General features: G+C 70.0%; 48 protein-coding genes (2 of these 48 only partly in view). 21 read left to right on the forward strand and 27 right to left on the reverse strand.

Going from position 1 to position 57,671, the window contains the following annotated elements; translation table 11 throughout:
- Positions 1-478, forward strand: partial view of a phosphoribosylaminoimidazolecarboxamide formyltransferase gene (locus CHC08_RS12330; protein WP_089207367.1) — the 3' portion only. Its footprint begins 680 nt before the window's first position; only the last 478 of its 1,158 coding nucleotides appear in the window; its start codon lies beyond the left edge, outside the window; its stop codon occupies positions 476-478.
- Positions 479-717: 239 nt separating this feature from the next.
- On the opposite strand, the gene CHC08_RS12335 is transcribed toward CHC08_RS12330, so the two are convergent.
- The 6 genes from CHC08_RS12335 to CHC08_RS12360 all read right to left on the reverse strand — a co-directional run bounded on the left by CHC08_RS12335 (position 718) and on the right by CHC08_RS12360 (position 6,510).
- Complete coding sequence (locus CHC08_RS12335; protein ID WP_143653187.1) at positions 718-1,152, reverse strand: hypothetical protein; 435 nt, start codon at positions 1,150-1,152, stop codon at positions 718-720.
- 219 nt (positions 1,153-1,371) lie between these two features.
- Positions 1,372-2,559 (reverse strand): alpha-hydroxy-acid oxidizing protein, encoded by a 1,188-nt coding sequence (locus CHC08_RS12340; RefSeq protein WP_089207369.1) that lies wholly within the window; start codon positions 2,557-2,559, stop codon positions 1,372-1,374.
- Between the two features lie 90 nt (positions 2,560-2,649).
- On the reverse strand, positions 2,650-3,648 hold the full coding sequence (locus CHC08_RS12345; RefSeq protein WP_089207370.1) for a ketopantoate reductase family protein: 999 nt from the start codon (positions 3,646-3,648) through the stop codon (positions 2,650-2,652).
- Positions 3,649-3,725: 77 nt separating this feature from the next.
- A complete protein-coding gene (locus CHC08_RS12350; protein ID WP_089207371.1) occupies positions 3,726-4,280 on the reverse strand; it encodes a DUF302 domain-containing protein in 555 nt (184 codons plus the stop codon).
- Complete coding sequence (locus tag CHC08_RS12355; RefSeq protein WP_089207372.1) at positions 4,277-5,656, reverse strand: CaiB/BaiF CoA transferase family protein; 1,380 nt, start codon at positions 5,654-5,656, stop codon at positions 4,277-4,279. Before CHC08_RS12355 ends, CHC08_RS12350 begins: the two co-directional genes overlap by 4 nt.
- 2 nt (positions 5,657-5,658) lie before the next feature.
- The gene (locus CHC08_RS12360; protein WP_089207373.1) at positions 5,659-6,510 is read right to left on the reverse strand and encodes an enoyl-CoA hydratase/isomerase family protein; all 852 of its coding nucleotides are present in this window, start codon (positions 6,508-6,510) and stop codon (positions 5,659-5,661) included.
- 274 nt (positions 6,511-6,784) lie between these two features.
- On the opposite strand from CHC08_RS12360, the gene CHC08_RS12365 reads away from it, so the two are divergent.
- Positions 6,785-7,282: a winged helix-turn-helix transcriptional regulator gene (locus CHC08_RS12365; RefSeq protein ID WP_218825274.1), complete on the forward strand. Its 498-nt coding sequence runs from the start codon at positions 6,785-6,787 to the stop codon at positions 7,280-7,282.
- Between the two features lie 201 nt (positions 7,283-7,483).
- Here the strand turns inward: CHC08_RS12365 and CHC08_RS12375 are convergent, their stop codons facing one another.
- On the reverse strand, positions 7,484-8,563 hold the full coding sequence (locus CHC08_RS12375) for an enolase C-terminal domain-like protein (protein WP_089207376.1): 1,080 nt from the start codon (positions 8,561-8,563) through the stop codon (positions 7,484-7,486).
- Between the two features lie 571 nt (positions 8,564-9,134).
- Between CHC08_RS12375 and CHC08_RS12380 the strand changes: the two genes are divergently transcribed.
- Positions 9,135-9,908, forward strand: a complete 774-nt coding sequence (locus tag CHC08_RS12380) for a hypothetical protein (RefSeq protein WP_089207377.1) — start codon at positions 9,135-9,137, stop codon at positions 9,906-9,908.
- Between the two features lie 61 nt (positions 9,909-9,969).
- Here CHC08_RS12380 and CHC08_RS51460 read toward each other — a convergent pair whose 3' ends face one another.
- The gene (locus CHC08_RS51460; RefSeq protein WP_089207378.1) at positions 9,970-10,209 is read right to left on the reverse strand and encodes a KR domain-containing protein; all 240 of its coding nucleotides are present in this window, start codon (positions 10,207-10,209) and stop codon (positions 9,970-9,972) included.
- 4 nt (positions 10,210-10,213) lie between these two features.
- Complete coding sequence (locus CHC08_RS12390) at positions 10,214-10,555, reverse strand: MFS transporter (RefSeq protein ID WP_143653188.1); 342 nt, start codon at positions 10,553-10,555, stop codon at positions 10,214-10,216.
- 825 nt (positions 10,556-11,380) lie between these two features.
- Here CHC08_RS12390 and CHC08_RS12395 point away from each other — a divergent pair.
- Positions 11,381-12,844, forward strand: coding sequence for a phytoene desaturase family protein (locus CHC08_RS12395; RefSeq protein ID WP_089207380.1), 1,464 nt, complete (start codon positions 11,381-11,383; stop codon positions 12,842-12,844).
- Positions 12,841-13,743: a phytoene/squalene synthase family protein gene (locus CHC08_RS12400; RefSeq protein ID WP_089207381.1), complete on the forward strand. Its 903-nt coding sequence runs from the start codon at positions 12,841-12,843 to the stop codon at positions 13,741-13,743. Before CHC08_RS12395 ends, CHC08_RS12400 begins: the two co-directional genes overlap by 4 nt.
- 23 nt (positions 13,744-13,766) lie before the next feature.
- Here CHC08_RS12400 and CHC08_RS12405 read toward each other — a convergent pair whose 3' ends face one another.
- Complete coding sequence (locus CHC08_RS12405) at positions 13,767-14,411, reverse strand: spheroidene monooxygenase (RefSeq protein WP_245878279.1); 645 nt, start codon at positions 14,409-14,411, stop codon at positions 13,767-13,769.
- A gap of 40 nt (positions 14,412-14,451) precedes the next feature.
- On the opposite strand from CHC08_RS12405, the gene CHC08_RS12410 reads away from it, so the two are divergent.
- Positions 14,452-15,066: a glycerol-3-phosphate acyltransferase gene (locus CHC08_RS12410; protein WP_089207429.1), complete on the forward strand. Its 615-nt coding sequence runs from the start codon at positions 14,452-14,454 to the stop codon at positions 15,064-15,066.
- Here CHC08_RS12410 and CHC08_RS12415 read toward each other — a convergent pair.
- The gene (locus tag CHC08_RS12415) at positions 14,999-16,333 is read right to left on the reverse strand and encodes a glycosyltransferase family 2 protein (protein WP_245878280.1); all 1,335 of its coding nucleotides are present in this window, start codon (positions 16,331-16,333) and stop codon (positions 14,999-15,001) included. The genes CHC08_RS12410 and CHC08_RS12415 overlap by 68 nt on opposite strands.
- A gap of 59 nt (positions 16,334-16,392) precedes the next feature.
- Positions 16,393-17,820 (reverse strand): phytoene desaturase family protein, encoded by a 1,428-nt coding sequence (locus CHC08_RS12420; protein WP_179282000.1) that lies wholly within the window; start codon positions 17,818-17,820, stop codon positions 16,393-16,395.
- Between the two features lie 495 nt (positions 17,821-18,315).
- Here CHC08_RS12420 and CHC08_RS12430 point away from each other — a divergent pair, with 495 nt between their 5' ends.
- Positions 18,316-19,602, forward strand: coding sequence for an esterase-like activity of phytase family protein (locus CHC08_RS12430; protein ID WP_089207384.1), 1,287 nt, complete (start codon positions 18,316-18,318; stop codon positions 19,600-19,602).
- Positions 19,603-19,867: 265 nt separating this feature from the next.
- Here the strand turns inward: CHC08_RS12430 and CHC08_RS12435 are convergent, their stop codons facing one another.
- Positions 19,868-20,281 carry a spore-associated protein A gene (locus CHC08_RS12435; protein WP_218825275.1) on the reverse strand — a complete coding sequence of 138 codons (414 nt, stop codon included), beginning with the start codon at positions 20,279-20,281 and terminating at the stop codon, positions 19,868-19,870.
- A 292-nt stretch (positions 20,282-20,573) separates the two neighbouring features.
- Positions 20,574-20,738: a hypothetical protein gene (locus CHC08_RS49495; RefSeq protein WP_179282001.1), complete on the reverse strand. Its 165-nt coding sequence runs from the start codon at positions 20,736-20,738 to the stop codon at positions 20,574-20,576.
- A 99-nt stretch (positions 20,739-20,837) separates the two neighbouring features.
- Here CHC08_RS49495 and CHC08_RS48175 point away from each other — a divergent pair, with 99 nt between their 5' ends.
- A complete protein-coding gene (locus CHC08_RS48175) occupies positions 20,838-21,104 on the forward strand; it encodes a hypothetical protein (RefSeq protein WP_143653189.1) in 267 nt (88 codons plus the stop codon).
- Between the two features lie 19 nt (positions 21,105-21,123).
- Here the strand turns inward: CHC08_RS48175 and CHC08_RS12440 are convergent, their stop codons facing one another.
- The 4 genes from CHC08_RS12440 to CHC08_RS12455 all read right to left on the reverse strand — a co-directional run bounded on the left by CHC08_RS12440 (position 21,124) and on the right by CHC08_RS12455 (position 27,846).
- Complete coding sequence (locus CHC08_RS12440) at positions 21,124-23,841, reverse strand: ATP-binding protein (RefSeq protein ID WP_179282002.1); 2,718 nt, start codon at positions 23,839-23,841, stop codon at positions 21,124-21,126.
- Positions 23,842-23,885: 44 nt separating this feature from the next.
- Entirely contained in the window at positions 23,886-24,806 is a 921-nt protein-coding gene (locus CHC08_RS12445; RefSeq protein ID WP_245878281.1) for a carotenoid biosynthesis protein, read from the reverse strand.
- 334 nt (positions 24,807-25,140) lie between these two features.
- Positions 25,141-27,504 (reverse strand): CehA/McbA family metallohydrolase, encoded by a 2,364-nt coding sequence (locus tag CHC08_RS12450; protein ID WP_089207387.1) that lies wholly within the window; start codon positions 27,502-27,504, stop codon positions 25,141-25,143.
- A 150-nt stretch (positions 27,505-27,654) separates the two neighbouring features.
- The gene (locus tag CHC08_RS12455; protein WP_143653190.1) at positions 27,655-27,846 is read right to left on the reverse strand and encodes a hypothetical protein; all 192 of its coding nucleotides are present in this window, start codon (positions 27,844-27,846) and stop codon (positions 27,655-27,657) included.
- 61 nt (positions 27,847-27,907) lie between these two features.
- Here CHC08_RS12455 and CHC08_RS12460 point away from each other — a divergent pair, with 61 nt between their 5' ends.
- Positions 27,908-28,432: an inorganic diphosphatase gene (locus CHC08_RS12460; RefSeq protein WP_089207389.1), complete on the forward strand. Its 525-nt coding sequence runs from the start codon at positions 27,908-27,910 to the stop codon at positions 28,430-28,432.
- A 167-nt stretch (positions 28,433-28,599) separates the two neighbouring features.
- Positions 28,600-29,730: an FAD-dependent oxidoreductase gene (locus tag CHC08_RS12465; protein WP_089207390.1), complete on the forward strand. Its 1,131-nt coding sequence runs from the start codon at positions 28,600-28,602 to the stop codon at positions 29,728-29,730.
- Positions 29,731-29,903: 173 nt separating this feature from the next.
- Here the strand turns inward: CHC08_RS12465 and CHC08_RS12470 are convergent, their stop codons facing one another.
- The 6 genes from CHC08_RS12470 to CHC08_RS12490 all read right to left on the reverse strand — a co-directional run bounded on the left by CHC08_RS12470 (position 29,904) and on the right by CHC08_RS12490 (position 36,642).
- Positions 29,904-31,292, reverse strand: coding sequence for an NtaA/DmoA family FMN-dependent monooxygenase (locus tag CHC08_RS12470; RefSeq protein WP_089207391.1), 1,389 nt, complete (start codon positions 31,290-31,292; stop codon positions 29,904-29,906).
- A gap of 12 nt (positions 31,293-31,304) precedes the next feature.
- Positions 31,305-32,405, reverse strand: coding sequence for an LLM class flavin-dependent oxidoreductase (locus CHC08_RS12475; protein ID WP_089207392.1), 1,101 nt, complete (start codon positions 32,403-32,405; stop codon positions 31,305-31,307).
- A gap of 104 nt (positions 32,406-32,509) precedes the next feature.
- Positions 32,510-33,967: an MFS transporter gene (locus tag CHC08_RS12480; protein ID WP_179282003.1), complete on the reverse strand. Its 1,458-nt coding sequence runs from the start codon at positions 33,965-33,967 to the stop codon at positions 32,510-32,512.
- Positions 33,968-34,064: 97 nt separating this feature from the next.
- Positions 34,065-34,220: a hypothetical protein gene (locus CHC08_RS49500; RefSeq protein ID WP_179282004.1), complete on the reverse strand. Its 156-nt coding sequence runs from the start codon at positions 34,218-34,220 to the stop codon at positions 34,065-34,067.
- 434 nt (positions 34,221-34,654) lie between these two features.
- A complete protein-coding gene (locus tag CHC08_RS12485; protein WP_218825276.1) occupies positions 34,655-35,653 on the reverse strand; it encodes a LacI family DNA-binding transcriptional regulator in 999 nt (332 codons plus the stop codon).
- Between the two features lie 74 nt (positions 35,654-35,727).
- Positions 35,728-36,642, reverse strand: coding sequence for a substrate-binding domain-containing protein (locus CHC08_RS12490; protein WP_089207395.1), 915 nt, complete (start codon positions 36,640-36,642; stop codon positions 35,728-35,730).
- Between the two features lie 343 nt (positions 36,643-36,985).
- On the opposite strand from CHC08_RS12490, the gene CHC08_RS12495 reads away from it, so the two are divergent.
- The 4 genes from CHC08_RS12495 to CHC08_RS12510 are packed head-to-tail and all read left to right on the forward strand — an operon-like array spanning position 36,986 to position 41,056.
- Positions 36,986-37,876, forward strand: a complete 891-nt coding sequence (locus CHC08_RS12495; RefSeq protein WP_089207396.1) for an ABC transporter ATP-binding protein — start codon at positions 36,986-36,988, stop codon at positions 37,874-37,876.
- Positions 37,873-38,712: an ABC transporter permease gene (locus CHC08_RS12500; RefSeq protein WP_089207397.1), complete on the forward strand. Its 840-nt coding sequence runs from the start codon at positions 37,873-37,875 to the stop codon at positions 38,710-38,712. Before CHC08_RS12495 ends, CHC08_RS12500 begins: the two co-directional genes overlap by 4 nt.
- A gap of 52 nt (positions 38,713-38,764) precedes the next feature.
- Entirely contained in the window at positions 38,765-39,883 is a 1,119-nt protein-coding gene (locus tag CHC08_RS12505; RefSeq protein ID WP_089207398.1) for an ABC transporter substrate-binding protein, read from the forward strand.
- A 3-nt stretch (positions 39,884-39,886) separates the two neighbouring features.
- A complete protein-coding gene (locus CHC08_RS12510) occupies positions 39,887-41,056 on the forward strand; it encodes an LVIVD repeat-containing protein (protein WP_089207399.1) in 1,170 nt (389 codons plus the stop codon).
- A 182-nt stretch (positions 41,057-41,238) separates the two neighbouring features.
- Here CHC08_RS12510 and asnB read toward each other — a convergent pair whose 3' ends face one another.
- Together asnB and CHC08_RS12520 are read right to left on the reverse strand one after the other, a co-directional pair.
- Positions 41,239-43,110 carry an asparagine synthase (glutamine-hydrolyzing) gene (asnB, locus tag CHC08_RS12515; protein ID WP_089207400.1) on the reverse strand — a complete coding sequence of 624 codons (1,872 nt, stop codon included), beginning with the start codon at positions 43,108-43,110 and terminating at the stop codon, positions 41,239-41,241.
- 168 nt (positions 43,111-43,278) lie between these two features.
- Positions 43,279-44,895: a phytoene desaturase family protein gene (locus CHC08_RS12520; protein WP_089207401.1), complete on the reverse strand. Its 1,617-nt coding sequence runs from the start codon at positions 44,893-44,895 to the stop codon at positions 43,279-43,281.
- Positions 44,896-45,939: 1,044 nt separating this feature from the next.
- On the opposite strand from CHC08_RS12520, the gene CHC08_RS12525 reads away from it, so the two are divergent.
- Positions 45,940-49,653, forward strand: coding sequence for a LuxR C-terminal-related transcriptional regulator (locus CHC08_RS12525; protein ID WP_275937167.1), 3,714 nt, complete (start codon positions 45,940-45,942; stop codon positions 49,651-49,653).
- Between the two features lie 40 nt (positions 49,654-49,693).
- Here the strand turns inward: CHC08_RS12525 and CHC08_RS12530 are convergent, their stop codons facing one another.
- Positions 49,694-50,896, reverse strand: coding sequence for a M24 family metallopeptidase (locus CHC08_RS12530; RefSeq protein ID WP_089207403.1), 1,203 nt, complete (start codon positions 50,894-50,896; stop codon positions 49,694-49,696).
- Between the two features lie 51 nt (positions 50,897-50,947).
- Here CHC08_RS12530 and CHC08_RS12535 point away from each other — a divergent pair, with 51 nt between their 5' ends.
- The 6 genes from CHC08_RS12535 to CHC08_RS12560 all read left to right on the forward strand — a co-directional run.
- Complete coding sequence (locus CHC08_RS12535) at positions 50,948-52,012, forward strand: alpha/beta hydrolase family protein (RefSeq protein WP_089207404.1); 1,065 nt, start codon at positions 50,948-50,950, stop codon at positions 52,010-52,012.
- Positions 52,013-52,071: 59 nt separating this feature from the next.
- Positions 52,072-53,019, forward strand: a complete 948-nt coding sequence (locus CHC08_RS12540; protein ID WP_089207405.1) for an NAD(P)-dependent oxidoreductase — start codon at positions 52,072-52,074, stop codon at positions 53,017-53,019.
- Between the two features lie 166 nt (positions 53,020-53,185).
- Complete coding sequence (locus tag CHC08_RS12545) at positions 53,186-54,436, forward strand: M24 family metallopeptidase (protein WP_089207406.1); 1,251 nt, start codon at positions 53,186-53,188, stop codon at positions 54,434-54,436.
- The gene (locus CHC08_RS12550; protein ID WP_218825277.1) at positions 54,420-55,451 is read left to right on the forward strand and encodes a thiamine pyrophosphate-dependent dehydrogenase E1 component subunit alpha; all 1,032 of its coding nucleotides are present in this window, start codon (positions 54,420-54,422) and stop codon (positions 55,449-55,451) included. The genes CHC08_RS12545 and CHC08_RS12550 overlap by 17 nt, the downstream gene beginning before the upstream one ends.
- Before the next feature lie 43 nt (positions 55,452-55,494).
- Positions 55,495-56,469, forward strand: a complete 975-nt coding sequence (locus tag CHC08_RS12555; protein ID WP_089207407.1) for an alpha-ketoacid dehydrogenase subunit beta — start codon at positions 55,495-55,497, stop codon at positions 56,467-56,469.
- Positions 56,470-56,953: 484 nt separating this feature from the next.
- On the forward strand, positions 56,954-57,671 hold part of the coding region annotated (locus CHC08_RS12560) for a ThuA domain-containing protein (protein WP_179282005.1) (this coding region is incomplete at its 3' end). The annotated region continues 3,389 nt past the right edge of the window; 718 of 4,107 annotated nt are visible.

Genomic DNA, 57,671 nt, shown 5'->3' on the forward strand with positions numbered 1-57,671 from the left:
GTGCTACCTGCGCGATGGCGCCACCCTGGGAATCGGCGCCGGTCAGCAGTCCCGCGTGGACTGCACCCGCCTGGCCGGCGCGAAGGCCGACACCTGGTGGCTGCGACGCCACCCGGCGGTGCGCGCACTCGCCTTCCACCCCGGCATCCGGCGCCAGGACCGGATCAACTGGCAGATCCGCTTCATCGAGGGCGACCTCACCCCTGACGAGAGCCTGCGCCTGTCCACGGCACTGTCCACCCCCGCGCCCGAGCTGACGGGCCGGCAGCGCGCAACGTGGCTCGCGGGCCTGGACAAGGTCGCGTTCGTGTCGGATGGCGCCCTGCCGTTCCGCGACAACGTCGATCACGCCCACCGCCACGGCGTCCGCTACATCGCCGAGCCAGGCGGATCGATCCGATCCGCGGAGGTGCGGGACGCCTGCCGCGAGCACCAGATCACTCTGGCCCGCACCGGTCTCCGCCTGTTCCACCACTGAGGCGACGAGGTCCCCGCACCATTCCACGGGGACCTCAAGGTCGGCCGTCCAGGAACCCTTCAGCCGTGCATGCGGGCAACCCCGTGGACCCCTCAGGTCAGAGCATGCGGGGCCAGGCGCTCAACTGTCCGCCTGAATTCCGGGCCTGGCGCGGAGGCTGCGGCTCTGGCGGGCACGGCCAGCCCGTTCGGCTTCCTCTCGGGCGAGCACTGCGCCCTCCTTGGACGGTCTCGGCCTTGCTACGGAACAGAGGGTGAGGGCTGTGTGGGCCAGAATTGCAGCCGGTAGGTCTCCAGCCCTTCGGGAGGCTGCTCCCTGCGGTAACGGGCACCGGGGCCGGGGCGGACGCTTGCGTGCACGAACCAGTTGCGAGCCTGATCGCGGAGGTCCATGAGGTTGCCGGAGGAGTGACCGTAAACTCCGACCACCTGCAATCTGCCCGAGCTGGAGTAGAGCTCTGCGGTCTCGCTCCTGCTCCACCGGTCATCGTCGGCGGGCGGTCGTCCGTCCCAGAGCTCCAGCGTGACATCGACGACGTGCCAGGAATCCGCCTGGCTGGTGACGACGGCGACATTCGCGGTGGTGAGAAACCAGTCGGTCCGGTTGGCTCGGTCTGAGAGCTCCCAAAGATCCTCGGCACCTTCCGGCTGCCCGTTGGCTCCATCAAGGTCCATGATCATAAAGTTGAAGGACCAGACCGTGACCGCGTCAGGGAGGCATTCAATCAGACGAGACATCGACGTCCTTGGTGTGAGGCAGACGAGGGAGGCCGATGCTATCTCTAAGCGATCATGTGGTGTGGCCGACCACGGCATGGTGAAAGGGGCGATTCACCCCGATCGGTTCGCGTCATGACCGGAAGCAGGGCGAGTAGACGCGCGGCGGTGGCGGGGCTACCGGGGCGGGGTGCCGGTGCCCGGTGTTCGGAGGAGGGACTGGGGGGTCAGGTCGGCGAGGGTGGGGTAGCCGTCCACGGCCATGATCAGGTCGGCTTCGGCGAGGAGGGCGCGCAGGATGTGGACGATGCCGTCGGTGCCGCCCAGGGCGAGGCCGTAGGCGTAGGGGCGGCCGATGCCGACGGCGGTGGCGCCGAGCGCGAGGGCTTTGATCACGTCGGCTCCTGAGCGGACGCCGGAGTCGAATATGACGGGCAGCCCGTCCGCGGCGTCGACCACGGCGGGGAGGGCGTCAAGGGCGGCCAGACCGCCGTTGGCCTGCCGGCCGCCGTGGTTGGAGCAGTAGATGCCGTCGACGCCGGCGTCCTTGGCCCGGCGAGCGTCGTCGGGGTGGCAGATGCCCTTCAGGATGAGGGGCAGGTCGGTGAGCGATCGCAGCCAGGGCAGATCATCCCAGGTGAGAGGGCTGCCGAAGATCCTGGCCCAGTATGCGACGGCGGCTCGCGGGTCCTCTTCCGGGGTGCGGGCGAGCTGGGCGCGGAAGACCGGGTCGGAGGTGTAGTTGGCGAGGCAGTGCCCGCGCAGCTGGGGGAAGTTGCCGGTGCTCAGGTCGCGGGGGCGCCAGCCGGTGACCCAGGTGTCGAGGGTGACGACGATGCCCTTGAACCCGGCGGCCTCGGCGCGACCGATCAGGCTCTCCGCCAGTTTCCGATCGGTGGGGGTGTAGAGCTGGAAGAAGCCGGGGGTCTGGCCGAACTCCCCGGCCACGGCTTCCATCGGATCGACCGAGAGCGTCGAGGCGATCATCGGAACCCCGGTGCGAGCCGCCGCCCGGGCCGTGGCCAGGTCTCCGTGCCCGTCCTGCGCGCACAGGCCGATCACCCCCACCGGGGACATGAGCAGCGGGGTCGGCAGCTTCATGCCGAACAGCTCCACCGACAGCTCACGCCGTACGGCTCCCACGAGCATTCGGGGGATGAGACCCCAGCCCCGGAAGGCGGCGACATTGGCACGCTGGGTGTGCTCGTCGCCTGCGCCTCCCGCGACGTATGACCACACCGAGGGTGACATCACGGCCTCGGCCCTGGCCTCGAGCTCGGTGAAGGTCATCGGCAGCCCCGGCACCACGCCGCGGAGACCGTCGAAGTAGATCTCGTTCTGGTAGTCACCGAACTGGGGGGTCATGCGGGTGCCTTTCCACTGGGATCGGAATGCCGCCGTGGGTCCGGGCTTTCCGGGACATGGCCGGCCGGGGTGGTGGGGGACGTCGATGGCTCACGCCGTACGGCTCTCACGAGCATTCGGGGGATGAGACTCCGGCGATGGGACGGAGCCGGCGAGCGTCTGCCCCGAGTCCTTTTCGAGGCGGCCCTGATACACGCGCAGGTGCAGCGTGACCAGGTCCAGCAGGGGAACCGCGACCCCGAGCCGCCGCGCCCGGAGGACGAGATCGCCGAAGATGTGCTCTCCCTCGATGCCCCGGCCGCTGATCAGGTCACGATACAGCGAGGAGGCGAAGGAGGAGTCCGGAGCGGTGACCGTGTCGCGTGTGTTCTGGAGCTCCTTCTCCGGTACGGCGTGGCCGGCCGCAGCGGCGATGGCCGCGCACTCGGCGACCACCGCTTCGGCGAACTCGATGCCGCCGGGGACGGATGCGACCTCACCGACCGTTCCGCGCATCAGGCAGGTCACCGCGCCGGTCGCGGCGATGAACACCCACTTGGCCCACATCTCGCCGATGATGTCGCCGGACAGCCTGGCGTCGAACCCCGCGCCGCCGAGCGCGCGGTGCGCGTCGGCCGGCGGCTTCGGGGCGGGCGTGGCGCGGGCGCCGTAGGTCAGGCTCTGCAGCTCGGCGAGGCGGACGATGTCGCCGTCGGCGTCGAGCGTGGTGGCCACCTTCGCCACCCCGCCCAGCACGGCGCGGTCACCGAACCGTTCAACCAGGTCGTCGATGTGCCGCATGCCGTTCAGGACGGGCAGGATCAGCGTGTCCGGACCGACCGCGGGCGCCAGGTCCTCCATCGCCCCTCGAAGCCCGGTGGCCTTGACCGAGAGCAGGACCAGATCGAAGGCCGAGGCGATGTCGCCGGTCAGGATCGTTCGGGGGGTGAGCGTCATCTTCTCGCCCAAACCCACGATCCGTAGCCCGCGCTCGCGCAGCAGGCGGGCCCGTCCGGGCCGGACCAGGAACGTCACATCCCGGCCCGCCTGGACGAGCCTGCCCCCGAAGTAGCCGCCGACCGCGCCGGCGCCCACGACCAGGATCCTCATCGCACCTTCACCCCTGCCACTTCTGCCGCGACGGCGCGAACCCGTGGGCGACAGCCGGGGAGGAGGCGGCGAAGCCCTCACCCATGGGATACCCGTCCCCGGACGAGCTCGGTCGGTACGGGTGCGTCGAGGTGTTCCAGCAGGGCGGCCAGCTCGCGGTCCAGTTTGACGCCGACCTCGGTGATGTCCGGGTTGCCGAAGCTGGAGAACCGGGTGCTGGGCTGGTCCACGGCGAAACAGGTCGTGCCCTCCGGGTTCTCGTAGATCACCGTGCGCAGCGGCGCGTAGAGCAGGACGGCGGGGTCGTGGTGGAACATCGGCTGGGCGATCGTGTGGTTCCCCATCAGGTATTCGACACAGCGCCACCGTTCGCCGGCCAGCCCCATCAGCGCTGAGAAGTCGTGGCTCCAGTAGATGATGAAATCGTGCGGCGCGTTCTGGGTCGTCGCCCGCAGAACGGTGTCCCAGTCGGCGTTGTCCTTGATGAGCTCCTCGAAGCGTGCGGCGTCGAACGGCGGAACGGCGCGCTCGTAACGCTCACGGAACTCCTGGAACGGGGCGGAGACGCCGATGGTCAGGCGGTTCACCTCGTGCGGGACGGTGTGGATCCTGCTCTCTGTTCGCTGGGTCATGATCTCTCCGATGATGTTTCGTGGCTGTTCGCGCTCCGGCGAGTGCGAGGGACGGTGTGACGGTCTGCCTGGTCAGGGCTCCTTTCCTCCGTGTGGGCTCGCCTCGGGTCGTTCGCCCGCTCGCGCCCGTTGCCGTCGCTCCGGCTGGGTTCGACGAGGCTCCGGCTGGGTTCGGTGAGCGCGCCCAGGCGCCGCAGCGAACCGATCTCGTCTTCGTCGAATCCCAGTTCGCGCAGGATGTCGTCGTTGTGCTCGCCCTGTCTGGCGGGCACTCTCTCCGGTGAGCCGGGCTCACCGGCGGCGCTGAAGTGCCAGGGCGGTCCGGGCACCGTGATCCGGCCGCCGTTGCGGTCGGGAACCGAGCGGGTGGCCGTCCACTGACGTACCCACTGGCTGTCGGCGAACTCGCCGACGGTGCGCAGCTGCCCGGTGGGGATCTTCGCCTCGTCGAACTGCACGTCGAGAGAGGCCATGTCGTCGAACGTCCAGATCCATTCCTGGACGATGGCGTGCAACTCGTCCAGATGCTCCCGTCGTGCTTCGGGTGTTCGGAATCGCGGGTCGTCGGCGAGGTCGGCGCGCCGCATGGCGGCGAGGTAGAGGGGGAACGACATGCTGCCCACCAGGCTCATCGGGATGACGAAGGTCGCTCCCTCGGGACTGACGAAGAACGGGCAGTCCGTGGCGCCCAGGATCGGAGTCTCCGCCCCGAGGTCCTGTCCCGACAGATCCGCGTGAAGGCGCTCGTTGACCGACAGCATGACCGCGGCCATGGCCACGTCGATGTACTGTCCCTCACCGGTGCGGTCGCGATGGTCCAGCGCGGCCAGGACGGCGACGGCGGCGTGCAGCCCGGAGTAGACGTCGGCGTGCGACAGCGAGTCGGTGCGCGGTCGTCCCTCCGGAGCGCCGAACTGGTCCATGGTGATCGCGGTGATCCCGCTCTCGGCCTGGATGGTCGGGGCGTAGGCCGACCGGGAACGCCACGCGCCGTGCTGGCCGTAGCCGCTGATCGAGACGTAGACGACGCGCGGGTTGCGTGCGGAGACGGTGTCGTAGTCCAGCCCGAACGAGGGCAGCGTGCCCGGCCGGAAGTTTTCCACGATCACATCCGCGCGGTCGCACAGACGCAGCGCGACCTCCCGCGCGCCCGGCGCGTTGAGATCGATCGAGACGTTGCGCTTGCCGGCGTTCTGCTGGGCGTAGTAGCCGGAGATCTCGGCTTCGCGGGGGAACGCCCGCCGGGACAGGTCGCCGGCCGGTGGTTCCACCTTGATGACCTCGGCTCCGAGCTCCAGCAGCGTCTGCGCGCAAAGTGGTCCGGCGAGCACGCGGGAGAAATCGACGACCCGGATGCCGGTCAGTGGTGCGGACATGGTCAACACCCCCTGAAGCGCGCCAGGCCGGGACCGTTCTGCTTCAACGAGTCCGCCCCGGCGCGGAAGTCCGCGGAGCGGAAGATCGGCTCCTGGATCTCCGGCATGGCCTCGTCGGCCGCGCGGACGCCCTGGTCGACGGCGATCGACACCAGCTTTTTTGTCGCCGCGTGCGCCACCGTCGGCCCCGCCGCCAGCTCGTGGGCCAGCGTCATCGTCGCCGCGCTCAGCCGCTCGTCCGCGACGACCCGGTTGACGATCCCCCAGCGTTCCATCGTGCGCGCGTCGTAGCGGCGGCCGAGCATGACCATCTCCTTCGCCCGTGCCGCGCCGGCCCGTTGCGTGATCCGCTGGATCCCGCCCATCAGGGGATGCAGGCCGACGGTCGCCTCCACCAAGCCCAGCTTGGCGGACTCACTCGCGACGATGAGGTCGCACGCGAGCGCCACCTCCAGCCCCCCTCCGACGCAGATTCCGTGCACGCTGGCCACGATCGGGAGCGGCAGTTCGTCGAAGGCGCGCAGCACGTCGGTCAACCGCCAGCCGCGCACACCGTCCCCGTCCTTCGTGACGGTCACCATCGCGTCGAGATCGGCGCCCGCGGAGAAATGGCGCAGCCCGCTCTCGACGACCACCGCCCGGGCGCCCTCGGTCCGCGCCCAGTGGAGCGCCTCGACGATCTGCCGGCCGAAGGCGGCGTCGAGCAGGTTGTACGGCCGGCGCCGGAGCGTCAGCACCGCGACCGAACCGTCGAATCGGCGGCCGACCGGCGACTCCTGTTCGGCCGGCGGGGTCTGCGACCTCTCCGCGGCGGGTGAGAAGGTCTGACCCGCTTCGGTTCTCTGATCTGGCATGGTGGCTGCTCCTTCCTGCCGGGGCCATCGCACCGGCGACGCGGTCGGTGGCCTGTACGGCCAGGCGCCGGCGGTGCGGGCACTCGTCCTCGAAGCCGTGACGGGCGGGCCTGGACGCCGATGGCGGCGGATGTCACCGCCGTGAGCCCGGCTCTCGCCTCCCAGGAGTGGTGGACGAGCTTCTGACCTGCGAATTAGTAGTCAGATATGTGATAAACCGTATGTAGCAGACTTGCTTATCGCAAGCCAGCAATGGGCGAAAGGAGTTAAAGCCTTGGCAACCGACCGAAGGGTGCGCAATGGCGTGCCCTGCCCGATCGGCCGCGCCATCGATGCCGTGGGAGAACGGTGGGCGCTGCTGATCCTGCGTAACGCCACGCTTGGCATGACCCGCTTCGAGGACTTCCGGTCGGATCTGGGCATCGCCGACAACATCTTGTCGACGCGGCTTGCCCGCCTCGTCGACCTCGGCCTGCTCACCCGCGTCCCCTACCGCGACGGCGGACGCACCCGCAACGAGTATCGCCTCACCGCCGCGGGCGCGGACCTGCTCCCGGTGCTGCACGCGCTCGCCGCCTGGGGCCACGAACACACCACGCCCGACGAGCCCGCCGAGCCGATGCGGGTCGTCCACCGAACCTGCGGACACGCCACCACCCCGGGCGGGCACTGCGACCACTGCGGGCAACCCGTGCGTCGCGAGGAGGAGGCCTGGATACGACCCTGGCGATCGCCCGAACCGATCCCCCTCGCGGCCCCCGTCACCGGATGATCCGGCCGAGGCCCGGGACCGGCCTCCCGCTCCGCGGCATCGACTCCGGTCTCACCCACGGGCGGCGATGCGCATCGGAAGAGGACCGCGTGGCCACGGGCATCTCCGGCATGGGCATGTGGTCATGAGTATCTCCGGCAATCAGGAGGGACCGTGTGGCCGCGAACATCTCCGGCATGCGCCGGAGAGAGGGCCGAACGGTCATACCGCGTACCGGGCGATCGCTTTCTCGTTCCAGGTGATCCCGAGGCCTGGGCCGGCCGCCGTGACGTGACCGTCGACCGGCCGGCACGGGTCGAGCAGTATCGCCCCCGCGAGATCGAGATACTCCATCCAGTCAGCGGTAGGAGTCACGGCCATGGCGTGCGCGCTCGCCTCGACGAAGAAGTGGCTGGACACGGGCAGCGAGACGGCCTGCGCCTGTCCCGCCGCGAGCATCCAACCGGTGAAACCACCGATCTTCATGATGTCGAACATGGCGAAGTCACAGGCCGATGCCGCGATCGCCGCCTGGAACCCCCTCGGGAACCACCAGTTCTCCCCGGTCTGAACTCTCGCGCCGGTCGCTCGCCGTACGGAGGAATGACCGGCGAGGTCTTCGGCGGCGACCGGCTCTTCCACCCAGTAGAGGTCGAACTCACGGAGTCGCTCGACGCGACGGCAGGCCTCCGGTGGGTTGAGCGACTGGTTGTAGTCGACCATCAATTCGATGTCGGGTCCTATGATCTCGCGAACCCACCGCACGACCGCCACGTCACGGGCCGCGTCCGGATAGCCGATCTTGATCTTGATCGCTTGGAATCCACTTTCGATGGAATCCCGGAGGGCCCGCTCGTCCCGCTGCGGGTCCACCATGCCGTAGCTGTCATAGGCCCGTAGCGCGACAGGCTCGCCACCGAGCAGGCCGGCGACGGGCTGATCGGTCAGCTTGCCGAGAGCGTCCCAGAGCGCCATGTCGATCCCCGAGACGACCATGCCGAGCAACCCCTGCATGCCGAGCAACCGGAATCGCCCCTGCAGCTCCTGTGTCCGCCGCGTGGGCGCGATCGGCTCTCCGATCAGTTCGGGGGCGAGTTCGCGGACGATCGAGGCCATCGCCGGCAGCATCGCCGGGGTGTATCCGAAGACGTAGGAGTGCCCGACGACACCGCTTTCGGTGATCACATCGAGCAGAAGGAGCGGAGCCGCCGGCACCGACCCCGACGCGGTGGTGAAGGGCCGTGCCATGGGGGCGACGACCGGCCGCCCGCGCACCTCCGAGATCACCGGAAGTATCGTCATGCCGCGCTCACCCCCAGATCATCGAGTGGGCCTCCGCCTACTCGAACTTTTCGGCCGGACACGAGCCGGGCTCCGCCCCTCGCCCCGGTTCGCCGGTTCCTGTCTGAGCGTCTGAGTGTCTGAGTGTCTGAGTGTCTGAGTGTCTGAGTGTCTGAGCGGGATTCCACCGGGGATTCGTATCCGCTCGGCGGTATCGGGACCCCCTCGACGATGCCTCTACGCCCGTGGTCTGCCTGGTCCCGTCCGGATACTGCTCGGAAGCCGCCGCGAACACCAGCCTCGGCGCGCGTCGACGGAGAGAAAGAAGCAGGAATTTACCGGCGCGACAGGCGGCCGGTGTCCGCGTCCAGGGTGCGAGTGGGCTCGACACCACCACGCCCGTTCGCGAACGGCAGGCGTTCGCTCCTCGATCGGCGGAGCGGCGGTTGTCGAGGGGGCCGATGCTTCCGCCGGGGCCTTACTTCCGTAGTCGTGCGGGATGTCTTGGCTATCTCCGGGCTGGCGCAGGAGGTCCACGGGACCTCTGGTGGGCATGCACCTAACAGGATCCCACCTGGGGAAAGGGGGAGAGATGATCGACCAGCCCTTCGAACTGACCGACGTCCACCAGATGGTCAACCGCGTGGGGCGCGCGGTGCTCGTCACCGTGCTCGGACTGGCCCACAACGGGTCCCGCAGCCACGGGACCGTCACGGTGTTCGACAAGAGCGACCCCAAGCGCGGCTTCGTCACGCCCGACAGGGAGTTGCTGCTGATCGTGACTCGGGACGACTGGTGTCTCGACCGGTACGAGGACGGGAACGTCGCATGGCGGGAGGCGAGCCCGGAGGCGAAGAGCGCCAGGTATGCCAACCGCGTACCGAAGGACGTGCTGCTCGGGCCGGAGATGATCCATGCGACGGCCGCCGTGGACGTGAACGTCGCCTTCCGCGGCTCTCCCGACGGCTCCGGCACGTGCACCGCCGCCCGCCGGACCGTCACGTTCGCGAGGGACGAGCAGATCCAGAGCGTCCTGGTCCCGCTGCCCGCGCAGGGCAGCCCGGCCTTCGCGTTTGTCACGCTGGTCAACCCCCGCTGGCTGACCACGGGTGACTACCGGATCCAGGCCGGGATCACCGGGATGATGCCGGACTGCCCCACGTTTGTGCACGAGGCGCCCACCGAGTCGGAGGAGTACGCCCGCCTGACCGCGGTCCCGGCGACGGAGGACGGCTCAGACGACGCGCCCCTCGACGTCGAGGCCCTGCGCGCCATGATCGCCTCGTCGGAGGCCGAGGCAGCCGAGGACCTTCCCGCCCCGCTCGTCGTGCGCTCAGGCGCTCTGGTCCTCACCCTCGACGGGTGAGGATCAAAAACCGTACGGTCCTCGACCGGTGGAAACCTCCGCCTGGACCGGACGGTAAGGGTCAGACGTTGGCCAGCAGCTTTTGTGTCAGTTCGCTGAGGCGCCGACGGTAGCCCGGATCATAGGCCTCCTCGGAGGCGCGGGATTCCTTCTCACCGTCGAAGTAACGGCCGGTGATCTGGGCGAGTCGCCGGGCGTCTCGTCCGTGCAGCAGCAGCCGGTGCCGCCCGCCGGCGGCGAGGTCCTCGGCCAGCGCACGACCGAGTCCGTCCGAGGCGCCTGTGATGAGAATCAGTGCCATGGTTTCACCTTTCTGATATCTGGTTTTGCCGTGGTCGTACGCGGGGGTGGGCGTCGGCCAGCCCGACCAGGGCCACGAGCACGATGAGCGCGAACGCGCCTCCGCCAAGGGCGAAGCACACCGTGAACCGGTCTTCGGCGGGCAGGGCGGACGCCTGGAAGGCAAGGCGCTCCACGGGCTCGACGACGAGCAGCGTCGCGGCCAGGGCACTGGCGATGGAACTGCCCACCGAGCGTGCGACCGAGTTGATTCCGTTGGCGATGCCGGTCCGGTTCCCGGGCACGGCACCGGCCAGGATGGCCGGAAGCGTGGCGAAGCCAAAGCTCACAGCGACGCCGACGAGCATACCGGCCGCGATGACGCAGCCCTTGCCGAGATGCCGAGAAACTGCGAGAACATCGCGAAGCCGAGCAGGACGCCCGCCAGGTTGGCGAATGCCACAGACCGCAGGACGAACATCCGCATGTCCACGAGGCCTGGCGCACCGCGCCGGCGCGCCGGAACGTCGCCATGTCGCGCTCGTCCGCGACCGGCTGTTACGTACAGCCCGGTTCTGGTGAGAGCGGATCGACGGCCTCCGGGGATGTGGCGGCGGGTTACCGGGCGCTCGCGGCAGGCCGGATGACGATCTCGTTCACGTCACCTCGCGGAGGCCCGCCCGGCCCGACCCACTAACGCCGTTTTCCGCTCGGTTGCAGCTCAAGCCCCGACTCACCGAAATCGAAAGGTCGAGTTGCTGATCTTCTCGGCCGACGACTGCCAGGAGACGTTGTTGTACAGGTCGGTCGCGTAGTCGGTGCCCATTCCTTCCGCCGGCGTGGGACGAACCATCAGACATTCGACAAATACGGCCGATTCCGTGATCGTTTTTACGTCTTCTTGCGCCGTGAATTGATTTACCGGCAGGTGAGCGTGGGGATGGATCGCGCGAAGTAGATCGACTGCGGACCTGCCCGGCCCGTCGCCGGGACGGTCGTGTCCGAACGTGATCTCGCCTGCGAATTTCTCTCCAACGACGCGGAGGAGCGATGCCCATGGTCGCCGTCACCCAAAAGGCGGATCGTCTTCGGGGGCGGACGGACCGCCGGCCCGAGGGGACGATCCGGCGGGAGACAGGGGAGACGGCGAAGCCGGAGGCCGCGTTCGCGGGCCTGGCGGCCAGGAGGAGCTCGTGAGCCCGATCGTGGTGATCGGAGCCGGGCTCGGCGGCCTCGCGACGGCGATCCGGCTGGCCGCCGCCGGACGGGACGTCACGATCGTGGAGGCGGAGCAGGTGCCGGGAGGCTGCTGCGGGACCGCGAACACGGGTGAGTACCGTTTCGACACCGGGCCGTCGGTGCTGACCATGCCGGACGTCCTGGCCGATGTCTTCGCCGCCGCGGGAGAGGACATGGAGAGCGTCCTCCCGCTGCGGCGGCTGGACCCGTACTACCGGCTGCGCTACCACGACGGCTCCCACCTGGACGTGGTGCCCGGCGAGGACGCGATGATCGAGCAGGTACGCGGGCTGTGCGGCGCCGCGGAGGCCGACAGGTACCGGCGGTTCCGGGCGCTGCTCGGCGAGTTGTTCGCCGCCGAATGGCCCGCCTTCATCGACCGTGACATGACACGGCTGCGCAACCTGGCCCGGCCGCGCGTTCTGGCGCGGCTGGCCGCCCTGGGCGGTTTCCGGCGGCTGGAGTCTCTCGTGGAGAGCCACCTCACCGATGCCCGGCTGGTCAAGGCGCACACCTTCCAGGCCCTGTACGTGGGCCTGGCACCCCGGCAGGCACTCGGGATCTACGCCGTGGTCGCCCACATGGACACGGTCGGCGGGGTCTTCTTCCCGCGCTACGGCGGCATGCACGCCATCCCCCAGGCCATGGCCGCCGTGGCCGAGAAGGCGGGGGCGCAGATCAGGTACGGCGTGCGGGCCGCCAAGGTCGAGACCGGGCCCGGCGGCGGGGTCTGCGCGGTCCGGCTCGACACCGGGGAGCGCCTGGCCGCCGGGCACGTCGTGGTCGCCTGCGACCTGCCCCGCGCCCACGCCGGGCTGCTCCCCGAGACGGCCTACGACTGGCGGCTCCGCCGTCCCCGCTACTCACCCTCCTGCCTGGTCCTCCACTTCGGGCTCGACCGGCGACTGCCCGGTCAGGCCCACCACACCCTGCACATCGGCCGGCAGTGGGCCGCCACCTTCGCCGCGCTCAAGGAAGGCCGGCCGCAGCCGGACCCGAACCTGCTGGTCACCTATCCGGAGACGGACGGCGATGCCGCCCCCGACGGCCACGCCACCCTCACCGTGCTGGAGCCGACCACCAACCTGCACGGCGCGAACGACTGGGACCGGCTGACCCCGCAACTGGAGAACCGCCTGTTCCGCAGGCTCGCCGACCTCGGCTACGGCGACCTGACGACCGCCCCGAGGCTCACCTTCGACCCACCCGCCTGGGCGCGGCTCGGCCATTCGGCGGGCACGCCGTTCGCCCTGGACCACCGGTTCACCCAGACGGCCTGGTTCAGGCCGTCCGGCGTGGCCCGGCGCGTCCCCGGGCTGCACTTCGCCGGCATGTACACCGCGCCGGGGGTGGGAGTGCCACCGGTGCTGATCTCCGGCAAGCTGGCCGCGGAACGCGTCCTGGGAACATCCCGATGACCCTGACCGGCAGTTACGAGCTCTGCCGCAGGCTCAACGCCCGCCACGGCCGTTCTTACTACCTGGCCACCCTGCTGCTGCCCGCCTGGAAGCGGCCACACGTGCACGCGCTGTACGGCTTCGCCCGCTACACCGACGAGATCGTGGACTCCTTCACGGTGACGGGCGACCGTGCCGCGGCCCTCGACGGCCTGACCGCCCGGCTCACCCGCGTACTGGCCGGCGACTCCGGCGGCGGTGACCCGGTGCTCCCGGCGTTCGCGCAGACCGTGCGCTCGTTCGGCATCGACCACGGTGACATCAGGGCCTTCCTCCGGTCGATGCGGGCCGACCTGACCGTCAGCCGCTACGCCACCTATGACGACCTGCTCGGCTACATGGAGGGTTCGGCGGCGGCCATCGGCACGATGATGCTGCCCGTACTCGAACCGTTGCCGGGCAGGGAGGAGCAGGCCCGCGAGCCGGCCCGCCAGCTCGGGCTGGCGTTCCAGCTGACCAACTTCCTACGTGACGTGGCGGAGGATCTGGCGCGCGGCCGGATCTACCTGCCGCTGGAGGACCTGGACGCGTTCGGGGTGCGCGAGGCCGACCTGGGGCGCCGCGGCCTCACCCCGGCCCTGCGCGAGCTGTTGGCCTTCGAGGTCAGGCGGGCGCGCGGCCACTACCGGCTGGCCACGGAGGGCGTCGACCTGCTGACCCCCTCCTCGCGGCCGTGCGTCAGGGCGGCCTGCGAGCTGTACGGCGGGATCCTCGATCGGATCGAGGCAGGCGGTCACGACGTTCTCGGGACCAGGGTCACCGTGTCGGGGCGCCGCAAGTTGGCGATCTTCGCGCGGCACCTGCTGGAGGCGTCCGTGGCCGACCGTACCGAGCGCCGGATGACGGTCCGGGCGCCGTGAGCCGAGCGGGCGGGGCGGACCGGTCAGGCGAGCGGGTCGGCCCCGTTCCACGTTCCCTCGCTGCCGTAGGGGACGAACCTGGCGAACAACTCCTCGGAGTACCAGTTCTCCGCCCGCGTCCTGCCGACCACCCCCCGGTGCGCGTGCCCTCGGTAGGCGAAGTCCCGCACCGCTCCGGCGTCGCGCCACAGCGAGAACGTGGCCTGCCGGGCCAGCGGCCACTCACCGACGCCAACCGAGGCCAGGCAGCCGTCCTGCTCTCGCAGGAGGCGATCCACCTCCGGGACCGAACGGTAGAACGGCACCAACCGGGAGGGCCGGATCGAGGCCCGTGTCAGTACGGCGACCGGCCCGCCGGGGTTCGGCCCCGGCGTCCCCCCGATGTCCGGGCCGAACGGCTCCACCCCGCCCCACCGGCCGCGCGAGGTCAGAGGCGTGAGCCGTACCTGCCAGGACTCCCGCGCCTCGCGCCGCCAGCGCGCCGCCACGGGAGAGCTTTTCAGGAACTCCTCCAGGGCCCGCTCCTCGCGCCACACCGCGAGCAGCGCCCAGCGGCGCAGGTCCGCGCCCAGGCTCATCGACGTCCCGCGGCCAGAGCCGAGCAACCGCCAGAACGACAACCCCGGCGTGCTCCTCAGCACCGGCCGGTCGAACGCCATGTAGCGCATGGCTCCCACATCCGTATACCTGGTGAGGTGGAAAGAAGCGATGGTTCCTCTGCTCGTCGCGGTCATCGGCGGCTACCTTCTCGGATCCGTGCCGGTCGCGGTGCCGGTCTGCCGCGTGTACGGCTTCGACCCCCGTGAGGTGGGGGACCGCAATCCCGGATTCTGGAACGTCCAGGAGCGGATCGGCTGGCAGGCGGCCATGCCCGTCTTCGTGGGCGACGTCTTCAAGGGCACGCTCGCCGGGCTGCTCGCCCTGGTGGTCAGCGGCCTGCACACCACGGACTCCGGCGGGGTGAGCGGCGACAGCGTGGTGCCGGTGTATCTGGCGGTGGCCGCGGCGATGGCCGGGCACGCCTGGCCGGTGTTCGCCGGTTTCAGGGGCGGCCGGTCGATCCTCACCTTCGTGGGCGGCTTCGCCGTCATCTGCCCCCAGGGCTTCCTGCTCGGGGTCGCCGCCGTGGTCGCCATCAGCATGGCGGCGCGCTCCTTCACGATCGGAGCGCGAACCGGGGTGTTCGGCATTCCGCCGCTCCACCTGCTCTTCGCACCGGTCGAACACGTGGCGTGGACCTGTCTGCTGATAGGCCTCATCGGGCTGCGCTTCGGTCAGGCGGCGCGGACCGGCCGCTTGGAGCGGGTCGGGCACCGGTCGTGACCGTCGGGTCGGTGTCGGCCGTGACCACCGGGTGGGCATCGGTCGTGGCTGTCGGGTCGGTGTCGGCCGTGACCGCCGGACGGCAGGCATCGGTCGCGGTCGCCGGACGCCGGGTGCCGGTCGCGGTCGCCGGATGGGCGTCGGCCGTGACCGTTAGGTCGGCATCGGCTGTGAGCGGGGGATAGGTACGGCCCCGCCAGGTGCGTACCGGACGGAACGTGGCCTGCGTCAGCCGGGCGGCCGTCAGCGGGTCCAGCAGGGGGGAGAGCAGCACGCCCGGTCCCGGCCGGGTGTAGCTGCCGCGCAGCGCGCCGGTCACCAGAAGCCGTACGGCCAGCAGTGCCAGGTCGAGCCGGGTGGGCCGCCCGGCCGCCAGCCGCAGGATGGGAAGCGCGGTGGTGAGCCAGACGACGGCCAGGTCGGCGGCCTGCCAGCGGAGACCCGTGACGTCGCGCAGCGGCAGCGACCGTCCCCACTCCCGCCACACCTCGGCCACCGACTCGTGCATGTCCACCTCGAGCAGGCCGCCCGCGTCCAGGAACCCGACTGCCCACCCGTCCGCGGTCAGTGCCCTGGCCAGAGCCACGTCGTCGGTCGTGTACCCGCGGATCCGCGCGAACCCGTCGGCGGCCAGCATCGCCGTACGGCGGAACGCCATGCACTGGCCGTTGGCCACGACACGGTGCGGAGCCGGGGGAGTGGACGGCCCGATCGGACCGAACCGGTAGACCAGCGTCGCGAGGAACGAGGCGTGCAGCGCCTGCTCCGCGGCTCCGTCGCACACGAACCTGGGACCCACGGTGACCAGGTCGTAGCGGTCCAGGGCCGCGGCGACCGCGCCGAACAGGCCCGGCACCGGCCGGGTGTCCGCGTCCAGGGTCACGACGACGTCGCCGTCCGCCGCCTCGACCCCCTGTCGCAACGCCCACTGCTTGCCCACCCAGCCTCGGGGGAGGGGCGCGCCCGAGACGACCTTCGCCCCCAGTTCCGCGGCCAGCCGTGCCGTGCCGTCGCCCGACTCGTCGTCGACGACGATGACCTCGGTGACGGCGGGATCGGCGAGCACGGCCGACAGGCAGGGGCCGATGCGGCGCTCCTCGTCGCGGGCGGGGATCACCACCGAGATCCGCGCGGTCGTCGCCTTGACGGGGGTCAGCGCGGGCAGGCGGGTGCGTCCGCGGGCCAGCCGTACCCCCACGGCGAGGGCGGCGGCGGCCTGAAGCGCGGCGAGCGGGTTCACGGACCGGCGCGCGGTGAGCGGTCTCACGGGCGGGAATAAGGACTCGCCGCCGGGGCGGAACCGGCCAGGGCGGGAGAGGTCCTCCTTCACGAGAGGTCCTCCTGAACGAGAGAGGCGACGATGCGGCCGCCCATCGCCACCAGCGGCAGCCCGCCGCCGGGATGCACCGAGCCTCCCACCAGGTACAGACCCCGCCGGGGGCCGCGGTTGCCCGGACGACGCAGCGGAGCCAGCCGCCCGGAGTAGGCGCCGCCGTAGATCGAGCCGCCCCACGCGCCGTACCGTTCGCGCAGATCGGCCGGGGTGAACAGGTCGACGAAGCGCAGCCGTCCCGACAGGTCGTGGCCCCGGGCGGCCAGGCGGTCGAGCACCAGGTCGCGATACGCCTCGGGAGACATCGGCCACCTGGCCGGGTCGCGGGCCGGGACGTTGACCAGCATGACCCAGTTCTCGGCGTCCGGGGGCGCCTGCGAGGGGTCGTCCACGGCCGAGCAGCCGATGTAGACGGTCGGGTCATCCGGCGGCCTGCGCCGGTCGAAGATGTCGGCGAACTCCCGCCGGTAGTCGGCGGAGAAGACGATGGAGTGGTGCGCCAGCCCCTCGGTCCTGCCGTCCACACCGGCCAGCAGCAGGAAGGCCGAGGAGGAGGCGCCGAGCCCGGCGATGCGCCGCAGGCGCCGGCGATCGGGCAGCAGCCGCCCGTAGAGCGCCGCCGCGTCGGTGTTGGCGACCACGACGTCGGCGCGCTCGCGCTCGCCGGATGCCAGCCGTACGCCCAGGACGCGACGGCCGTCGGCGAGCACGTCCGTCACCTCGGCGCCGAGAGCGACCTCCACGCCCGCCTTCTCCAGCAGCGCGGCCAGGGCGTCGGCGATGCGGGGCAGCCCTCCCGGCACGTACCAGCCGCCCTCGCCGTGCTCGATCGCCGGGATGCAGCCCAGCGCCGCCGGCGCCCGGTACGGGCTGGAGCCGGCGTAGGTCGCGTACCGGTCGACGTACTGGCGCAGGCGCGGATCGTCGAAGAAGCGGCGGGCCAGGCCGTCGAGGGTCCGGCCGGGCGCGACCGCCAGCAGGTCGGGCAGGCGGGCCTCGGCGGACGGCCGGGTGAGCGGTCCGGAGAAGAAGGTGCGGCGCGACGCGTCGAAGCACCCGCGCGCCCAGTCGTGGAAGGCCAGCCAGTTGCCGCCCTCGCCGGGCGCGAGACGTTCCACCTCGGCGGCCATCCTGGCAGGATCGCGATACGCCGCCAGGGTCGAGCCGTCGGCGAAGCGGTAGCGGCACAGCTCCGGGAGCTCGACGAGATCGAGCTCCACGCCCAGGCCGGTGAAGACCTCGGGCAGAGTCAGCAGGGAGGGACCGAGGGAGAAGGTGAAGCCGTCGCGGCTGTGCTCGGCGAGCTTGCCGCCCAGCCGGGACCGCTGCTCGTACAGGCGCACCCGATGTCCCTGCCGGGCCAGCAGCAGGGCGGAGACCATGCCTCCGACCCCGCCGCCGATCACGATCACTTCCACCATCCGTGCCTCCGTACGAGCAGGAAGGACGGGCCTGCCACTTCCCTCACCTGCGCCTCCGCGTCAGAGGGAAGGACAGGCGCGTTACTTCCGTCATCCGTGTAGGCGGGACGGACGGGCGCGTCATTCTCGGCATCCGCGCCTTCGCGCAGCACTCTTCTGTCCCCGGTGATGACGCGTTCCTGCCGGGCCGGCCGTTGTTCACGTCACTGCTGTGCCCGACGACGGGTCATCGGATCGGCCGGTCCCGGTCAGGTTCGCTTTGACGTCCCGGAGCCGGGCACGCCTGCGCCTTCGGCGGGGGCGGACGTGAGGCGACGTCGCCGGTGGCCTGACGGTGTCCGTGTCCGTGTCCGTGTCCGTGTCCATGCCCGTGTCCATGACCGTGTTCGCTCGCGCCCGTGTTCATGATCTGGACATACCGGGGCCATCCGATGTCTAGGTGCTCTCGCTAGCTTGTGCACCGCTATACCTGAATACGCCAGAAAGGCATCCTTGATGCGAGTTGTACCTGCTGCCCTGGCCGCCTCGATGGCCGCGGCGCTCGCCTTCGCCGCGGCCGGACCGGCCACGGCCACCGCGACCTCCGGGGCGCCGCGCGTGATCAGCGACGTGACGCTGCCCGCGCCCGCACTGGCCGACTTCGAGCGTCACCTCGTCAAGGACGATCACGGTGTCAAGCTCGGCGGAGTGGGCAGCGGTCTGTACCCCGCGGGACGCTCCGGTGAGTACTGGATGGTCACCGACCGCGGCCCCAACGGTCAGCCGGAGATCGACGGAGAGAAGCGCCGGACCTTCCCGGCTCCGGGGTTCGCCCCCGCCATCGTCCGCGTCTCCGTACAGCACGGCAAGGCGAAGATCGCACAGACGATCACCCTGAAGACCTCGGCGGGCAAGCCGATCACGGGCCTGTCGAACCAGAAGGACCACGACGAGAAGCCGTACGGCTGGGACGGCAAGACGACCCTCCCGTACGACCCGAACGGCCTGGACACCGAGGACATCATCCGCACGTCCAAGGGTGAGTTCTGGCTGGTCGACGAGTACAGCCCGTCGCTGGTCCGGGTCGCCGCGAACGGCCGGATCCTGGCCCGCTACGTGCCCAGAGGGCTCCACCTGACCCACACCGGCTACCCGGTGCACGAGACGCTGCCGAGCATCTTCCTCAAGCGACAGCAGAACCGCGGCTTCGAAGGACTCGGCATCTCCGGCGACCGGCTCTACGTCGCGCTGCAGAGCCCGCTGGAGAACCCGGACAAGGACATCAGCAAGACCTCCAAGGTCACCCGGATCCTGGCGGTCGACCTGCGGACCGGCAAGCCCGTCGGCGAGTACGCCTACGTCTTCGAGGACGTCACCAAGTTCGACCCCAAGGTCGAGGGTGACCAGAGCGCGATGAAGATCTCCTCCGTGGTCGGTCTCGGTGGCGGCAAGCTCCTCGTCGAGGAGCGGACCGACAACGTCGCCCGCCTTTACACCGCGGACCTGCGCGGCGCCACCAACCTGCTCTGGGGCAAGTACGACCTCGCGCGGACGAAGCCGAGCCTGGAGACGGCGCTGCCGTCGAAGGTCAAGCCGCTGGCCAAGAAGCTGACCGTCGACCTGGCGGCCATCTCCAAGGTCCCCGGAAAGCTGGAGGGCGTCGCCGTGCTCGACCGCACCACCATCGCGGTCGCCAACGACAACGACTTCGGTCTCGGCGAGTTCGACGAGAACGGCAAGCTGATCGACACCGGCGTGCCCAGCCGCCTGCTCGTCATCAAGCTGCCCCGCGCGCTCGGATGATCACCAGCTGAGATCTCCCGTCGGCCCGGATCATTGGTCCGGGCCGACGGCGTTTCGATCGGATCCGCCCGCGCGGCCTGGACGGGCGAGCCGATCAGCATGCTCGCGAGCGTCGTCACGCCCGACAACGCGGCCGGTAACCCGAAGCGCCTCTTGCCTTTTTGCCATACGCCACACAACTGATGTCCAGGCCAGGCGGGCGGAAAATCGAATGGACCCCGCCCCCCGTTCGCCGGGGAGCGGGATCCGTACACCGGGCGACGGGTCAGCCGCAGTGCTCCCAGGGGCTTACGTAGGTGCCGTCGTCGATGCCGGAGAGGCCGCTCCACTCGATGCACTTCGACGGCGCGTGCACCCGCACCGGGCCGGCGTAGGTGGTGTAGTTGTTCACGTCCTTGACCATCGGGCCACCCTGGTACCGGAGGTAGGCTCCGAGCTGGTGCTTCTTGCCGTCAGGCTTCTTCAGCAGGGTGACGACGCAGTTGTCGCCGCCGCTCTTGTACAGCAGGTAGACCGTCGCGTAGGCGCCGACGGCATTGGAGTCGATCACGGAGTAACCGGCGCCGCAGATGCTGGCCGGGGTGGCGGCGGAGGCGGGCGACGTCATCGCCCCGACCATCCCGGCGGACATGGCCATGGCGCCTGCGAGCAGTCCGGCTCGCTTCAATATGTTTTTCACTGGGGACCTTTCGTCGAATGCATGGGTCGTCATCCATGGGAAACGTTATGGGAACGCGATCTTTGGATGAATCCGACGGATTGCTTAAATCGGCTCAAGGGAAATTTGGGCCGTTAACCGGTAATTTGCGGCTGATTCATCTGGTCGATGTTTTGAATTCGACCGCGACCGAAGAGCTGCGTCAGATGACTTAACACGCCGGCCGTACTTAGTGATCTCCGATGAGTTGTCGCCGGTAGCGGGCTCACCGCGACAACGTCCTCGACGGCGGCCGCGAACGTAGGGCAGGCGATCAGCAGCAGTAGCCGGCCTTCAGGAAGCCGCGCTCGGACAGGGTGCCCAGGTCCAGTTCGATGGAGACGATGCTCGGGAGCCGGCTGAAGGTCATGTTCGGCACGATGAACTCCCGGCCGGTGTATTTCTGCCGTACCGACTGCTTGTAGGCGGGCTTGCACACGAATGGGTTGGCGTACGTGTTGTAGCCGAGGCCGGTGCCGGTGTTGAGGAATCCCGGTTCTCGAAGCCGGTTAACGGCGCCTCGTAACGATCAATTGCGGTGACTGAGCGTTTCAGCGGGCGATTCCCGCCAACTGAAACGCTCGGTCACAATCGGGTCGCCGGATCAGGCGAGTACCGGGACCGGGTCGTCATCCAGGGTGATCGCTGCCAGGACGTGGCCGCAGCGTTCACCCGCATCCGTCGGCTGATCTTCACGGCCCTCATGCCTGCCGGCCGGGCGTTCGCCGCATGGCGGCTGCCAGACGAACCCGGCGATCGCGCCCAGCAGCCCCGCAGCCACACCGGGGTCGGCACCCGGCGCTGATCGACAGTGGATGTGCCGATCACAGATCGAGGTCGAGGGCGGCGAGTTCGGTACGGGTGGTGATGCCGAGCTTGGGGAAGGCCCGGTAGAGGTGCTGGGCCACCGTGCGCGGGCTGAGGAACATCTGCGCCCCGATGTCGCGGTTGGTGGCGCCGGTCGCGGCGAGCCGTACGACCTGGAGCTCCTGGGGGGTCAGCCGGCCGATCAGGCTGGACTCGACGGGGACACGGGTGACGGAACGGTCGCCGGTGGCCCGCAGCTCGGCCTGCGCGCGGCTCGCCCAGAGCTTCGCGCCGGTGCGCTGGAAGAGCTCCAGGGCGGCCCGGAGCTGGACCCGCGCCTCGGTCTTGCGATGTTCACGCCGGAGCCACTCGCCGTAGGCGAGCAGAGTGCGCGCCCGTTCGAACGGCCGGTCCTCGCACGCCCCCGGCTTCAGGGCCGTCGTGAAGTGGTGTTCGGCCTCCTCGGCCGGGCTGACCAGGGCACGGCAACGGGACACGATGGACGGGCCGCACGGGTCGAGATGCTGCCCGATGTCGGCTTCGAGCTCACCGACCAGCCGGGCCGCGATGCCGGGCTCCCCGGCCCGGAGCGCGGCCTCGACGTGGTCGGCGGTGCTCCGGGCCCAGGCGGTGCTGTACAGCCAGGACCGCCACCGGTTCTCCATGCGGCTCAGCGCGGATTCGTACCGGCCGTGACCGAGATCGAGCAGGGCCAGCGCCCAGGTCGCGTCCGCCGCGCTCGGCGGGGCGCGATGGTCTTCGGCGTAGCGGATCGCCTCGTCGGCGTACGCGACGCAGCGCTGGTCGTCCCCGTCCAGCGCCGCCAGCCAGGCGAGCAACCCGCGCAGGTAGGTCGCGACCGAGCCCTGACCCGTGTCGTCCGCGATCGTGAGGGCCTGTTCGGCCGACTCGGCCGCGGCCTGGTGCCGGCCGAGCAGCGCCTGAGCACAGGCCTGGTGAAAGAGCGCGTTGGCCAGGTGCCCGATGAGCCCGGCCGCGCGGGTCTCGGCGACCATGGCCGTGGACATCTCCAGCGCCGCCGAAGCGTGTCCGGCGACGTTGAGCACCCGCGCCGTCCAGGTCTGCTCCCAGACCGAGGTGGGGCGGAGCGCGAAGAACATGGCATGATCGGCGGCCTCACCCGTGATGATCTTATGGAAGCCGCGTGCCTGGCTCATGTACGGCTGGAAGTCGTGGTCGGCCGGCAGATCGAGCGTGTCCAGGAGCGCCACCGCCTCGCTCGCCAGCGGGAGGTCCACGCCGTGCCCGGCGTAGTAGGTCGCCACCACCAGCATTCCGGCGGCGTCCTCCGGCGCCTCAACGGCGATCTTGGCGGCTCCGTCGATCGTGAGGCGCGCGGCGACGCGCGGGCTGCCGCGCTCGAACTCCAGCCGGCCGCGGGTGCCGGCCAGCCGGGCGAGGACGAGCGGCTCGCCGGTCAGCCGCTCGGCCGCGTCGCACAATCCCTCGGCACGCTGGAACTGGCCGGCCTCGATCGCCGCCACCGCGGCGGCCGACAGCCGCCGGCTCTGCGCCGCACCGTCCTGGCTGAGCTGTGCCGCCCGCTCGTAGGCCGCGACGGCCGCGGCCTGGCCGTCTCGCCGTACGGAGCTCTCCGCCGTACGCTCCAGGGCGGCGGCGGCTCGCTCATCCGGCCCGAACGCCGCGGCGGCCAGATGCCAGGCCCACCGGTGCGGATCGTTCCCCTCCATGGTCTCGGCCAGGGCCTGGTGTACGGCCTGCCGCTGCGTGAACAGGGCGCCTTGATAGGCCGCGGTCCGCACCAGCGGATGCCGGAATCGCACCGAGCCGGCCGCGACGACGATGAGCCCGGCCTGCTCGGCCTCGGCCAGGGCGGTCGTCGGCACACCGAGCCGGCCGGCTGCCCGCATGACCGTGCCCAGCTCACCGGTGCCCTCCGCCGCGACGATGACGAGCAGCTTCCTGGTCGTCTCCTCCAACCGGTCGATCTGCCCGGTGAAGGCGTGTTGCAGGCGTTCGCTGATCGGCAGCGGATCGGTGCCCGACGGGTCCTCGTCGCCCACGGTCTTGGGCAGTTCCAGCAGCGCGAGCGGGTTGCCGCCCGCCGCGGCCAGCACCCGGTCGCGGAGCCGCGCCGGCAACCCCGGAGCCTCCTGGGCGAGCAGAGCCGTCGCCGCGTCGTGCGGCAGCCCGGCGAGCTCCATGACCGGCAGGTCCGTGAAGGACCGCGCGTGGTCAGGTGAGCGGTCGTGTTCCCTGTGTTCCCTGGTCGCCACGATCAGGCCGACCGGGTCGTGCTCAAGGCGTCGCCCCGCGAAACGCAGCGCGTCGGCGGACGCGGTGTCGATCCAGTGACCTTCGTCGACCAGGCACAACAGCGGCAGCTCCGTGGCCAGTTCGGACAGCAGGGTGAGCGTGGCGAGCCCGACCAGAAACCGATCCGCGCCGGCGGCGGGCTCCATCCCGAAGGCGCCACGGAGCGCGGCGGCCTGAGGTTCGGGCAGCACGTCGATACGGTCGATGACGGAACGCAGCAGAAGATGAAGGGCGGAGTAGGGCAGCTCGGCCTCACCTTCGACACCCGTCACCCGCAGCACGCGCATTCCCCGCCCGGCCCGCCTCGCGTGGTCCAGCAGGGCCGACTTGCCGATTCCGGGCTCGCCCTTCAGCACGAGGGCACGGCCGGTGCTCGCCCGTACCTCATCCACCAGTCGATCGATGACCCCGAGCTCCGGGTCTCTCCCCAGCAACACTCCTGTGATCTTACGCCGCGACGGCAACGCGGGCGCCGGTCCCTTCAGCGATCGCGGTGTCCTCGCCACCCGCGTCTCCAGGCGAGCAGGGCGAACAGGCCCATGGAGATTCCTCCGGCGGTCGCGACCAGCGGGTCCGGCGGGTCGAAGACCGCCGCGAAGCCGATGGTCTCCATGGCCGCCATCACCGTGTAGATCGAGACCAGCCCGGTGCTTCTCGCGGCGGGATCGGCCACGAGGTGATCGACCAGGGCCATGACCAGCAGGGACACCAGCAGCCAGCCGGCGAAGTTGCCGACCGGAACGCCCCGGTAGGGGCCGGGGTCGTGCCAGGTCCACAGGTTCAGCCGGATCATCTGCGGGTCCAGGAACAGGTCCCAGGCGGTGAGCGCCAGCGCCCCCAGCGCGAGCCGCCCCGCCCGGCTTTCCGGGGCCACCGCGGCGGCCGTGGCGTGGGCCGCCAGCCCCATGCCGCCCCACGCCAGTGCGACGATCACCGGAACCCCGCCGAGCTGTGGCCAGAGCAGGCCGCTGTAGCCGTAGTCGCCGAACGGCAGGCCCGTTCTGACGCCGATCCACTCGGCCGCGTAGCCGGTCGCGACCACGGCACCGAACGCCGCGACCGCCCTGGGGAAGGTGTGGGCCGTGGTGGCGAAGGCCAGGGCACCGGCCGCCAGGAGGAGCACGACCGTGCTGGTCAGCCGGATCGGCTGCGGGTGAAGCCCCGTCGCGACCTGGGCGGCGACCATCGTGAGGAGCAGCGCCCCGCCGAGCACGCTCGCCGGTCGCGGATCCCCGACCGCTCGCAGGCCGCTCGCCGCCCGTAAACCGTACGCCGCTCGCCGACCGCTCGCCGTTCGCAGGCCGTACGCCGCTCGCCGACCGCTCGCCGTTCGCAGGCCGTACGCCGTTCGCAGGCCGTACGCCGCTCGTGGACCGTCTGCCGCCCGCGGGGCGATTGCCACTCGCGGGGTGTCCGCGGTTCGCGGGTCGTCCGGGGACGGCCTCCTCCGGATCGCGCGTCTTACCGCTCCGAGACCGAGACGTCCGCCGTTCATCCCTGTGCTGTGCCCTCTGAAGGGTCAGTCCAGCGGTAGGCGCCGGTCAGGTATTCGTCGTGACCCCCGGGCCAGGCGGAGCCGAACCCGGCGGGCCCGCGGCGACATGTGACGGCCCGCACCCACCGCACAGGGGACCTCACGGGCAAGCCGCGGACTCCACGGATTGCGAGACCTCCCACATGGCACGGAGGCCCCGGTCCATCGGACCGGGGCCTCCGTCGTTACCGAGATCGACGGATCAGCGGATGTAGACGGGAGAGGTCATCGCGACCATCGCCGCGTCGTACGGGCACAGGTTCGCGCCGAGGTCGATCGCTCCGCAGAGCGGGGTCTGCTCGAGCAGGTCGTTGCCGAGGCGCAGCTCGGCGCGCAACCAGCCCGGCTGGGCCGGGGCGGTGAACTCGATCGCCTTGTCGCGCGTGAGGTGCTGGTCGAGCAGCGTCTGGCCGTTGGCGAGGACGCGCAGCGAGCCGTCGGTGAGCGGGTCGAGCGAGCGCACGCGCAGCTTCTCACCCGGGCGGACGTTGTCACCGATGACGGGTACGAAGCGCCCGCCGCGCTTGGCCTCGATCACGAGCGGACGCCCGCCGACGGACGGCGGCAGCACGGACACGCTGGTGCGACCGGCACGCAGCGCCTCGAGCACGGCGCCCTGCGAGCGGTTGCGCGCGAGCACCCAGGTGGTGGGATAGCCGGCGCCCTGAGGCTGCCCGTACTGCGTCTGGGCGTCGCTGCCGCCGGTCAGGGCGACGCGTGCGCCGCGCTGCAGCCAGCAGTCGAGGTAGTCCTCGGCGGTGCGGATGCTCGAGCTCGGGTTCCAGACCTCGATCGTGTCCGGCTGCACGTCGAACCCGTAGCCCCAGGTGAGCGTCGAGGCGTCGCAGCCGGCGAACTTCTTGGTGATCTTGGAGCCGGGGTGGTCGATCTGGAAGAGGCCGCCCTTCGCGCGCGCCTCGTTCGCGAGCGCGTTGATCGCGGCGGCGGAACCGTCGCCGTTGCCGAGCAGCTTGTCCACGCCGAGCACGTGGGCGTCGCCCTTGACCTTGTCCTCGTAGCCGGGGATCGCGAGCACGCCGTGGCTGCCGGAGCCCGGCGCCTTCGCCGAGCGGACGTCGTTGTCGTCGGTGACCGCGAGGTAGTCGAGCCCGCGGCTGCCCGCCTCGGTGAAGCGCGAGCGGACGTCGACGCCCTGGCGGAACGGGTCGGCCGTGCTCGCGTCGTCGGTCCCGGCGCAGTAGACGTCGCTGGAGAAGCAGCTGTGGACGTTCAGGTCGCCCGCCAGCCAGCGGCCGCCCGTGGTGCTCAGGTCGCCCTTGGGCGCCTTCGGCGCGCCCGCTTGCTTGCCGTCGTTGACCCAGATCGGGCTGGAGTACGCGACCGGACGCCCGTCGCGCAGGACCCGGAGGAAGTACCAGGTGTCGTCGCCCGCCTTCAGCGAGGCGTTGAGCCGGTCACCGGTCGCGCCGGCGACCACCTTGCCGCCGTTGCTGACAAGCTCCAGCTGCAGCGGCGTGCTCGACCCGCGGACGTGCGCGTCGATCGCCAGCGGGCGCTTGCCGTTGGCGTGGATCCGCTCGCCCATGGCGTGCCCGTCGACCGTGAAGTCCAGTCGCAGCGCGTTGTCGAGCACCGCGTAGAAGCGGCGGTCGGCCATCGCGCTCTTGATGTCCTTCTCGGTGTTGGCCTTGGCCAGGACGACGGTCTTGGCGTACTGCGAACCGCCCCAGTCGTCCGTGCGGTCGTGCCCCTTGTCCTCGGCGCCGATCGCGCCGACGTGCCAGCCCTTGTCGAGCGCGTGAGCGTACCAGCCCTCGGGCGGGGCGTTGTGCCCGGGCGCCGAGCCGAAGTCGCTGCCGCCGTTGAAGACCTCGATGCCGGCCATCTGGTCGTCGGCCTTCGGGAAGTACTTGAAGTCCTCCCAGCCGAAGCCGAGGTCGCTGCGGACGTCGCACTTCAGCGGGCCGCACAGCGTCTTGTCGCCGGGGTGGTTGAACACCGCCAGGCCGTCCTTGCCGGTGGTCGTCAGCCAGTCGTAGAAGCGGTCCATCGCGATGGTGCCGCCGTCGGTCTCGGGCAGCGAGTTCTCGCGCGAGAAGTAGACGTTGATGTGGCCCATGCGGTCCGAGGTCCACTCGAACCCGCGGAAGCCGACGAAGTCCTTCGCGGGGTCGGTCGCGGCCTTGGCCTGCTCGAGCTCCGCGTCCCACTTGCGCAGCGCGTCGAGCGGGTTGACCGGATCGGCGTTCTGGCAGCTCGGCGCGACCCGCGGGTCCAGGCACTCCTCGTTGAAGGTGAACGGCGAGTTGACGTTCGAGGTGTGCTCGCTCGAGCCGACGAAGTTCAGGTCGTGCTTGTCGCGCCCGGACTCGAAGTAGCTGGCGGGCCGGGAGCCGGGCCATCCGTCGGAGTAGCCGCTGTGCTCGTGCAGCGCGCCGATGAGCTCGCGCTCGCGGGGCGCACCGGGGTGCTGGGTCGTGACGACCGGGGCCTTCGCCGTATGAGTGTCGTCTGCCGCGCCGGGGGTTGCGAGAGCGGGGCTCGCGGCGACTATGAGGGCGAGCGCGCCCGCGGCGGCGGTAGCGAACAGCGCGCGGATGCGCATGTGTTCTCCGTCTGTTGGTTGGGGACGTCCTGCCTCGGAGGAGAGGTGGACCGGTCCACCCTTCACCCGGGCGATGACCCCCGGATGACCTGGACCTGAACGTCAGGCGAGGGTTCGTACCGTCAACCACAGGAAATCGAAGACGCTTTCCTACCGGCTCGTCACCACGACCGAACGCGATGCCTCGCTGTATCCGTACTCCACCCACACGCAGACCGCGTGGCGCTTCACCTCGGCGACCGCCGGGTCCGACACGCCCGCGCCCCTGCCGCTGGTCCAGCTCGACCACACCGTGAACACGCGCCCCGGGCGCTGACCATAGGAAATGGCACGCCTTATCATGATGAGGACGGCGTGCCGGCCGGCAAGCACGGAGGCCGCGCCGCCGGAAAGGGGGCCTGAGATGCGCTTCGACATGATCGTGGAGACGCCGCAGAGGTCACGCAACAAGTACGAGATGGACCAGGCCAAGCAGCGGCTCCGGCTGGACCGATTGCTGTTCACCTCGACCGCCTACCCGTACGACTACGGATTCGTGCCCGGCACCCTGGCCGAAGACGACGATCCGCTCGACGCTCTCGTGCTCGGTGAGACCCCGACGTTCCCGGGTTGTGTGATCGGTGTCCGTCCCGTAGGGGTCTTCTGGATGCATGATGAACGGGGTCCCGACGCCAAGATCCTGTGCGTGCCCGCCAATGACCCCCGCTTCGCGCACGTCCAGGACATTCAGGATGTCCAGCCCTACGTGCTCAAGGAAATAGGCCACTTCTTCGATGTCTACAAAGACCTCGAACCCGGCAAGAGCACCAACGTCCGCGGCTGGGAACCACGAGCGAAGGCCGAGGAAGTGATCGTCCAGGCCGTGAATCGCCTGTCACGGGGACCCGAGGGCGGCCCGCCCGCGCCCGCGGATGGTCTTTCTATGTAAAACAGGTAGGTATTATTGACTTTTCTTCTACCGGAAACGTACTCGGAGTGTCGGTCGAGGTGACCCGTAGGCCGCGCGGCCGAGGCAGGGGTGTGTCGCCGCGAGAGCCTCGCCGTCCGTGTCGAGTGGCATGAGTTGAGTGGTATGAAAATCGGAAAGAGTTGTGGATGACCAGGCACGAGGTGGACGTCGTCGTCGTGGGCGGCGGGGGGATGGGGTCGGCGGCCGCGTGGCGGCTGGCCGGTCGCGGGGCCGACGTGGTGCTGCTGGAGCGATTCGAGGCGGGGCACGTGCGCGGAGCCTCGCACGGAGCGTCCCGGATCTTCCGCGTCTCTTACATCGAGCCCGTCTACATCAGGCTCGCCCAGGAGGCCGAGGGATTGTGGCGGGAGCTTGAGGCCGCCTCGGGTGCCTCCCTGCTCACCCGTACCGGCGGAGTCGACCATGGGCGGACGGCGGATCTCGGCCTGCTGGCCGAGGCGGTCGAGGCGGAGGGTGCGCCGGGTGAGTGGCTCGCCCCCGAGGAGGCCGCCGAGCGCTGGCCCGGCCTGCGTTATGACGGCAGGGTGCTCTTTCATCCGGCGAGCGGGCGGCTGCACGCCGACGACGCCCTGTCCGCGCTCCAGGCGCAGGCGGTCCGGCTGGGCGCCGTCGTCCGGCACGAGACGCCGGTCACCTCGATCGTGGTACGCGGCGACGACGCCGTCGAGGTGGTGGCAGGCGAGGACGTCTACCACGCGAAGAGGGTCGTCGTCGCGGCCGGGGCGTGGGCGGAGAAGCTGCTTGGCGGGCTCGTGCGGCTGCCGCCGCTGCGTATCACGCAGGAGCAGCCCGCGCACTTCACCCCGCTGCGCGACGACGTGGCGTGGCCCAGCTTCGTGCACCACCTCGACGACGAGTCGCTGAAGGCCACGGGGTACCTGAGCGGTGTGTACGGCCTCTGGACGCCCGGCGAGGGTGTCAAGGCCGGATTTCACGGCACGGGTCCGGTGGTCGACCCCGACGACCGCGACTTCCGGCCGGAGCCCGCCCAGCTGCGCATCCTGCGTGAGTACGCCCGTGCGTGGCTGCCCGGTGTCGACGCGGACGACCTCACCCCGATCAGCTGCACCTACACCACGACGCCGACCTCCGACTTCGTCCTGGACCGAGTCGGTCCCGTCGTCGTGGCGGCGGGCTTCTCCGGGCACGGCTTCAAGTTCGTTCCGGCGGTCGGACGGATCCTCGCCGACCTCGCCCTCACCGGTGAGCGGCCCGACGCGCGCTTCGCGCTGAACCGCCCGCCCGTCGTCGACTGACCTCCCCCCGCCAGGTCTGTCCGTGGGCCGTCCGCGTCCGGCCCGGCGACGAGATGTGCTTCGCCGGGCCGGATGCGGCTACGCGCCCCACCCGGCTATGGACCGGTGCCTGCCGGGCCGACGACAGAAGCGCGTTCCCCACGATCGCCGCCGCCTTGGAGCGGACGGCTCCGTCACGACGTCGGCGTGGGCAGGGCGAGGTGGTCGCGGAGCGTCGTTCCCTCGTACGCGGTGCGGTAGGCGCCGCGCTCCTGCAGCTGCGGTACCAGCTTGTCGACGATGTCCTCCAGCGACGACGGGACCAGGTGCGGGGTGATGTTGAAACCGTCGACCGCGCGGGTGCGGACGTAATGCACCCACTCGTCGGCGACCTGCGACGGTGTGCCCACGAACGAACGGTGCTGGGGTGTGACGCGGCGTACGAGCTGCAGGATCGACAGGTTCTCCGCCGCGGCCAGCTCGCGCCATTGGGCGATGAGCGCGAGCTTGCCGGTGCGCCGCTCGATCGGGATCGTGCCGCGTGACGGGTCGAGCTCCGCCTCGCCGGGCTCGATGTCGGGCAGCGGACCGTGCGGGTCGTAGGCGGACAGGTCGGCATCCCAGTACTGCTCGAGGAACGCGATCGCCCGCGGCGGCGAGATCTGCTCGTTTCGCACCCACTCCGCGCGTTCCCGGGCCTCCTCGGGCGTGTCGCCGAGGATCACCGAGGCGCCGGGCAGGATCCGCAGTGAGTCCGGCGAGCGGCCGTGGCGTGCCAGCCGGGCTCGCAGGTCGGCGGCGTAGGCGACGGCCTTGTCGTACTCGGTGTTGGCGGAGAACACGACGTCGGCGTGCCGCGCCGCGAGCTCGCGCCCGCCGCCCGAGTCGCCGGCCTGGAACAGCACCGGACGGCCCTGCCTGCTGGCCGGCACGGTGGCACGTGCGCGCAGCCGAACCAGGTCGGTGTCCCGCTCGACGTCACGGATCGCTCCGGGCCGCGCCCAGGACTTGGCCTCGCCCGATTCGGCGATGGCGTCCGGCTCCCAGGACGCCCACAGCGTTTTTGCGGCCTCGACGAACTGCGTGGCCCTTTCGTAGCGCCGCTCATGCGCGAGCCAGCCGCCGTGGCGGAAGTTGGCGCCGGTCCAGGCGTTGTCGGTGGTGACGATGTTCCAGCCGGCCCGCCCGTCGGAGAGCAGGTCGAGGCTGGCCAGGCGGCGCGCGAGGTCTGCCGGGAAGTTGTACGTGGTGTTCTGTGTGGCGACCAGCCCGATGCGTTCGGTGACGGCGGCGAGCGCGGACAGCTGCGTGATCGCGTCGGGACGTCCGGCGACGTCGAGGTCGTAGACGCGGCCGTGGTTCTCGCGTACGCGCAGGCCCTCGCCGAGGAAGAAGGCGTCGAAGAGCCCTCGCTCCAGCAGTTGCGCCAGCCGTACGAAGGTCTCGACGGCGACGTGCGGCGCGGTGGCCGGGCCGGTCCAGATGAGTTGCGGGCCGACTCCGGTGTAGAACACGCCGAGGTGCACCTGGGCGTTCGGGTCGTACGGGGCGCCGGTCGGGCCGGGCGATGTCGTGGTGGTCATGGTCGTGTCACCTCACGCGGTCGTGCTCGCCGGGGCGGCGAAGCGATTGGCGGGGCGGGACAGGCCCAGCGTCGAATGCAGCGTGGCGCCGGGCTCGGGCTCTCGGTACAGCCCGTCCGCCGCGAGCGCCGGCAGCACCTGCCCGGCGAGCACCGGCAGGTCGGCGGCGAGCACCGCCGGGTGCAGGCGCACCCCGTCGACGACCGGCGCCAGTGACCGGAGCAGTTCCACGAGCCCGCGCGCCGGCCCGACGTATCGCAGCCGTCCCGAGTCCGGCCACGGCGTGGCCGCGTCCAGGGCGGCGAGCCGCCGCGCCCCGGGTTCGCCGGCGTCGAGGACCACCTCGACCTCGGCGAAGGCGAGTGCCGCGCCGGAGTTCCTGGCCCTCTCCGCCCGCCGGGCGAGCGCGTCGGGATCGGGTTCGCCGATGAGCACGATGTCGGCGCGAGCGTCGATCTCCAGTTCGGCCGGGGCGAGCACGACGACCTGCCCCTGCGGTGGGCGCGGGGTGATGAGCGGTCCGGTGACCGAGAAGGTGGCCCCGGTGAAGTTCACGTGGTGAACGCGGTCGGGGTCGAGATAGCGGCCGGAGGCGACGTCCTTGATCACCGCGTCGTCCTGCCACGAGTCCCACAGCCGGCGCGCGACGTCGACGACGTCGGCGGTTTCGCGCCGCGCGGCATCGTCGGTCAGCGCGCTCGCCCCGATCGTCGCGAGATCGTCGATGTCGTGCGCCGCGCCGACCACCCAGCCCGCGCGGCCCCGGCTGGCATGATCGAGGCTCGCCAGCTGGGTGGCGAGGTGGAACGGCTCGGTCGTGGTCACGTGCAGTGTGGGCGCCAGCCCGATCCGATCGGTCAGCGGCGCGGCGAACGCGGCACGGGTGCCGGCCTCCAGCCGCCCGGCGGGATCCAGCCCACGGCTCGGCGGCACCGGTGCGTCGGCGAAGGTCGCCAGCGTGAAGCCCGCGGCCTCCGCCGCGCCGACGGCACCGCGCAACGCGGTGGCGGTCAAGACATCCCCGGGCCTACGGCCGGTATGGCGCCAGGCGGCCGGATGGGCGCCATCCCCGTCCAGGTCGACGGCGAGTAACAGGGTGCGGTGGTCACTCATCGGTCGGCCCTCCCCTCTCTCGTACGGCACGGCCCCGAAGACATGTCGGGGCAATTACCTTCATTATTGGTAGGAATACTATAAAAAGCCAATCTATTCCCGCCTCACGCGCCGGAACCCTTGCCCGCGGATGTCTTCGCCACGGTCCGGATGCCGGGAGATGGACGACCCGGCCGTCCGTGCGTCCCCAGGAGCGAGACGAGCAGCGCGAAGGCGGCGACGCCTGCGCAGGTGAGGACCGCGTTCCAGTAGGCCAGGCGGTATCCGGACGCGCCCGCGGAGGAGCCGTGCAAGTAGATTCCCGACACCGCCGAGATGCAGACCGCGGCCGCGATGCGCTGGGACATCTGCAGGATGCTCCCCGCCACCCCGGCGGCCTCCGCGGGCGCGTGCTGGAGGACCGCCGCCTGGAGAGGGGAGATGACGAGTCCCGAGGCGGCGCTCGCGCACATGCCGCACAGCGCCAGCAGGACGGGCAGGTGGGATCGCGAGGCCAGCAGGCCGACCAGGCCGCTCGCCAGCATGAAGCCCGCCGACAGCGCGAGCCCCACCGAGACGGCGTACCGGCCGAACCGGCGCGCCGCGCGCCAGGCCAGCGCGGAACTGACCACCATCGACAGCGCCGAGGGCAGTGTGACGGCGGCGGCCGCGAGGGCTGACAGCCCGAGACCCTCCTGCAGAAACATGACCAGGACCAGCGAGAACGCCAGCCCGGAGCCGAAGTACCCCATCGCCACCACCGTGCCCGCCGCGAACGGAGCCGACCGTGCCAGCGCCGGAGGCACCAGTGGGCGGCGTCCTGATCGCGCGTAGTGGTGCTGCCACAGGAAGAACGACACGGCCAAGGCACCCACGACGGGAAGCCAGAGGAGTCCGGCCGTACCGGTCGAGGGCTGGACGAACGGCAGCATCAGTGACAAGGTCAGGCCGCCCATCAGCAGCAGCCCCACCACGTCAAGGTCGGGAGAGCCGGCCCGGGCTCGCGCGGGAGGCAGGTGGCGCGCAGCGAGGGCCAGCGTGACCATGCCGCACGGCACGGCGAGGAGGAGGATGAGCCGCCATCCGGCGTCGGGGCCGGCGGCCGCGATGACGGCGCCGCCCAGCGGCGGTCCGAGCCCGCCCGCCACACCGCCCGTCATCGCGTACAGGCCGAGTGCCCGCGTCCTGGCGTGTCCGGTGAACGTGTCCTGCATCGTGCCGATCATCTGGGAGTTGACCAGACCGCCGCCGAGCCCCTGGAGCAGTCGCGCCGCGACGAGCGCCCAAGGATGAGGGGATGATCCGGCCAGCGCGGCACCCACGGTGAAGATCGTCATTCCTGCGAGGAAGAACGGTTTGCGGCCCCGGACATCGCCGAGCCGGCCGCCGGGAATGAGAGCGAGGCCGAAGGCCAGGGAGTATCCGGCCACCATCCACTGCACCTGGGTGGTATCCGCGTGCAAAGAACCGCGCAACGCCGGTATGGCGACGTTCAGAACGGAGTTGTCGAGCAGCGTGGTGAACCCACCGAGCGCACAGACCACAAGCACGCGGCGCCCAGCGGCATCGAAACCAGTGGTCACGAGCCCTCCTTCGGAGGCCTCGTGGTTAGGGCACCGTGCTTGTCGGTTTCCTCGCCTCGCCCGGTCCGAGGGCGGCTCCAGGCGCCGGTGGGGGTCGTCAGTACTTCCACGGGTGCTCTTCGACGGTGTCCTCCAGGATCGGTCGGCGGCCCATGCGATCTCCTGAATCAGCCCAGGCGATGGTGGCGCCGACGACCCCCCACTCGCTCGGCTCGGCCGCGCGCTCAGGTGACTTCACCGGGTGATCGGCCATGTGACGCCCTCCATAATTCCCTGTATTTCCAGTAGGAAAACGTAGTATTTATTCGCCCGTTAGGCAATGCGCCGATCACCCGTGCCAACGGCTCGGCCACGCGCGCTCCTGCGGCTCGCGGTAGCGTCGGAATCAGTCTCTCTGAGCGGCGACGTCGCTTCCGGTCCCGATGATCGTGCGCGAAGACGGAGGTGATCACGGTGCGTCCGGTCTCATGACAGCCCCAGCCCGGGGCGTCACGGAGCCGAAAGGTGACCGTATGAGCAAGACCCGGCCCCGGTGGGTGCGGATGGCCGACGAGCCGATGGCGACCTGCCCGCCCGCACATGATCATCGGTCCGGGCCGTGCACGCCGTCGGACGAGATCACCGCCGGCGGCGCGTCTCTGAGCCGCCCCCGGGCGCGGGAATGGTCGGATCCTCGCCGGCGAGGACCTAGAGCCGGCGGGGAGGGGCGGTGGACTTCCGGTTCACGAGTGTGAGCGGCAGCAGGATGGACCGGGCCGATCGGCTCGGGGCTCGCAGTCGCTCCAGGAGCAGGTGCGCGGCCTCGGCCCCGACCTCGTAGTGGGGGATGCGCACCGTCGTGAGCGGAGGGCTCAGCTTGTCGACGAAGGGCATGTCGTTGAAACCGACGACGGAGACGTCGTCCGGGCACGACAGCCCACGCTCCGCCAGGGCGTCGTAGCACCCGAGCGCGAGAAGGTCGTTGCCCGCCAGGACGGCGGTGAACTCGACCCCGTCGTCGAGGAGCTCGGTGACCGCCTTCGCGCCCGCGGTCTCGGCCCACGCGGAGCAGAGCTTCAGGCGCGACGGGGAGTTCTCCAGGCCGTGGTCCTCCAGCGCCTGCCGAAAGGCGCGCAGGCGGTTCACCCCGGTGGAGAGGTCCTGGGGGCCGGCGAGATGGACGATCTTGCGGTGGCCGAGGTCGACGAGATGGCGCATCGCCATCGCGACCCCGCCGGCGTCGTCGCCCGTCACCGAGGGGATGTCCGACATCGCGAGCCTGCGGTTCACCAGGACGGTGGGGGTCCCGATCGCCGCCAGCCGCTCCAGGAGCGGGTGATGGAGGCGTGCCGTCGCGAAGACGAAGCCCTCGACGCTCCGGTTCTGGAGGGACTCGACGGCGGCCGTCTCGCGGGCGGGGTCGTTGTCGGTGTTGACGATCCAGGCGTTGTAACCGACGCCGCCGAGCACGTCCTCGACGCCCCTGACGATCGGCGGGAACAGCGGGTTGGTGAGGTCGGGGATGACCAGGCCGATGCTTGAGGAACGCGCCGTCTTGAGGCTGCGGGCGATGGGGTTCGGCTGGTAGCCGAGGGAGTCCGCGACGCGGTGCACCCGCTGTGCCGTCTCGTCGTTGACCAGGTGGCGCGTCTCGGGATTCAGCGCACGGGAGGCCGTCGCCGGGTGGACGCCCGCCTCGTTGGCCACGTCCTTGAGTGTCGGCCGCCGCACTGCGGACCCGGCGTGGACGCCGGGCTCCGTGGCGGGGGGCGGGGGAGGCGTCACGGCGCGGCTCCGGGCAGGAAGCGCTCGTCCAGGAGCCCGGTGTCGTGGCGCAGGGCGTCGGCGAGGCCGGCCGAGCCGGCATGGTGGCGCGTCCGCAGCGTCACCAGCGTGTCGAGCGACTCCCGATCCACGCGACCGTCGGCGACGAGCCCCTCGTCGGGGTCGGCGAGCAGCTCGACGTACCGCTGGACGTCGTCGTCGCCCAGCCCCATGAGCCGCGCGGTGACCGATGACGCGCACTCGCGGAACTGCCCGGAGGCCAGCCGGCCCGAGGTGTCAACGATCACGCCGACCAGCGCCGCGAGCCACTCCTCCTGCCGCTCCGCCGTGCTCGCCAGGACCGTCCCGACGTACGGGCCGATCTCCTTGGCCCGTGAGAGCCTGTGGCAGCCGGCCCGCTCGGCGCGGAGGTCGTTTCCCGCGTTGAGAACGGTCACCGCACACCGGCCCCCGGCCAGCGCCTCGGCGCGCCGGGGGGTCGACCCGAGCGCGGCGACCTCGCAGTCGATCCCCGCCTTGATGCCCCGCCGCGCGAGCAGCTCGTAGGCGACGAAGGCGAAACCCGAGGTGGGGACGTCGACGCCGAGGACGCCCCCGCGCAGCGAGTCGAGGTCCTCCACTCCCGGGGCGGTGAACAGCGACAGCCCGAGCCCGCGGTCCACGGCGGCGAGGATCCGCAGGTCGCTGGTGTGCCCGAGGGGGTTGTCCGCGACGAACCGGTAGGCTAGGACGTTGTCCGGGCTGGTGATGACCGCGTCGAGCTCGCCGGCGAGCAACGCGGCGAACTGCTCGGGGGAGTTGCGTGCGGGCACCTGGGTGATCGTGAGCCCGGCGGCGTCGAGTGCTCCGGTCGCCGCGGCGACGCCGAGCACCACGGACGGGCTGAACGTGCCGATCCGCAACGTACGCATGGTTCCACCTCCTCGATAACAGGGTATAGCAAACGATTGCTGCTCAATGAGGATACGAGTCGCCGAGCTTGAAAGACGGGAGTCGCGGCGTTTCGAAGATCCGGCCGCTCCGGGCGATGTTACCAAGTATCACCTCGGGGGCGTGAGCGATCACCCCTCCGTCAGGTGGTCGTCGGCGGTCGGGATCCGGCCGCATCGGGCGGCGAAGCCGTCGAGTGCGAAGTTATTGACGCCATCGTCATCATTCGATAACGTGCCGCAAACGATTGCAGTGTGAATCGCGTCACAGCCGTTCGCGCCGGCACACACCAAGCGCCGCGCACTGGTTGGGCAAGGAGCTGAAATGGTGCACGTCGGGTCTCATCAAACCGATCATCCGGCCAAGGAGCGCGCGAGTACCGTCGGATCCACGCTGATCGAGGCGGTCGAGGTCAGTGCGGGATATGACAACCGGCGCGAGCGCACCCGGCTGATCGCGCTGCGCGACATCTCCCTCACCGTGACGCAGGGCGAGTTCCTGGCCATCGTCGGCCCGTCCGGGTGCGGCAAGACAACCTTGATCAACATGATTGCCGGGTTTGTGAAACCCCTCTCCGGAGTGGTCAGGGTGCGGGGCGCGGAGGTCAACGGCCCCGGAGCCGATCGCGCGATGGTGTTCCAGGACTACGCGCTGCTGCCCTGGCGGACCGTTGAGCGCAACGTGGAGTTCGCGATCGAGAACCGGCGGGGATACGTCCCGAAGGCCGAACGCCGGCGCCGGATCGCCGACGCCCTGGGGCTGGTGGGACTGGTCGGTTTTGAAAAGTCCTATCCGCATGAGCTCTCCGGAGGCATGCGTCAGCGGGTCGGCATCGCCAGGGCGCTGGTCGGCGAGCCCGAGATCCTGCTGATGGACGAGCCGTTCGGCGCCGTCGACGCGATGACGCGAGAGGCCATGCAGGCCGAGCTGGAGAAGATCATCGCCGAGACCCGGCAGACGGTCGTGTTCATCACCCACTCGATCGACGAGGCCATCACCCTCGGCGACCGCATCGTCGTGGTGTCCAACCGTCCGGGAACGATCCGGGAGATCATCGACGTCGACCTGCCGCGCCCCCGGTTCGACGAGCGCAACGACGTCAAGCGGTCGGCCAGGTTCGGTGAGATCCGCAGTCACCTCTGGGCACTTCTCTCGGACGAGGCGCTCGGCGCCAAGTCGGGATCCGTCACGCAGCAGGAAGGTGAGACCCGATGACGCACGTCGTGCCGGCCGATCAGAGCACGCAGCGGGCCGCGCAGACCGAGACGATCACTGTCAGCAGGTACGCACCGTTCAGAAGCACGGCGATCACCATCGTCAATCTCGCGGTGTTCTTCCTGATCTGGGAGCTCATCGCGCGCGCCGAGCTGATCAACGCGCTGTTCTTCCCCAAGGCGTCGGCCATGTTCGCCGCCATCTACAACGGCTTCGCCGACGGGACGATCTGGCCCGAACTGTCGCACAGCGTCTCGAACTTCATGATCGGGCTGGTCATCTCCATCGTCATCGGGATCCCCGTCGGCCTTCTGATGGGCGCGAGCAGGATCGCGGACCTCATCCTGAGCCCCTACGTCTGGGCGATGGCGTCACTGCCCCGAGTCGCCCTGATCCCGTTGCTGATCCTCATCATGGGGTTCGACAACTCGATGCAGCTGACCATCATCGTCCTCTCGGCCGTCTTCCCGATCATGGTCAACTGCATGGCGGGCGTGAAGACCGTGGACCCCTCGCTGTTACGGGCCGGACGGGTGTTCGGAACCAGTCGCCTGCAGACGTACTCCAAGATCATCCTTCCGTTCACCCTGCCGTTCGTGATCGCGGGGGTGAACCAGGGAATCGCTCGCGGCCTCGTCGGGATGCTGATCGGCGAGCTTCTCGGCGGAGGCGGCAACGGCCTCGGCTTCCTGCTCGATCGGGCCGGCGACCAGTTCGACGCGCCGATGCTGTACGCGGTCCTGATCCTTCTCGCCATCATGTCCGTGGGCCTCATCCAGTCCATGCGCTGGCTGGAGCAACGCGCCGCGCCGTGGAGAGACACCGCACGCACATAGCGATGTAACCCCCTGACCCAGACCTCGCATCGGCAGAGCAGGAGTCAAGCGAATGAACAGATTCACCAGACGCATCGGAGCGGCCGGCGTGTCGCTCCTCCTCGCGGGTTCGCTGGCCGGGTGCGGTGGCGACAGCGGCGGCGGCGGCGCCGGCGGCGCGAGCAGCGGACCCATGGACGCCACCAAGGCCGGCCTGCCGAAGAGCGCCGACGACGTCAGCGGGACGATCGACAAGACCAAGGTCAAGAAAAGCCTCGTGGTCGGGGTGGACAACCCGTACTACCTCTTCCACCACGACATCGACGTCGCGCTCGCCAAGGGCTACTTCAAGGAGTTCGGCATCGACTCGGTCGACATCAAGACGATCGAGGACCCTCTGCCGCCGCTCATCGGCGGCTCACTCGACCTGGCCCTGTACGACACCGACACCGCGATCGCCGCCGCCAAGAAGAGCGGCCAGGGCCTGCGGTTCCTCTCGGTCTACCTCGGTGGTGAGGCGAACGTCCTGGGCGTGGGCAAGGGGATCAACACCGGGGCCGACCTGAAGGGCAAGACCATCACCGGCGGCCAGTTCGGCAGCCGCAACGACGCGATCATCCGTCAGCTGCTCCGGGACAACGGCGTCGAGCCCGACAGGGACGTCAAGATCGTCAGTACCGGCGGGCAGTCGAACGAGCGCCTGCAGTCGGTGATCGCCGGCACCGTCGACGGCGCCAGCATCCAGCTGCGCCACCGCACGGTGCTGGAGAAGGCGGGCGGCAAGGTCCTGTTCGAGGAGACCCGCGAGGTGCCGCAGAGCGGCTGGTCGGCGAACAAGCTGCTCCAGGAGAGCCCGGAAACCGTGACGGCGTTCCTCGCCGCCACGCTGAAGGCGCGTCAGTTCATCACCGACCAGGCCAACAAAGACGAAGTGCTCACCATCATGCGCGACAAGAAGTTCGAGATCCCGACCGAGTACGCGGACGCGTACGCGGCGGAGAACGCACCGGACTACCACGTGAGCGACGGCGGGTTCAAGCCGGCGGACATGGACAAGTTCATCAGTGACCAGATCACGTACAAGACGGTTCCCGAAGGCACGGACTGGCGCCAGTACACCTATCTCCTCCCGCTCTGGCGCGCGCAGAAGGCCCTGGGCCTGCCGCTCAACCCGGCGCTCGCGGACATGTGACCGATGCGCGTGAAAACGGCTGAGGCGAAGAACCTCCGACTGCTCGCGCACCACGATCTCGGCGGCAAGGGCGACGGGATGCAGGTGATGCGTCACGAGGACGTCGTGTACGTCGGCCACGCGGGAACGTCGAGGGCGGGCACCTCGATCCTCGACGTCTCGGACCCCCGGCATCCGAAGCTCGTCGACCAGTGGCCGGCGCCGGACAACACGCACACGCACAAGGTGCAGGTCGCCGACGGCCTGCTCCTGGTCAACCACGAGCGTTTTCCGTACCGGCCGACCGGGCCGCTGGGACCGCACTCGGCGGGTCTCGCGGTGTACGACCTCGCCGATCCGTCGGCGCCGCGGCAGATCGGGTTCTGGGAGTCCTCCGGCAAGGGCGTCCACCGGATCGTCTGGGAGGGCGGGCGGTTCGCCCACGTCTCCGTCACACCGGACGGCTTCACCGACCGGATCTGGATGATGCTCGACATGTCGGACCCTCGCCACCCGGTGGAGGCCGGCCGGTGGTGGTGGCCCGGTCAGTGGACGGCGGGCGGCGAACAGCCGGCGTGGCCGGACGGACGGCGGCACGCCGCACATCACGCGCTCCTCGACGGCGACCTCGCCTACCTCGGCTACGACGACGCGAATCTTGTGGTCCTCGACATCGAGGACCCCTCCCGCCCCCGGGCGATCGGGTTCTGCCGGTGGGAGGGCGGCGCCACGCACACGTGCCTTCCTCTTCCCGGCCGGAACCTGCTCGTCGTCACCGACGAGCAGCAACACGACGGACCACACGCGCCGGACCGGCGCATCCACCTGATCGACGTCCTCGACCCGGCGAACCCGCGGTATCTTTCCGCCCTCCCGGAGCCGAGGGGCGACTTCGCCGGGCTGCCCATGCGCTACGGGCCGCACTGCCTGCACGAGAACCGTGAGGGGTCGTTCCAGAGCGGGCGTCTGATCTTCGCGACGTATTTCAGCGCGGGTGTCCGGGTCTACGACCTGGAGGATCCCGGCCATCCACGCGAGATCGCGCACTGGGTCTCGCAGACGCCACCCGGTCAGGCCGCTCCGCAGGCGAACGACCTGTTCGTCGATCGCGACGGCCTCGTCTGGGTGACCGACCGCACGAACGGAGGGTTGTTCGTCCTGGAGCCCGGGGGCGAGCTCGCCGCGTTGATGTAGACATGCTCCTTCGGGCCGCCGCCCCTGGCGACGAGACCTCCAGCCCGCTCCCATCACCGAAACCAGCGACGATTTCTTCCCATCCGAAACCCTGCCCCGTCCCGTCAACCCTTTGGCGCCTGGCCCAAGCTGATCCGCCGGATCACACATCATGGCGACCCCGGCCGCCGCGTCGGCCGAACTCAGTCCAGGATGATGCGCACCGGGCTCCGGCGCAGCCATTCCTCGAGGCTGAGCACCATCTCGACGCCGCGGCGTGCGATCGTCGCGAGCTCGGTCTCCTCGTACGCGAAGGAGCCCAGCATCCGGGTCATGTCGGTGTCGAGGAGCGGTAGGAGCGGCGAGTCCCGGTCGTCGAGCGCCGCGTTGAGGCGGACCCTCAGGGCGGGGTCATACGCCGGGTCCTGCACCGTCGGATAGGCGCTCTTGCGGCGCTCCAGTATGGAGGCCGGCAGCAGATCGGCCACGGCGGCGCGCAGCAGGCTCTTCTCCCGGCCGTCGAACGTCTTCATCGCCCACGGCACGTTGTACATGTACTGGACCAGCCGGTGATCGCAGAACGGTACCCGGACCTCCAGCCCGTTCGCCATGCTGGTGCGGTCCTTGCGGTCCAGCATCCCCCTCAGGAACCGGGTCAGGTTCAGGTAGGAGATCTCCCGCATCCGGCGCTCGGTCGCATCGGCGCCCGGCAGGTGCTCGACCTCCGCCAGCGCCTGACGGTAGGCGGCGTCGCGATAGCCGACCAGGTCGAGAGACTTGGTCAGACCCGGCTCGAAGAGGCTCATGGAACTCTGGCTGCCGCCCTCGTCGCTCGGGTTGAGCGCGGCCATCCAGGGAAAGGTGTCGGCGTTGACGAGGGCGGGATCGTGGAACCACCGGTAGCCGCCGAAGACCTCGTCGGCCGACTCGCCGGACAGCGCCACCGTGGAGTGCTCGCGGACGGCGCGGAACAGCAAGTACAGCGACACGGTCATGTCGCCGAAGGCAGAGGGTAGGTCGCCGGCGATGAAGGTGCGGCTGCGGTTGATCGGGTCCATCAGGTCGCCGGCGTCGAGCATGATGTCGGTGTGTACGGTGCCGGCGTGCGCGACCATGTCCCGGATGAAGGGCAGGTCGTGGGCCGAGCGCAGGTCGTCGGGGCGGAAGTTGTCCGTCTGCCCGGCGAAGTCGACGGAGAAGGAGCGCAGCGCAGCGGCGCCGCCGTCGGTCCCGCGGGATGAGTGCTGGGCGAGAGCGGTCAGTGCGGAGGAGTCCAGCCCGCCGGAGAGCAGCACGCAAAGGGGTACGTCCGCCACGAGCTGCTGCGCGGTGATCTCCTCGAGCAGGTCGCGGACGGTGCGGATCGTGGTCGGCAGGTCGTCTTGGTGCTCGCTGGTGGTGAGCTGCCAGTATCGCCGCCTGTGCAGTCCGCGGTCGTCGACTCGGATCAGCTCTCCCGGCAGCACCTCGTACACGCCCCGGTAGATTGCGTGGCCGGGTGTGCCGGCGAAGGACATCAGCTCGCGCAGTCCGTCGCTGTCCATCTCCGCCGGTGCCGCCGGATGGGCCAGGATTCCCTTGAGCTCGGAGGCGAACATCACGCCGTCCGGGGTGGGACGGTAGTAGAGCGGTTTGACGCCGAGCCGGTCGCGTACCAGCAGGAGCCTGTGCTCGACGGCGTCCCAGAGCCCGAAGGCGAACATGCCGACGAGATGGTCGACGAAGGATTCGCCCCATTGCAGGTAGGCGTTCAGGACCACCTCCGTGTCGCTGGTCGTCCGAAACCGGTGCCCGTGTCCCCGTAACTCCTCGCGCAACTCCGCGAAGTTGTACACCTCGCCGCTGTAGGTGATCGTGGCGATGACCTTGCCATCCCGCTCGACGGTCATCGGTTGCGCGCCGTGCGCCAGGTCGATGACCGCCAGTCTGCGGTGGCCGAGGCCGGCATTCTGATCCAGCCAGATTCCCTCGGCGTCCGGGCCGCGAAGGGCCATGGTGGCCGTCATCGCGCGGATGGTCGCGGTTTCTCGCCGCAGGTCTCGGGCGAAGTCCACCCAGCCGACAATTCCACACATATTTATCTCCACACGTTGGTTGTCATGCTCATAAGCACAGCGGCGCGCCTTCGGCCGACGCGGCAGACGGCTCCGGTCACCGCGCAGACGGGCTCGCAGTCCTGATCAGCCGTGCGGCCGCCGCGCGGGGGCATCGGCCGGTCAGGACCGCTGAGGACATCGACTCATTCATCTGGGTCGGTAAGGGGTGAGGAGGCTGCGGGCGACGGCACGGCCCGACGCGCCGGTTACGCCCGGACCCGGCCAGGTGGCGGCGCCGATCAGGTAGAGCCCCGGTACGGCGGTGGCGTATCCGCCGCGATGAGCCGCCATGGGGCGCTGGGTGAAGCCCTGGGACAGGGCGTTGTGCCCGGCGTTGCTGTCGCCCGGCCCGGCGTTGGGGTTCGCCGCCGCGATGTCCGCGGGGCTGAGCAGGTGGCGGGCCAGGATCATCTCCTCCAACCCGGCCACGTGCTGGGCCGCTTCCGCGATCACACGGTCGGCGAATCGCTCGGCCACCGCGTGCGTCCACTTTCCCTCGGCGGCGATGGCATGAGCGGCGTCACCCACCGGATGCAACGGCAGGTCCATGACCTGGAGACGGACGACGGCCGAGCCGGCCGGCGCCCGTCCGGGATCGACCGCGCTGGGCTCGTGCCAGGAGATGGAGGGGCGCGCGGGCAGCAGACCGTCCTCGGCCTGGCGCGCGGACGTGACCAGCTCCGCGATGCCACGGCCGAGGTTGATGGCGCCACCAAGGTCGAGCCGGGGATCGCCGAAGTGCGGCTTGCCGGACAGGGCCAGGTTGATCTGGAAGCAGCCACGTCGGTAGCGGAACCGCGCTGCCTGACTGCGCACGCCTGCCGGAATGCCGGGGGCGCCGCGCAACAGCCGGCCGTAAAGCTGGTCGGGGGCGGTCGTGGCGACGACAGCCTGAGCGGCGATGTATACCGCACCGTCCGTGGTGCGCACCCCGGTGGCGCGTCCCTCGCCGGTCAGGATCTCATCCACCTCGGCTCCGGTCACCACCACCCCTCCATGCCGTTCGACGAGTGCGACGAGTGCGGCGATCAAACGGCCGCCGCCGCCCTCGGGCACCGGATTGCCCGCGGTCAGCATGGCAACGAACACCGAGGCCCACAGCGCACCCGCGGCGTCGTGTGGCCCGAGGCCCACGTGCGAAGGCCACGGAAGGAATGCCGAGCGCAGCTCCTCGGAGCGGAACCGGTCGGTGATCAGATCGTATGCGCTGCCGGCGACAAGCTCCTGAAAGGGCAGCGCGCTCGTGGTGCCGTCCGCGTACAGCGTGTCCAGCAACGAGGTCGCCGCGGGCGTGGTCAGCTCCATGCCCAGCAGGGGGAAGAGCGAACCGAGGTGGGGGGCGAGATCGGCGAGCAGCCCGGTCCATGCCTCCCCTTCGCCCAAGCGGTCCAGTTCCGAGGCCAGTTCGCCGGGATCGGTGGCGATGACCGCGCTGCGGCCGTCGGGCAGCGACGCCCCGGTGGACACCCCGCCCTGCACGTAGCGCAGGCCCAGCTCGGAAAGCTCGCCGCCGAGTTCGGCGAAGACCGGCCCGTTGGCCAGGAGGGGATGCAACGCGGAATAGGTGTCGTGCAGGAAGCCGGGCAGGGTCAGTTCCTCGGTGCGTACGAAGCCGCCGGGCTCAGTGGCACGTTCCAGCAGAGCCACGCTGCGGCCGGCCCTGGCGAGGTAGGCCGCAGCGACGAGGGCGTTGTGCCCGGCTCCGACGAAGACCACGTCGAAAGAGCGCTGCGATGAGGACGCACCTGTCGAAGAAGAAGACATATCTCCGTACTATCAAATAAAGTTTTACGGAATTTAGACATATCAAATGCAAGGCGTGTTATAGGGGCCGGATGGCTTTATGTTGAAGACTTGGTGTCCGAAAATCGGAGCCACATTGTCGGCGCATTCAACTAACTGTGAGAAGGCGGTTGTATGCGTCTATTGCGCCGTTTCTCATCGGAGGTGCGGATATCCGCTGACCAGGGGAAGAAAGAGGGGGTCCCCAATGGCCTCGGGTTCTCCACCTTGTATTCGCTGCCTCCGTTGAGGAATGCGGCACTGGTCGGTGATGACGGCGACGCCCGGTAGCTCCACGGCGGCGCCCGGTTCGGTCGGATCATCGGCAATGGAAGCCATGCGCGCGAAGGGCGCCATGGTCACGGTGTCGGCGAGTGTCGGCGCAGCCGCCCGCAAAGGGGCTTGCCCACGCCGGCCACCACGTAATCGGCATGCAAATACGGTAGCATGGTACCGATTTGTGAGCCATCGATCGGTTCGTCCTGACGTTGATGAGCGCAGTTCGATCTGCCTCGCCTCTGACTCGGCCACGCGGGACGGACAGACCGAACCGGCCGCCGTTCGCCGAGTCGGGCGTGCGCATCCCCGCGCGTCGCGACAGCCCTCCCCGTCACCGAGGCGGTCGGCGTGCACCTCGTCTGCCTTCGGTCGCCGTCCACCGGAGACGCTAAACCCGAGCGTTAGTGTCGGGAATCATGTGAATCTCATAGTCCGACCGGGCCGCCCGCCCGACCCGTCATGCCCGGGGTGTTTCGATTCGTGCGCGCGGGCCTGTCCGAAGGTCATCAGGGGCCGGATGTCCGAAGGAGGGGGGCTCGAGGACTACGCGTTTCATGGGGTTCGCCGCCCGACACGTCCTGCGGTCGGTGATCTGTGGACCTTGGGCGAAGGGGGCCATCGCGTGCCATTCGGCGCTGTGCTGCTATGTGTTTGGCTTAGATATGTCCCCGGTGAGCCGTTCTGGTGAGCGCTACCTCATCATCGGCAGGGGGAACGTGGGCGCTGGCGGGAAAGGTGTGACATGGGGTGGCGGAGACTCGGCCTTTTAGTGCGTTGCTGGGTGATCTGCGGAGGCGGGCGGGGATGACGACGGAGGAGCTCGCCGAGGCGTCGGGGGTCGGCGCACAACTGATCGGTGACCTGGAGCGGGGCCACAGCCGTCTGCCTCAACGGCGGACACCGGCCGCGCTGGGGCTGTCGCAGGCGGATGAGGCCGCCTTGGTGGCCGCCGCCGGATCCGAACGGGTAGTTCAGCAGCCGGGTCCGGCGCAGTTGCCGCCGGACCTGCCGGTGTTCGCGGGCCGACATCGGGAGTTGGCCGAGGCGTTGCGGCTGCTGGATGAGCGGACCGAAGGGGGAGCCACGGTTGCGATCAGTGCGATCGGCGGGATGGCCGGAGTGGGCAAGACGACGCTGGCGGTGCACTGGGCGCATCAGGTGGCCGGCCGCTTCCCGGACGGACAGTTGTATGTGAACCTGCACGGGTTCGACCAGGGCGGTAGCGTGCTGGACCCATCGGTGGCGTTGAGCGGTTTTCTGGAGGCGTTGGGCGTTGCGCAGGTGCCCGAGTCGGTGGAAGCACGGTCGGCGTTGTTCCGTAGCCTGCTGGCCAGGCGCCGGATGCTGGTGTTGCTGGACAACGCGCGTGACAGCGAGCAGGTCCGCCCGTTGCTGCCCGGCGGCCCGGACTGTCTGACAATCGTGACCAGCCGTAACCAACTGGGCGGTCTGGTCGCGAGCGAGGGCGCTCATCTGGTGAGCCTCGAGGTGTGGTCGGGCGCCGAGGCGCAGGAGGCGCTGATACGCCGCCTGGGGCCACGCCGGGTGGCGGCCGAGCCGGAGGCGGTGGAGCAGATCATCGAGCTGTGCGGGCGGCTGCCGCTGGCCGTGTCGATCGTGGCCGCGCGCGCCGCAGCCCGCCCGCACCTGCCCCTGGCCGGCATCGCGGTCGAGTTGTCGTCGGCCGGTGAGCGGCTGCACGCGCTGGATCTGGGTGAACCGCGGGCAGATGTGCGAGCGGCGTTCACCGCCTCCTACCGCGTGCTCAGCCTTGCGGCCGCACGTCTGCTGCGGCTGCTGGCGATTCACCCGGGGCCGGAGATCTCTCTGGCCTCGGCGGCCTCCCTCCTGGGTGTGCCGCACGCCCGGGCTCGGACGGTGTCGCAGGAGCTGTGCACGGCGAGCCTGCTCACCGAGCACGCCGCCGGCCGCTATGTCATGCATGACCTCATCCGTGCTTTCGCCACCGAGCTGCTGGAGCAGGCGGGCGAGTCCGCCTTGGCACGGCAGCGCCTGACCGAGCATTACGGACACTCGGCTCGCAACGCCTACCTGCTGTACGGGCGACCGCCCATCGCTGAGCTGGAGGCCCCGGAGGAGGGGATCACCCCGGAGGCGTTCGAGACGATCGCGGCCGCCGGGGTTTGGTACCGGCGCGAGCGTGGCACACTGACCGCAGTGCTGCGCCAGGCCGCGGCTGCGGGTCTGGACCGTGCCGCCGCGCTGATCGTCCTGGACTCGCGTCCGATGAGCGCGGTTTCCGACATTGCGGCAGACAGCCTTCCGCACTCCCAGGTGGCCCTGGAGGCGGCTCTGCGCACCGGCGAAGCCGTCCTGATCGCCGAGTTGGAGCGGACTGTCGGGGCCATGTGGGCGCGGATGGGGAATGCCGCCGCCGAATCGCACTTCATGCGGGCACTGGAGTTGTTCCGGTCCGCTGGGGATCCGGAGGGAGAGAGCAACACCCTGCGCTCAATGTCCAAGAATGCCCGATTTTCCGGTAATTTGGGCGGAGCTATTGAGTATCTCGACCAGGCGATCGCGGTGTCCGAACGCGCCGGGCGACCCCAGCTGCTGGTTCCGGTCCTGGCGGAGAAGTCGTACATGTTGCAGGGGCGGGATCAGATGGCGGAGGCGATCGCCGAGGCCGAGCGTGGGCTCGCCATCGCCGAGGCCAAAGGCATGACGTACTACCAGATATACCTGTTGTCCGCGCTCACCAGTGCGCTGGTCCCGCTCCACCGGTTCGGTGAGGCCGTAGAGGCGGGAGAGCGGGTCCTGCACCTGCTCGGTGACCACACGGAGTTCCTCCTGGAGTTCGGGCTGTTGCCCGATTTGGCGCTGGCCCATCTGGCAACCGGCAACCGCGAGCGGGCACGCGAGTTTCACGATCGGTGGGACACCTACCTCACGGGCTATGACGAAGATCAGATCACCAGCATGGCAGGTGGGCCGCAGGTCGTCGCGGACAATCTCGCCGTCATGGCCAAGGTGAGAATCGGCCTCGGCATCCAGACCCCGGGAGCGTCCGTGATGGCCCGCTCGCTGGTGGACGCGGCGGAGCCAGAGGTGAGCGATCCCCTTCTTCGCGCCCTGGTCGCGGAGATACAGGAAACAGCACGGGCGCAGGCGGGCGGCTCGACGGCCGGCCTGCCGGCGCTGCTGCTGGCGAGGGCTCGCTCCTACGAGCACATCGACGTCCGGCGTCGCGACAAGCTCCTTGCGGCCATGGAAATGGTCTTCCTCACGCGCCACGTCACACGTGGGGTGAGCCCGCGGAAGATAGCAGAGGAGGCGCTCGCACTCGAGCCTTCCGTGTCCGGCGCGGAGGCGGCCGCGGACCTGCTGCTCAGAGGCTGCGCCACGCTCATCGCGGTCGGTTACGCCGAGGCCGTTCCCATCTTGCGCGCGGCACTGGAGGCCCTGGCCCACCCCCGTATGCTCGAGAACGGCGTTCCCGAGTGGTACGCGCTCGGCACCGTCGCGGCCCGGATCGTGTGGGACGACGCCGCCCAGCACGAGTTGTCGCGACGGGTGTCCTTCGGCGCGGGTAGGGACGGCGCACTCGACCGGCTCCGCGCGGCTCTCATAACGGAACAGACAGCGAGTATCTCGGCTCCGAGCAGGCCGCCGGGGGATGGCACAGCCTGGGACTCCTTGGGTATGGCGGGGATACTCGCCTGGCAGGGCGACGACGACCAGACTCTCAAGGCGGCGGAGCACCTCGACCGCATGGCCGAGGAGTTCGCCGGAGCCGCGGCCGGCCTGGCACAGACCGCCTGCACCGTTCTGGCGCTCGGCCGCGGCCGCTATCGTGACGCCTTCGAGGCGGCCTGCCAGTTCTGCGAGCAGGACGTGCTCAACCTGGACCATTACCTGCTTCCCGATCTCATCGAGGCCGGCGTTCGTTGTGGAGAGCGCGAACGGGCGCTGGAGGCACTGGGGCTGCTGGAGACGAAGGCCGTCGTGGCCGGGACGCCATGGGCACTGGGACTCCTGGCGAGATCGCAAGCCCTGCTCGAGGAGCAGGCGGGCGCTGAGGAACTTTACCTGCGGGCCGTACGGCATCTTGAGGGGACGCGCATGACGGGGGATCTGGCCCGCGCTCATCTGGTGCACGGCGAATGGCTGCGGCGGCGCAAGCGCCGCAACGATGCCCGCCTCAGCCTCCGTACGGCTTATGAGATGTTCGTGGAGATGGGCGCGGCGGCGTTCGCCGAACGATCCCGGATGGAGCTGATCGCGACGGGCGAGCGAGTTCCCGGCTGGGTGGCCGAGGAGCCCGGAGAGCTCACCCCGCAGGAGAGACGGATTGCCCAGCTGGCCGCCGCCCGCGCCACCAACCAGGAGATCGCGGAGGAACTGTTCATCAGACCCAGCACGGTCGACTATCACCTCAAGAAGGTGTTCCGCAAGCTGGGCGTGACGTCACGGCGCCAGCTGAAGCCCGGCGAGCTGTAAGCGCCGCGGCCCGGGCTGAACGGTGAGACACCGATAACCGTCAAACGGGCTGATGACCATCGAAGGGAAGGGTGAGCAGGCCGGGCGGGAACCGGTGCAGGGAGCGGTGGCCGGTGTCGGTGACCACGACCATCTCGCCGGTCTGCACGCCGGCGGTGAAGTCGGGGGTGCAGACGTTGGGCTGCACCACGAGCGTCGTCCCCGCGCGCAGCGGCTCGGCGTGCAGGCCGCGCGGTGTGAGATCGCGCCCGCTCAGCACGGGGGGCAGGTATCCGCCGCCGAGTCCGTGAAGGAGATCGTCGACGGTCGACAACCCCTCGGCACGGACGTGCCGCAGGCTCGCCAGCAGCTCGGCGGGCAGGACCCCCGCGCGCAGGCGGCCCATGACCTCGTCGCGGACGGCTTCGACAACCGTGTGCAGGTGACGGTAGAGCGCGGTCGGCTCGGCGCCGACCACCGCGGTGCGCAGTAGCTGGGCCGGGTGGTCCTGGCCCCATCCGGCGCTGAGCTCGAACACCACGGCGGAACCGGGCCGTGTCACGCGCTCGCCCGGCCACTGGGCCGGAACGCAGCGGTCGGGGGCGCTCATCGACGTCGTCGTGACGTAGCAGATGTGGTGCGTGCCTCCTTCCGCGCGGTAGGCGTGCTCCGCGGCGGCGACCATCTCCCGCTCGCTCGCCCCCCGCCCGGCGGCGTCGAGCAGGGCGGCGGCGGCCAGGTCGGTCAGCGCCGCCGCGTGCTCCAGCCACCGGAGCTCCTCGCCGGACTTGACCATGCGGAGGCGGGTGTAGTGCTCGTCCAGCACCACGACGGCGCTCGCCCACTCGCCGACGGCGTCGCGTATCCGGGCCGGGACCGGACCGACGAGGCCGACCCGGCACGCGGGACCGAGCCGCCGCAGAGCCTGCAGCGCGGCATGCGCCGGGTCGTCACCGATCGGGCCGACCTCGTCGTCGAGGCCGGAGCCGAGAACGGTGCGCCGGGCGTCGGGCACGTGGTTGTGGAATCCCACGAGCAGATGCCCCGCTCCGTCCGGTGGCAGCGCAAAAAGAGCCTCCCGGGTGACCGGCCAGGTGGTGAGCCAGGGGATGGCACTGCCGGCCCGGTTCGCGCCGTACGCGAGGACGACGTCCGCGCCGTGCGCCGTGGCGGCGGCGCGGACGAGCGCGCGCCGGGAATGCAGCTCCCCGGTGCTGAAAGGGGCGGGAGCGATGAGCGGTGATCCAGAGAGCAGCGTTGACATGGCTCATATGATCGAGCAGTATGCAACCGATTGCAATGAGAGGGGAAGATCATGGACGAACTTGTCGCCTCGGCGGTCTCGCACTGGGCCCCGAGGTTCACGACGAACGGGGTCGCGGTCGCGGACTTCGAGCGCGTGACGTCCGGTCTGAAGGACTGGGACGGCTGGTGCTCCGCGTGGTCGGAGGTGGGAGCGGAGCACGAGGCTCTCGGCGCCGAGGCCGTGCGGGAGGGTCGCCTGCGGTCGGCGGGCCAGCACTACGTCCAGGCCGCCGTCTGTTATCACTTCGGCAAGTTCCTCTTCGTCCAGGATCCGGACCAGATGCGCGAGGCGCACCTGGCCGCGGTGCGCTGCCTCGACGCCGCGCTCCCGCACCTCGACCCGCCGGGTCGGCGGATCGAGATCCCGTTCGACGGATCACGCCTCGTCGGTGTTCTCCGCCTGCCCCACGGCCCCGGCCCGCACCCCTTGACGGTCATGGTCCCGGGCCTGGACTCGGCGAAGGAGGAGTTCAGATCGACCGAGGCGCTCTTCCTCGAACGGGGCGTGGGAACCTTCAGCGTCGACGGCCCCGGGCAGGGCGAAGCAGAGTATGACCTGGCGATTCGCGGTGACTGGGAGGTCCCGGGCGCCGCGATCCTCGACGCCGTCTCGGCGGAGCCGGACGTCGATCCGGACCGGCTCGGGGTCTGGGGGGTCAGCCTCGGCGGCTACTACGCCCCCCGCATCGCCGGCGGCGACAGCCGGGTGCGCGCCTGCGTCGCCCTCGCCGGTCCCTACGACTTCGGCGAGGGCTGGGGGGAGCTGCCGGCCCTCACGCGGGCGGCGTTCCGCGCCCGCTCCAGGGCGGAGAGCGACGAGCACGCGCGCGAGATCGCGCACACGCTCAGCCTCAAGGGGCGGACCGCCTCCATCACCTGCCCGCTGCTCGTGGTCACCGGCAGGCGTGACCGGCTCATCCCGTGGCAGCACGCCGCCCGCCTCGCGGAGGAGGCGGGGGGAGAGACCCGGCTGCTGCTCCTCGACGAGGGCAACCACGGGTGCATGAACGTCGCCGCACAGCACCGCCAGAAGACGGCGGACTGGATGGCGGCCCAGCTCGGAGCGGGTGAGTGAACCTTGACACCCGATCGGCGTCTCAGTAAATTCATAGCAATCGATTGCAAGGAGCCCGCATGAGCCTTGAACCACTCCCGCCGCTGCGCGTCGGGTGGATCGGAGCCGGCCGGATGGGGGCGGCCATGGCACGCCGGCTCGCGCAGACCGGCGCCGACGTGGCGGTGTGGAACCGGACGTCGTCGAAGGCCGAGGCACTCGTGGCCGACGGCGCGTCGGTGGCCGAGTCGATCGCCGATCTCGCCGACCGCGACGTGGTCTTCACGATGGTGTCCTCATCGGAGGACCTCGAGCAGGTGCTGGTCGGCGAGGGCGGCCTCCTCACCGCCGGCGGCCCCGTTCCCTCGATCATCGTCGACTGCTCCACGGTGTCGACGGAGGCGTCGGCGGCGATGCGGGCGGCCGCTCAGCGGCACGGGGCGGAGTTCCTGGCCTGCCCGGTGAGCGGCAACGGCAAGGTCGTGGCGTCGGGAAAGCTCAGCTTTGTCGTCTCCGGTCCCGAAGAGGTCTACAACAGGGTCGCGCCGCTGCTCGGCGCGATCGGCCGTTCGGCCTCCTACGTGGGGGAGGGGGAGGCGGCCAGGCTGGTGAAGATCTGCCACAACCTGCTGCTCGGCGTCGTGGCCCAGTCGCTCGCCGAGATCACCGTGCTCGCCGAGAAGGGCGGTGTCTCCCGGGCGGCCTTCCTCGACTTCCTCAACAACAGCGTCATGGGCTCGGCGTTCACCCGCTACAAGACGCCGGCGCTCGTGAAGCTCGACTACACCCCCACCTTCACGCCCGTCCTGCTGCGCAAGGACTTCGACCTCGGGCTCAAGGCGGCGCGAGAGCTGGGGGTGTCGATGCCCGTGGCGGCCCTGACCCAGCAGCTGGTGCAGGCCACCATCGGGGGCGGCCGGAGCGAGGAGGACTTCTCCGTCCTGCTCGACCAGATGGCCGCCGCCGCGGGCCTGGAGCTGAAGCCCGAAACCGCCGAGGTCGACGACGGCCTCGGCTCGGGCAGATGACCGGGGCACGCGCCCGGGCCGCGCTCGGACAGGTGGCCCGGGCAGGCGATCGGACGACCCTCGGGCAGGTGACCGGCGCAAATGCCCGGACGGCGCCCGGATCGGCGGCCCCGGCAGACGCTCAGACGGCGCTCAGGAAAGTGACCCGGGCACATGAGGAGACGCGATGAGCAGTGACACAGGGCCACTCGTGCCGGCCCCCGGGCGGATGGGCGTGGACTTCGAGCAGCGGGTCGACTTCGGCCGGCTCCGCGACTACCGCCTGGCCCGCGCGCGCGCCGCGCTGGACGCCTCCGAGCTCGGCGCGATGCTCGTGTTCGACATCAACAACATCCGCTACATCACCTCGACGATGATCGGGGAGTGGGCGCGGGACAAGATGGCCCGCTACGCCCTGCTGCCCCGTGACGCCGAGCCGATCCTGTGGGACTTCGGCTCGGCGGCCAAACACCACCAGCTGTACGCCCCCTGGCTGCGGCCGGAGAACTCACGCGCCGGGATGCTCGGCCTGCGCGGCTCCGTCGCACCGGAGGCGGGACTGTTCGACCGGGCCGCCCGCGAGATCAAGGGCATGCTCCAGGACGCCGGCGTCGCCCACCTGCCCGTCGGCGTCGACGTCGTCGAGCCCCCCATGCTCTTCGCGCTGCAACGCCTCGGCCTCGATGTTCGCGACGGCCAGCAGGTGATGCTCGACGCGCGCCAGATCAAGTCCGCCGACGAGATCGCGCTGCTGTCCACGGCGGCCGCGATGGTCGACGGCACCTACCAGACGATCGTCGACGCGCTCAAGCCCGGAATCCGGGAGAACGAGGTCGTCGCGCTGGCGAACAAGCGCCTGTACGACATGGGCTCCGACGACGTGGAGGCCATCAACGCGGTCTCGGGCGAGCGCTGCAGCCCCCACCCGCACAACTTCACCGACCGCATCATCCGGCCCGGCGACCAGGTCTACTTCGACATCATCCAGTCGTTCAACGGCTACCGGACCTGCTACTACCGCACCTTCGCCGTCGGCCGCTCCACCCCCGCCCAGCGCGACGCCTACAAGCGGGCACGGGAGTGGATCGACATCGCGATCGCCACCGTGAAACCCGGCGTCGGAACCGACGAGATCGCGCGACTGTGGCCGCAGGCCAAGGACTTCGGGTTCGAGGACGAGATGTCGGCCTTCGGCCTGCAGTTCGGCCACGGTCTCGGTCTCGCGCTGCACGAGCGGCCGATCATCAGCCGCCTGAACTCGCTGGAGAACCCGGTCGAGCTCAAGGCGGGCATGGTCTTCGCCCTCGAAACCTACTGTCCCGCCTCCGACGGCTACTCCGCGGCACGGATCGAGGAAGAAATCGTCGTCACGGAGGACGGCCCGCGGGTCATCACTCTCTTCCCGGCAGAGGAGCTGTTCGTTGCCAACCCCTACTGATCTAGGCCTGCCCGAGACGCCCGCCTTCCGACACGAGGTCGACGCGGAGACCGAGCTCGAGCTCTACCGGTCCATGGAACGGCTGCGCAGGTTCGAGAAGCGTGCCTACGACCTGTTCCTGCAGAGCCTCGTCAAAGGCACCAGCCACCTGTCCCTGGGGCAGGAGGCGATCGCGGCGGCGTTCGGAGCGAGCATGCGCCCCGGCGACTGGACGTTCGCGACCTACCGCGGGCACGCGCACACCCTCGCCCGGGGAGTGGAGATGGCGCCCATCATGGCCGAGCTGCTCGGACGCGGCACCGGCCTGATGGCCGGCAAGGGCGGTTCGATGCACCTGACCAGCGTCGAGCACGGCGTCATGGGCTCCTACGCCATCATCGGCGCTCACCTGACCATCGCCAACGGAGCCGCCTGGTCGGCGAAGCTGCGCGGCACCGACCAGGTCGCGGTCTGCTTCTTCGGCGACGGCACGACCAACATCGGGGCGTTCCACGAGGCCCTCAACCTCGCGGCGACCTGGAAGCTCCCGGTCGTCTTCGTCTGCGAGAACAACCAGTGGATGGAGTACACCCCGATCGGCAGCGTCACCGCCGTACCCCGTCCGGCCGCCGACCGCGCGTCGGCGTACGGCCTGGAGCCGGTCGTCGTCGACGGCAACGACGCGACCGAGATGTACGGCGCCGCGCAGGACGCCCTCCGGCACGCGCGCTCGGGCCGGGGGCCGGTGCTGATGGAGGCGCTGACCTACCGGCACGGCGGGCACTCGCGGGCCGACCCCGCGAAGTACCGCCCCGCCGAGGAGGTCGAGCCGTGGCTCCTGCGGGATCCGCTCGTGACCTACCGGGCGCACCTGGTGCGCAAGGGCGTGGACGAGGGGGTGCTGAAGGCGATCGACGAAGAGGTCCTGCGCGAGGTGGACGACGCGACCGAGTCGGCGAAGAACGCGCCGCAGCCGGACCTGACCCTCATCGAGCGCGACGTGTGGGCTGACGGGAGCTCGGCATGGCGCAACTGACGACCCCCATCGACCGCGACACCCGCCCCGAAGGAAGCCCGGCATGACACTGATGACCTACCGCGACGCCGTGGCACGGGGCATCGCGCAAGAGCTCGAACGTGACGACAGCGTGGTCTTCCTCGGCGAGGACATCGGCGCGGCGGGCGGCGTGTTCAAGGCGACCGGAGGGCTGCTCGGAAAGTTCGGACCGCTGCGCGTCGCCGACACGCCCATCTCCGAACAGGCCATCCTCGGCGCCGCGATGGGCGCGGCGATGACCGGGCTGCGCCCGATCGCCGAGATCATGTTCTCCGACTTCCTCGCCGTGTGCTGGGACCTGATCGCGAACGAGATCGCCAAGACCCGCTACATGACCAACGGGCAGATCTCGCTTCCGCTGGTCATCAGGACCGGCAACGGCGGCGGGCTGCGGTTCGGCGCCCAGCATTCGCAGAGCCTCGAGAACTGGGCCATGGCCGTTCCCGGACTGAAGGTGGTGGCTCCGTCCACCCCCGAGGACGTCATCGGCCTGCTCGCGGCCGCGGTCCGCGACCCCGACCCCGTGATGTTCTTCGAGCACAAGGGCCTCTACTCCATGAAGGGTGAGGTTCCCGACGGGGAGATCGTCGACACCCTGGGCACCGCGAAGGTGCGGAGGCGGGGAACCGACTGCACCATCCTCGCGCTGGCCGCGATGGTGCCCCGGGCGCTGAAGGCCGCCGACGTGCTCGCCGCGGCAGGCATCAACGCGACGGTCGTGGACGTCCGCTCGCTGGTCCCGCTCGACACCGCGACGATCCTCGACGCCGTCGCCAGGACCGGGCAGCTGTTCACCGTGGAGGAGAACCCGCGCCTGTGCGGCTGGGGCGCCGAGATCGTCTCGGTGGTCGTCGAGGAGATCTGGGACGACCTCGACGGGGCCCCGATCCGGATCACCACCCCGCACGTCCCGCTTCCGTCCTCGGACACGCTCGAGGACGCGACGATCCCCTCGGTCACGCGCATCGTGGACACCGTACGGAAGGTGATGGAGTGATGAGCGCCGAAGCACTCGCCCTCGCCCCCACGGATCTGCTGGTCGGCGGCGAGTGGCGGGTATGGGCGTCGATCGCGCCGAAAATCGCCTCGGATACTCCGCGGTAGCAATGAGCCCGATTACGGCGGTTCTCAAAGGAGATCCCACGAGCGGGACCATGCACATGCCGTCGCGTAAGCCGTACGCGAAGAAGGGACGTGAATGGTCACCTCCGGAGCTCTGGCATTTCGTGATCATTCTGTGTCTATACGTGCCGGACGCAAGCGTGTTAGAACCAAAACAATTAACCGTCGAGCCATAAAAGGCTTGTTGCTGGCACGTCTCCATCCCGTTCGACAGCACAACGGAGGCAGTACCCCTCCGGTTCTCCCACATCACCCCCCGGCAACACGCGTCGGCGCGCGCATTGCCTGACTGAGGCATGAGGTCAGGTCGAAATGCACATGCATACCGGAGTTCACCCATGCAGCGCGCGAGGTGCGGCATGAGAAGAATGCTCGCAACCCTGTTGCTGCTCCTCTCCACCCTCGTAGTCCCCTCTCTCGCGGTCCCCGCGCAAGCCTCGGCCGCCGCGGACGCGCCGTTCTCCGCGCTGGTCTTCTCCAAGACCGCCGGCTTCCGGCACACCTCCATCCCGGCGGGCATCGCCGCGATCAAGCAACTGGGACAGGAACACGGCTTCACCGTCGACGCCACCGAGGACGCCGGCGCCTTCACCGTGGGGAACCTGGCCAAGTACCAGGTCGTACTCTTCCTGTCCACCACGGGTGACGTGCTGAACGCCGCCCAGCAGACCGCCTTCGAGAGCTACATCAAGGGCGGCGGCGGGTTCGCGGGCGTGCACGCGGCCTCCGACACCGAGTACGACTGGCCCTGGTACGGCAAGCTGGTCGGCGCGTACTTCAAACAGCACCCCACGCCCCAGCAGGCCGTCGTCAAGGTCGAGGACCCCGCTCACCCCTCCACCGCGGGGCTGCCCGCCCGCTGGACCCGCAACGACGAGTGGTACGACTTCCGCACCGACCCGCGGGGCACGGTCCACGTCCTGACCTCCATGGACGAGACCAGCTACAGCGGCGGCACGATGGGCGCCGACCACCCCAACAGCTGGTGCCAGAACTACGACGGCGGCCGCTCCTGGTACACCGCGCTGGGCCACGACGACCAGTCCTTCGCCGAGCCGAACTTCCTGAATATGCTGC

The organism is Streptosporangium subroseum (assembly GCF_900188345.1).
GTDB lineage: Bacteria > Actinomycetota > Actinomycetes > Streptosporangiales > Streptosporangiaceae > Streptosporangium > Streptosporangium subroseum.

Bases quoted from the DNA above. Each gene is read 5' to 3' on its own strand.
- CHC08_RS12460 (WP_089207389.1), top strand. From the start codon at position 27,908: ATGCGCTTCGACATGATCGTGGAGACGCCGCAGAGGTCACGCAACAAG.
- asnB (WP_089207400.1), bottom strand. From the start codon at position 43,110: ATGTGTGGAATTGTCGGCTGGGTGGACTTCGCCCGAGACCTGCGGCGA.
- CHC08_RS12340 (WP_089207369.1), bottom strand. From the start codon at position 2,559: ATGACCCCCCAGTTCGGTGACTACCAGAACGAGATCTACTTCGACGGT.
- CHC08_RS12335 (WP_143653187.1), bottom strand. From the start codon at position 1,152: ATGGACCTTGATGGAGCCAACGGGCAGCCGGAAGGTGCCGAGGATCTT.
- CHC08_RS12360 (WP_089207373.1), bottom strand. From the start codon at position 6,510: ATGCCAGATCAGAGAACCGAAGCGGGTCAGACCTTCTCACCCGCCGCG.
- CHC08_RS12535 (WP_089207404.1), top strand. From the start codon at position 50,948: ATGGACGAACTTGTCGCCTCGGCGGTCTCGCACTGGGCCCCGAGGTTC.
- CHC08_RS12495 (WP_089207396.1), top strand. From the start codon at position 36,986: ATGGTGCACGTCGGGTCTCATCAAACCGATCATCCGGCCAAGGAGCGC.
- CHC08_RS12405 (WP_245878279.1), bottom strand. From the start codon at position 14,411: ATGCGCTACATGGCGTTCGACCGGCCGGTGCTGAGGAGCACGCCGGGG.
- CHC08_RS12455 (WP_143653190.1), bottom strand. From the start codon at position 27,846: ATGATAAGGCGTGCCATTTCCTATGGTCAGCGCCCGGGGCGCGTGTTC.
- CHC08_RS12410 (WP_089207429.1), top strand. From the start codon at position 14,452: ATGGTTCCTCTGCTCGTCGCGGTCATCGGCGGCTACCTTCTCGGATCC.
- CHC08_RS12500 (WP_089207397.1), top strand. From the start codon at position 37,873: ATGACGCACGTCGTGCCGGCCGATCAGAGCACGCAGCGGGCCGCGCAG.
- CHC08_RS12430 (WP_089207384.1), top strand. From the start codon at position 18,316: ATGCGAGTTGTACCTGCTGCCCTGGCCGCCTCGATGGCCGCGGCGCTC.
- CHC08_RS12450 (WP_089207387.1), bottom strand. From the start codon at position 27,504: ATGCGCATCCGCGCGCTGTTCGCTACCGCCGCCGCGGGCGCGCTCGCC.
- CHC08_RS49500 (WP_179282004.1), bottom strand. From the start codon at position 34,220: ATGGCCGATCACCCGGTGAAGTCACCTGAGCGCGCGGCCGAGCCGAGC.
- CHC08_RS12530 (WP_089207403.1), bottom strand. From the start codon at position 50,896: ATGTCAACGCTGCTCTCTGGATCACCGCTCATCGCTCCCGCCCCTTTC.
- CHC08_RS12475 (WP_089207392.1), bottom strand. From the start codon at position 32,405: ATGAGTGACCACCGCACCCTGTTACTCGCCGTCGACCTGGACGGGGAT.
- CHC08_RS12505 (WP_089207398.1), top strand. From the start codon at position 38,765: ATGAACAGATTCACCAGACGCATCGGAGCGGCCGGCGTGTCGCTCCTC.
- CHC08_RS12490 (WP_089207395.1), bottom strand. From the start codon at position 36,642: ATGCGTACGTTGCGGATCGGCACGTTCAGCCCGTCCGTGGTGCTCGGC.
- CHC08_RS12470 (WP_089207391.1), bottom strand. From the start codon at position 31,292: ATGACCACCACGACATCGCCCGGCCCGACCGGCGCCCCGTACGACCCG.
- CHC08_RS12555 (WP_089207407.1), top strand. From the start codon at position 55,495: ATGACACTGATGACCTACCGCGACGCCGTGGCACGGGGCATCGCGCAA.
- CHC08_RS12390 (WP_143653188.1), bottom strand. From the start codon at position 10,555: ATGCTCGTCGGCGTCGCTGTGAGCTTTGGCTTCGCCACGCTTCCGGCC.
- CHC08_RS12380 (WP_089207377.1), top strand. From the start codon at position 9,135: ATGATCGACCAGCCCTTCGAACTGACCGACGTCCACCAGATGGTCAAC.
- CHC08_RS12355 (WP_089207372.1), bottom strand. From the start codon at position 5,656: ATGTCCGCACCACTGACCGGCATCCGGGTCGTCGATTTCTCCCGCGTG.
- CHC08_RS12465 (WP_089207390.1), top strand. From the start codon at position 28,600: ATGACCAGGCACGAGGTGGACGTCGTCGTCGTGGGCGGCGGGGGGATG.
- CHC08_RS12545 (WP_089207406.1), top strand. From the start codon at position 53,186: ATGAGCAGTGACACAGGGCCACTCGTGCCGGCCCCCGGGCGGATGGGC.
- CHC08_RS12345 (WP_089207370.1), bottom strand. From the start codon at position 3,648: ATGAGGATCCTGGTCGTGGGCGCCGGCGCGGTCGGCGGCTACTTCGGG.
- CHC08_RS51460 (WP_089207378.1), bottom strand. From the start codon at position 10,209: ATGGCACTGATTCTCATCACAGGCGCCTCGGACGGACTCGGTCGTGCG.
- CHC08_RS12375 (WP_089207376.1), bottom strand. From the start codon at position 8,563: ATGACGATACTTCCGGTGATCTCGGAGGTGCGCGGGCGGCCGGTCGTC.
- CHC08_RS12520 (WP_089207401.1), bottom strand. From the start codon at position 44,895: ATGTCTTCTTCTTCGACAGGTGCGTCCTCATCGCAGCGCTCTTTCGAC.
- CHC08_RS12510 (WP_089207399.1), top strand. From the start codon at position 39,887: ATGCGCGTGAAAACGGCTGAGGCGAAGAACCTCCGACTGCTCGCGCAC.
- CHC08_RS12350 (WP_089207371.1), bottom strand. From the start codon at position 4,280: ATGACCCAGCGAACAGAGAGCAGGATCCACACCGTCCCGCACGAGGTG.
- CHC08_RS12540 (WP_089207405.1), top strand. From the start codon at position 52,072: ATGAGCCTTGAACCACTCCCGCCGCTGCGCGTCGGGTGGATCGGAGCC.
- CHC08_RS12400 (WP_089207381.1), top strand. From the start codon at position 12,841: ATGACCCTGACCGGCAGTTACGAGCTCTGCCGCAGGCTCAACGCCCGC.
- CHC08_RS12420 (WP_179282000.1), bottom strand. From the start codon at position 17,820: ATGGTGGAAGTGATCGTGATCGGCGGCGGGGTCGGAGGCATGGTCTCC.